51 protein-coding genes (1 of these 51 running past the window's edge) are annotated in these 56,459 nt (G+C 71.5%); 28 read left to right on the forward strand and 23 right to left on the reverse strand.

Annotation, left to right across the window (positions count from 1 at the left end; all coding sequences use genetic code 11):
- Both EXE47_RS01720 and EXE47_RS01725 read right to left on the reverse strand, forming a co-directional pair.
- On the reverse strand, positions 1 to 828 hold an 828-nt coding region (locus tag EXE47_RS01720; RefSeq protein ID WP_137707988.1), incomplete at its 3' end, for an alcohol dehydrogenase catalytic domain-containing protein.
- 92 nt (positions 829 to 920) lie between these two features.
- Positions 921 to 2,006, reverse strand: a complete 1,086-nt coding sequence (locus EXE47_RS01725) for a sulfite exporter TauE/SafE family protein (protein WP_089308857.1) — start codon at positions 2,004 to 2,006, stop codon at positions 921 to 923.
- Between the two features lie 216 nt (positions 2,007 to 2,222).
- Here EXE47_RS01725 and EXE47_RS19165 point away from each other — a divergent pair, with 216 nt between their 5' ends.
- The 5 genes from EXE47_RS19165 to EXE47_RS01745 all read left to right on the forward strand — a co-directional run bounded on the left by EXE47_RS19165 (position 2,223) and on the right by EXE47_RS01745 (position 8,694).
- A complete protein-coding gene (locus EXE47_RS19165; RefSeq protein ID WP_256370614.1) occupies positions 2,223 to 2,351 on the forward strand; it encodes a hypothetical protein in 129 nt (42 codons plus the stop codon).
- Complete coding sequence (locus EXE47_RS01730; protein WP_089308856.1) at positions 2,348 to 4,759, forward strand: type II/IV secretion system ATPase subunit; 2,412 nt, start codon at positions 2,348 to 2,350, stop codon at positions 4,757 to 4,759. The genes EXE47_RS19165 and EXE47_RS01730 overlap by 4 nt, the downstream gene beginning before the upstream one ends.
- On the forward strand, positions 4,756 to 6,879 hold the full coding sequence (locus EXE47_RS01735; protein ID WP_241988195.1) for a type II secretion system F family protein: 2,124 nt from the start codon (positions 4,756 to 4,758) through the stop codon (positions 6,877 to 6,879). Before EXE47_RS01730 ends, EXE47_RS01735 begins: the two co-directional genes overlap by 4 nt.
- 73 nt (positions 6,880 to 6,952) lie before the next feature.
- Positions 6,953 to 7,624, forward strand: coding sequence for a hypothetical protein (locus EXE47_RS01740; RefSeq protein ID WP_089308855.1), 672 nt, complete (start codon positions 6,953 to 6,955; stop codon positions 7,622 to 7,624).
- A gap of 374 nt (positions 7,625 to 7,998) precedes the next feature.
- Positions 7,999 to 8,694, forward strand: coding sequence for a hypothetical protein (locus EXE47_RS01745; protein WP_049931853.1), 696 nt, complete (start codon positions 7,999 to 8,001; stop codon positions 8,692 to 8,694).
- Between the two features lie 40 nt (positions 8,695 to 8,734).
- Here EXE47_RS01745 and EXE47_RS01750 read toward each other — a convergent pair whose 3' ends face one another.
- The gene (locus tag EXE47_RS01750) at positions 8,735 to 9,223 is read right to left on the reverse strand and encodes a cupin domain-containing protein (RefSeq protein ID WP_089308854.1); all 489 of its coding nucleotides are present in this window, start codon (positions 9,221 to 9,223) and stop codon (positions 8,735 to 8,737) included.
- Between the two features lie 339 nt (positions 9,224 to 9,562).
- Here EXE47_RS01750 and EXE47_RS01755 point away from each other — a divergent pair, with 339 nt between their 5' ends.
- Both EXE47_RS01755 and EXE47_RS01760 read left to right on the forward strand, forming a co-directional pair.
- On the forward strand, positions 9,563 to 11,134 hold the full coding sequence (locus tag EXE47_RS01755) for an alpha-isopropylmalate synthase regulatory domain-containing protein (protein WP_199237857.1): 1,572 nt from the start codon (positions 9,563 to 9,565) through the stop codon (positions 11,132 to 11,134).
- A gap of 51 nt (positions 11,135 to 11,185) precedes the next feature.
- Complete coding sequence (locus EXE47_RS01760; protein WP_049931849.1) at positions 11,186 to 11,497, forward strand: hypothetical protein; 312 nt, start codon at positions 11,186 to 11,188, stop codon at positions 11,495 to 11,497.
- Positions 11,498 to 11,524: 27 nt separating this feature from the next.
- Here EXE47_RS01760 and EXE47_RS01765 read toward each other — a convergent pair whose 3' ends face one another.
- Positions 11,525 to 12,970 carry an MATE family efflux transporter gene (locus EXE47_RS01765; RefSeq protein ID WP_089308852.1) on the reverse strand — a complete coding sequence of 482 codons (1,446 nt, stop codon included), beginning with the start codon at positions 12,968 to 12,970 and terminating at the stop codon, positions 11,525 to 11,527.
- Between the two features lie 29 nt (positions 12,971 to 12,999).
- The gene (locus EXE47_RS01770) at positions 13,000 to 14,103 is read right to left on the reverse strand and encodes an ATP-binding protein (protein WP_158293585.1); all 1,104 of its coding nucleotides are present in this window, start codon (positions 14,101 to 14,103) and stop codon (positions 13,000 to 13,002) included.
- A gap of 127 nt (positions 14,104 to 14,230) precedes the next feature.
- Here EXE47_RS01770 and EXE47_RS01775 point away from each other — a divergent pair, with 127 nt between their 5' ends.
- Positions 14,231 to 14,638, forward strand: a complete 408-nt coding sequence (locus EXE47_RS01775) for a gamma-glutamylcyclotransferase family protein (protein WP_089308850.1) — start codon at positions 14,231 to 14,233, stop codon at positions 14,636 to 14,638.
- A gap of 263 nt (positions 14,639 to 14,901) precedes the next feature.
- Entirely contained in the window at positions 14,902 to 16,113 is a 1,212-nt protein-coding gene (gene ilvA / locus EXE47_RS01780; RefSeq protein ID WP_089308849.1) for a threonine ammonia-lyase, read from the forward strand.
- A 359-nt stretch (positions 16,114 to 16,472) separates the two neighbouring features.
- Here ilvA and EXE47_RS01785 read toward each other — a convergent pair whose 3' ends face one another.
- The 5 genes from EXE47_RS01785 to folP all read right to left on the reverse strand — a co-directional run bounded on the left by EXE47_RS01785 (position 16,473) and on the right by folP (position 23,499).
- Positions 16,473 to 17,033, reverse strand: coding sequence for a hypothetical protein (locus tag EXE47_RS01785; RefSeq protein ID WP_089308848.1), 561 nt, complete (start codon positions 17,031 to 17,033; stop codon positions 16,473 to 16,475).
- 138 nt (positions 17,034 to 17,171) lie between these two features.
- Positions 17,172 to 18,242, reverse strand: a complete 1,071-nt coding sequence (locus EXE47_RS01790) for an NAD(P)/FAD-dependent oxidoreductase (protein ID WP_089308847.1) — start codon at positions 18,240 to 18,242, stop codon at positions 17,172 to 17,174.
- 181 nt (positions 18,243 to 18,423) lie between these two features.
- Positions 18,424 to 19,146 carry a bifunctional 2-polyprenyl-6-hydroxyphenol methylase/3-demethylubiquinol 3-O-methyltransferase UbiG gene (locus EXE47_RS01795; RefSeq protein WP_089308846.1) on the reverse strand — a complete coding sequence of 241 codons (723 nt, stop codon included), beginning with the start codon at positions 19,144 to 19,146 and terminating at the stop codon, positions 18,424 to 18,426.
- 77 nt (positions 19,147 to 19,223) lie between these two features.
- Positions 19,224 to 20,720: a DHH family phosphoesterase gene (locus tag EXE47_RS01800; RefSeq protein ID WP_049931836.1), complete on the reverse strand. Its 1,497-nt coding sequence runs from the start codon at positions 20,718 to 20,720 to the stop codon at positions 19,224 to 19,226.
- A gap of 85 nt (positions 20,721 to 20,805) precedes the next feature.
- The gene (gene folP, locus EXE47_RS01805; RefSeq protein WP_089308845.1) at positions 20,806 to 23,499 is read right to left on the reverse strand and encodes a dihydropteroate synthase; all 2,694 of its coding nucleotides are present in this window, start codon (positions 23,497 to 23,499) and stop codon (positions 20,806 to 20,808) included.
- A 146-nt stretch (positions 23,500 to 23,645) separates the two neighbouring features.
- Between folP and EXE47_RS01810 the strand changes: the two genes are divergently transcribed.
- The 4 genes from EXE47_RS01810 to EXE47_RS01825 all read left to right on the forward strand — a co-directional run bounded on the left by EXE47_RS01810 (position 23,646) and on the right by EXE47_RS01825 (position 26,770).
- Positions 23,646 to 24,680 carry an ABC transporter ATP-binding protein gene (locus tag EXE47_RS01810; RefSeq protein WP_089308844.1) on the forward strand — a complete coding sequence of 345 codons (1,035 nt, stop codon included), beginning with the start codon at positions 23,646 to 23,648 and terminating at the stop codon, positions 24,678 to 24,680.
- On the forward strand, positions 24,677 to 25,432 hold the full coding sequence (locus EXE47_RS01815) for an ABC transporter permease (protein ID WP_137707960.1): 756 nt from the start codon (positions 24,677 to 24,679) through the stop codon (positions 25,430 to 25,432). The genes EXE47_RS01810 and EXE47_RS01815 overlap by 4 nt, the downstream gene beginning before the upstream one ends.
- Before the next feature lie 91 nt (positions 25,433 to 25,523).
- Entirely contained in the window at positions 25,524 to 25,667 is a 144-nt protein-coding gene (locus EXE47_RS01820; protein ID WP_129452291.1) for a zinc ribbon domain-containing protein, read from the forward strand.
- An 89-nt stretch (positions 25,668 to 25,756) separates the two neighbouring features.
- On the forward strand, positions 25,757 to 26,770 hold the full coding sequence (locus tag EXE47_RS01825; RefSeq protein WP_089308843.1) for an aldo/keto reductase: 1,014 nt from the start codon (positions 25,757 to 25,759) through the stop codon (positions 26,768 to 26,770).
- Positions 26,771 to 26,783: 13 nt separating this feature from the next.
- Here the strand turns inward: EXE47_RS01825 and hisH are convergent, their stop codons facing one another.
- Positions 26,784 to 27,437: an imidazole glycerol phosphate synthase subunit HisH gene (gene hisH, locus EXE47_RS01830; protein WP_049931826.1), complete on the reverse strand. Its 654-nt coding sequence runs from the start codon at positions 27,435 to 27,437 to the stop codon at positions 26,784 to 26,786.
- Positions 27,438 to 27,566: 129 nt separating this feature from the next.
- Between hisH and EXE47_RS01835 the strand changes: the two genes are divergently transcribed.
- The 3 genes from EXE47_RS01835 to EXE47_RS01845 all read left to right on the forward strand — a co-directional run bounded on the left by EXE47_RS01835 (position 27,567) and on the right by EXE47_RS01845 (position 30,501).
- The gene (locus EXE47_RS01835) at positions 27,567 to 28,607 is read left to right on the forward strand and encodes a phosphate/phosphite/phosphonate ABC transporter substrate-binding protein (RefSeq protein ID WP_089308842.1); all 1,041 of its coding nucleotides are present in this window, start codon (positions 27,567 to 27,569) and stop codon (positions 28,605 to 28,607) included.
- A 71-nt stretch (positions 28,608 to 28,678) separates the two neighbouring features.
- Complete coding sequence (gene phnC, locus EXE47_RS01840; protein ID WP_049931823.1) at positions 28,679 to 29,497, forward strand: phosphonate ABC transporter ATP-binding protein; 819 nt, start codon at positions 28,679 to 28,681, stop codon at positions 29,495 to 29,497.
- Positions 29,494 to 30,501 (forward strand): ABC transporter permease, encoded by a 1,008-nt coding sequence (locus tag EXE47_RS01845; RefSeq protein ID WP_049931821.1) that lies wholly within the window; start codon positions 29,494 to 29,496, stop codon positions 30,499 to 30,501. The genes phnC and EXE47_RS01845 overlap by 4 nt, the downstream gene beginning before the upstream one ends.
- 6 nt (positions 30,502 to 30,507) lie before the next feature.
- Here the strand turns inward: EXE47_RS01845 and EXE47_RS01850 are convergent, their stop codons facing one another.
- The 3 genes from EXE47_RS01850 to EXE47_RS01860 form a co-directional block, all read right to left on the reverse strand.
- The gene (locus tag EXE47_RS01850) at positions 30,508 to 31,140 is read right to left on the reverse strand and encodes a uracil-DNA glycosylase family protein (protein ID WP_089308841.1); all 633 of its coding nucleotides are present in this window, start codon (positions 31,138 to 31,140) and stop codon (positions 30,508 to 30,510) included.
- 65 nt (positions 31,141 to 31,205) lie between these two features.
- Positions 31,206 to 31,772 carry a DUF99 family protein gene (locus EXE47_RS01855; protein ID WP_049931817.1) on the reverse strand — a complete coding sequence of 189 codons (567 nt, stop codon included), beginning with the start codon at positions 31,770 to 31,772 and terminating at the stop codon, positions 31,206 to 31,208.
- Complete coding sequence (locus EXE47_RS01860; protein WP_007995123.1) at positions 31,773 to 31,955, reverse strand: DUF5786 family protein; 183 nt, start codon at positions 31,953 to 31,955, stop codon at positions 31,773 to 31,775. It lies immediately after the preceding gene.
- Positions 31,956 to 32,067: 112 nt separating this feature from the next.
- On the opposite strand from EXE47_RS01860, the gene EXE47_RS01865 reads away from it, so the two are divergent.
- Complete coding sequence (locus tag EXE47_RS01865; RefSeq protein WP_089308840.1) at positions 32,068 to 32,709, forward strand: MBL fold metallo-hydrolase; 642 nt, start codon at positions 32,068 to 32,070, stop codon at positions 32,707 to 32,709.
- A 238-nt stretch (positions 32,710 to 32,947) separates the two neighbouring features.
- Here the strand turns inward: EXE47_RS01865 and EXE47_RS01870 are convergent, their stop codons facing one another.
- Complete coding sequence (locus tag EXE47_RS01870) at positions 32,948 to 33,097, reverse strand: 50S ribosomal protein L40e (protein WP_006629440.1); 150 nt, start codon at positions 33,095 to 33,097, stop codon at positions 32,948 to 32,950.
- 85 nt (positions 33,098 to 33,182) lie between these two features.
- A complete protein-coding gene (locus EXE47_RS01875) occupies positions 33,183 to 33,452 on the reverse strand; it encodes a co-chaperone YbbN (RefSeq protein WP_006111654.1) in 270 nt (89 codons plus the stop codon).
- A gap of 158 nt (positions 33,453 to 33,610) precedes the next feature.
- On the opposite strand from EXE47_RS01875, the gene EXE47_RS01880 reads away from it, so the two are divergent.
- The 3 genes from EXE47_RS01880 to hisE all read left to right on the forward strand — a co-directional run bounded on the left by EXE47_RS01880 (position 33,611) and on the right by hisE (position 34,783).
- Positions 33,611 to 33,772, forward strand: a complete 162-nt coding sequence (locus EXE47_RS01880; RefSeq protein WP_049910744.1) for a preprotein translocase subunit Sec61beta — start codon at positions 33,611 to 33,613, stop codon at positions 33,770 to 33,772.
- Between the two features lie 94 nt (positions 33,773 to 33,866).
- Complete coding sequence (gene pdxT / locus EXE47_RS01885; protein WP_086220210.1) at positions 33,867 to 34,460, forward strand: pyridoxal 5'-phosphate synthase glutaminase subunit PdxT; 594 nt, start codon at positions 33,867 to 33,869, stop codon at positions 34,458 to 34,460.
- Positions 34,457 to 34,783, forward strand: coding sequence for a phosphoribosyl-ATP diphosphatase (gene hisE / locus EXE47_RS01890; protein ID WP_086215760.1), 327 nt, complete (start codon positions 34,457 to 34,459; stop codon positions 34,781 to 34,783). The genes pdxT and hisE overlap by 4 nt, the downstream gene beginning before the upstream one ends.
- Positions 34,784 to 34,803: 20 nt before the next feature.
- Here the strand turns inward: hisE and EXE47_RS01895 are convergent, their stop codons facing one another.
- A complete protein-coding gene (locus tag EXE47_RS01895) occupies positions 34,804 to 35,199 on the reverse strand; it encodes a hypothetical protein (RefSeq protein ID WP_049931810.1) in 396 nt (131 codons plus the stop codon).
- 116 nt (positions 35,200 to 35,315) lie between these two features.
- On the opposite strand from EXE47_RS01895, the gene EXE47_RS01900 reads away from it, so the two are divergent.
- The 8 genes from EXE47_RS01900 to EXE47_RS01935 all read left to right on the forward strand — a co-directional run bounded on the left by EXE47_RS01900 (position 35,316) and on the right by EXE47_RS01935 (position 50,832).
- Positions 35,316 to 36,278 carry a glycerophosphodiester phosphodiesterase gene (locus tag EXE47_RS01900; RefSeq protein WP_241997546.1) on the forward strand — a complete coding sequence of 321 codons (963 nt, stop codon included), beginning with the start codon at positions 35,316 to 35,318 and terminating at the stop codon, positions 36,276 to 36,278.
- Positions 36,279 to 36,347: 69 nt separating this feature from the next.
- Positions 36,348 to 38,648: a hypothetical protein gene (locus EXE47_RS01905; RefSeq protein ID WP_089308838.1), complete on the forward strand. Its 2,301-nt coding sequence runs from the start codon at positions 36,348 to 36,350 to the stop codon at positions 38,646 to 38,648.
- Between the two features lie 105 nt (positions 38,649 to 38,753).
- Positions 38,754 to 41,426, forward strand: a complete 2,673-nt coding sequence (gene leuS / locus EXE47_RS01910; protein WP_089308837.1) for a leucine--tRNA ligase — start codon at positions 38,754 to 38,756, stop codon at positions 41,424 to 41,426.
- A 70-nt stretch (positions 41,427 to 41,496) separates the two neighbouring features.
- Complete coding sequence (kynU, locus tag EXE47_RS01915) at positions 41,497 to 42,909, forward strand: kynureninase (protein WP_089308836.1); 1,413 nt, start codon at positions 41,497 to 41,499, stop codon at positions 42,907 to 42,909.
- A 111-nt stretch (positions 42,910 to 43,020) separates the two neighbouring features.
- Positions 43,021 to 45,657 (forward strand): PAS domain-containing protein, encoded by a 2,637-nt coding sequence (locus tag EXE47_RS01920; protein WP_089308835.1) that lies wholly within the window; start codon positions 43,021 to 43,023, stop codon positions 45,655 to 45,657.
- Positions 45,658 to 45,845: 188 nt separating this feature from the next.
- Complete coding sequence (locus EXE47_RS01925; protein WP_199237858.1) at positions 45,846 to 48,800, forward strand: DEAD/DEAH box helicase; 2,955 nt, start codon at positions 45,846 to 45,848, stop codon at positions 48,798 to 48,800.
- A gap of 80 nt (positions 48,801 to 48,880) precedes the next feature.
- Positions 48,881 to 50,386, forward strand: a complete 1,506-nt coding sequence (locus tag EXE47_RS01930; protein WP_089308834.1) for a stage II sporulation protein M — start codon at positions 48,881 to 48,883, stop codon at positions 50,384 to 50,386.
- A 92-nt stretch (positions 50,387 to 50,478) separates the two neighbouring features.
- Entirely contained in the window at positions 50,479 to 50,832 is a 354-nt protein-coding gene (locus EXE47_RS01935; protein ID WP_086215754.1) for a hypothetical protein, read from the forward strand.
- Between the two features lie 220 nt (positions 50,833 to 51,052).
- Here the strand turns inward: EXE47_RS01935 and EXE47_RS01940 are convergent, their stop codons facing one another.
- From EXE47_RS01940 to EXE47_RS01965, 6 genes are all read right to left on the reverse strand, one after another.
- Entirely contained in the window at positions 51,053 to 51,442 is a 390-nt protein-coding gene (locus EXE47_RS01940) for a DUF6276 family protein (protein WP_049931795.1), read from the reverse strand.
- Positions 51,443 to 51,558: 116 nt separating this feature from the next.
- Positions 51,559 to 52,260 carry a V-type ATP synthase subunit D gene (locus EXE47_RS01945; protein ID WP_049931793.1) on the reverse strand — a complete coding sequence of 234 codons (702 nt, stop codon included), beginning with the start codon at positions 52,258 to 52,260 and terminating at the stop codon, positions 51,559 to 51,561.
- A 152-nt stretch (positions 52,261 to 52,412) separates the two neighbouring features.
- Entirely contained in the window at positions 52,413 to 53,837 is a 1,425-nt protein-coding gene (locus tag EXE47_RS01950) for a V-type ATP synthase subunit B (protein ID WP_049931791.1), read from the reverse strand.
- Between the two features lie 2 nt (positions 53,838 to 53,839).
- Positions 53,840 to 55,603 (reverse strand): ATP synthase subunit A, encoded by a 1,764-nt coding sequence (locus EXE47_RS01955; RefSeq protein WP_049931790.1) that lies wholly within the window; start codon positions 55,601 to 55,603, stop codon positions 53,840 to 53,842.
- A gap of 1 nt (position 55,604) precedes the next feature.
- Positions 55,605 to 55,934, reverse strand: coding sequence for a V-type ATP synthase subunit F (locus EXE47_RS01960; RefSeq protein ID WP_006629423.1), 330 nt, complete (start codon positions 55,932 to 55,934; stop codon positions 55,605 to 55,607).
- Positions 55,931 to 56,459, reverse strand: partial view of a V-type ATP synthase subunit C gene (locus EXE47_RS01965; RefSeq protein WP_049931788.1) — the 3' portion only. It continues 518 nt past the right edge of the window; only the last 529 of its 1,047 coding nucleotides appear in the window; the start codon falls outside the window, past its right edge; the stop codon is at positions 55,931 to 55,933. Before EXE47_RS01965 ends, EXE47_RS01960 begins: the two co-directional genes overlap by 4 nt.

Consider the following 56,459-nt stretch of genomic DNA (forward strand, 5'->3'; position numbering starts at 1 on the left):
CGGCGTCCCGACCAGCTGCTGGGCGTCGACCGACACCGGCTCGCCGGGGATCCCGGCGACGATCACCGAACCGTCGATCCCGAGCCCACCCACGACCGACTCGATGGCGTCGCTCGCGGGGGCAGTCGTGAGGACGACGCTCGCGCCGCCCAGCTCCGAGAGCCGCGCGGCCGGGTCCGACTCCGCGGCGTTCACGAAGTGGTCGGCCCCGAGGTCCCTCGCGAGCGCCTCCTTCTCGGGGGTACGCGAGATCGCGACCGTCTCGTAGCCGGCGGCGTGCGCGTACTGGACCGCGAGGTGACCGAGCCCGCCGACGCCGACGACGGCGACGAGGTCGCCGGCGCGGGCGTCGGAGTTACGCAGGGCGTTGTAGGTGGTGATCCCGGCGCAAAGCAGCGGGGCGGCGTCGACAGCGTCGAGGCCGTCCGGGATCGCCGCCAGCGCCTCGGCGGGGACGGTGGCGTACTCGGCGTAGCCGCCGTCGAACGTGAGCCCGGTGATCTCGGCATTCTCGCACTGAAGGAACTGCCCGCGGCGACACGGCTCGCAGGTGAAACAGTGGCCGCCGTGCCACCCCGCGCCGACGCGCTCGCCCGGCTCCCACGCGTCGACATCGGCGCCGACCGCGTCGACGCGCCCGGCGATCTCGTGGCCGGGGACGCGCGGGTAGTCCACGCCGGGATAGCCGCCCTCGACGACGAACTCGTCGCTGCGGCAGATCCCGCACGCCTCGACGGCGACCCGGACCTCGCCGGGGTCCGGTTCCGGCACGTCGCGCTCCACGAGTTCGAACTCGGCTCCGGGCTCCGGCACGACCGCGGCACGCATGGTGTCCGTCATCGGAACACGCTCCGGTCGAGACGATCAAGAAGCTGACGCCGGCGGCGATACGACCGCTCGGCGGCGGGGGGCGTCAGCCCTCAGATCCCGCCGGCGGCCATCGCGAACAGCGCGGCTGCGATGACCGCGAACAGGCCGCCCACGCCCGCCTTGATCGTCCCGGTGTCCAGCGCGGTCGAGACGTACGGGGCGATCTGCCCGCCGAGCGTCGTCGCCGGGACCGTCCAGACGACCATGTTCCACGGCGTCGTCGCCAGGTCCATCGTGTGGCCGCCGACCAGTCCGCCGCCGAACACGTGGACGACGGACGCCAAGACGGCAGTCGTCGCGACGACGATGTGGTTGGTGCCGATCGCCACGCGGACCGGGACCTGCGTCCGGAGCATCGAGATGATCCCGAGCTCGCCGATCCCGAAGCCGGCGAGCCCCTGGAACACCCCGCCGACGCTGTAGTTGAGGAACCGTTCGAGGTAGCCGCCGCGGGAGTAGGTGTAGTCGTCGCCGTCGCGGTCGACCCGGGTGACGGTGCCGGACTCGTCGGTGTCGACGCCTGCCGGCCCGAGCTTGTTGTCGTCGTCGGGGAGATCCGGTGACGAGCCGCCGTCGGTCGCGACCTCCTCGTCACCCCCGCTCTCGGTGGGGTCGCCGTGGGCCAAGTTGGCCTTGAACAGCAGGTACGAGGCCGCCAGAAGCGCGACCCCCAACAGCGCGTGGAACACCGGTTCGGGGATCACGAACGAGAGGAGCGCCCCGCCGACGACGAACGGGACGCTGCCCAACACGAGCGAGAGCGAGAGCCGGCGGTCGACGAGCCCGTACTGGATGAACGCGAGCGACGAACTCGACAGCCCGAACGACTCGCTGATGAGGCCGATCTTCACCAGCGTCGTCGGCTCCAGCGGGTAGGCGACCAGCGGGAAGGCGAAGATGAGGAACGGCACGAACAGCGCCGACCCGCTGATCCCGACGGTGTTGACGATCGTGGCGCCGGCGGTGAAGACCGCGAACAGCCACCAGTACTCGGTCCAGTAGCCGACGCCGGCGTCGGCGGGCGTCGGCGCGAAGGCGTACACGCCCCCGACGAACGCGAGGGGAGCGAGGAAGACGAAGACGTGCTGATAGCGCAGAAAGGCGCGCTGAACGTCGCTCGACAGTGACGTGCTCATTGAGGCGTGGAACGCGGGTTACGGGGAGACGAATAAATGCGTTTTCACACGTCACGATAGTGATGATCGATCGTCACCGTCGTGGAGCGGGTCGGAGCGGGTACCACACCTTCGATATCCGACCGGACGAGCGCACGTTTTCGCGGCGTGAAATGAATGGACAGTGACAGAAAAGAAACGATTAAACGGACCCGTAGATCACCCGCGGATCGAACGATGACACGGGATCTCGGGACCGCGGCGCGCGGCGTCTCGGGGACGGCGACGCGCCCGCCGGGCGCGATAGACGCGATAAGCGGAGAGACGACGACTGCGGACCGGCGGAGCCGGAGGACGGGGCGGTGAGCGACGGAGCGACCCTCCGGATCGTCGACGAGCCCGACGAGGGGTCGAGCGGTGCGGTCCCCGCGCCGGTGCCGCCGGACGACCCCGAGGCGTGGTACGCCCCGGACGTCCGGGCGCAGTACGAGGCCGCCCCCGGCGTGGTGGCGACCGTCCGCGAGCGCGACGGCGGGCGGTTCGGCTACGACGCCCGCGAACCGCCGCTGTCGGTCGGGGACGAGCGCGCGCTCGACCGCGTCCGGGACCGCTTCTCCGCGGTGCGGCACCGTCGCCCGCTCACCCGGGTCGGGGTCGTCGAGCGCGCCGAGGCCGGGTTCGAGCCGAAGTACGCGGAGGCGATCGACCGGTTGGTGGACGCGAGCGCCGCCGCGCGTCGACGGATCGACTACCACGCGCTGCGGGAGTTCCGGCTGCTCGGCGCGCTCACGCCGATCGCCTTGGACGACCGGATCGAGGTGGCCGACGTGGGCGACGACCGCGAGCTTGTCGTCCACACCGAGACGTTCGCGCCGCTGGAGACGGGGATCGACGCCGACGCCGACTACGTCGAACGCGTGGCGGCCGAGCGGCTCGCGCAGTACACCGTCGAGTTCGCCGGGCTCGCGGTCGAGGTGGTCCTCTACCGCGAGCGGCTGCTCGGCTCGGACGCGTTCGAGACGAAGTACGCCGTGCTAGAGCCGGACCTTCTGCCCGGCGACGAGGAGCTCATCGAGGAGTGTAAGTCGCGGATCTGGGAGACGACCGTCAGCGACGTGATCGAGGATCGGGAGTCGTTCGTCGCCGCCCGCGCCCGCCGCTTCCTCTCGCGGCGGCTGACCGCGCGCAACACCCGGGCGTGGCTCGACGCCGCCGCGTACCGGGCGAGGTCGGCGCTCGCGGACCGGGGGCTCGTCGCGCCGCCCGTCGACTCGCGGTTCGCCCGCGACCGGCTCGACGACCTCGCGTACTACGTGCTGCGCGACTTCGTCGGCGAGGGGATCCTCACGGTCCCGATCCGCGACCCGCACCTCGAAGACGTGGAGGCGAACCGGGTCGGAGAGCGCGTGAAGGTCGTCCCGCGCGCGTCCGTCCTCTCCGGCGCGGCGGACGAGACGGGCCGTTCCGCCGCCGCGAGCCGGGGTGACGGCGAGGCCCCGGCGGTCGGCTCTCGGATCCCGACGAACCTCGCGTTCGAGGACGAGACGACGTTCGTCGACGTCGTCACGGGGATCGCCGCCCGCGACGGGACGGAGCTCAACGCCTCGACGCCCTCAGCGAAGGTGAACCTCGAACTCGACGGCGTGCCGCAGACGATCCGGTGTGCGGTGGCGCTCCCGGTCATCTCTGAGTGCGGCCCGCACGTCTCGATCCGGAAGCAGCGCGCAGACGCGCTCGCCCCGGTCGACCTGATCGAGCGCGGGACCCTGTCGGTTGACCTCGTGACGCTGCTGTGGCTGCTGTACGAACACCGCGGGGTCGTCCTCTTCGCCGGACCGACGGGGGTCGGCAAGACGACGCTGCTCAACGCTCACGCGCCGTTCATCCCGTTCGACGCCCGACCGGTCTCCGTCGACGAGGGCTCCCGCGAGGTTCGGCTCCCCCACGAGACGGGCGTCTCGCTCACCACGCGCGACCACGAGGACGCCTACAAGTCGGTGGGAATGGCCGAGCTGATGACCGAGGCCAACTACCTCAACCCGGACGTCGAGATCATCGCCGAGATCAACACCCCGGAGAGCTTCGAGACCTTCGCCGAGAGCCTGAACACCGGCCACGGCGTGATCGGGACGACGCACGCGGAGGACGTCGAGGCGCTGGCGAACCGCCTGCGAGAGCGCGACCTGCCCGCGCGCCTGCTGCGCGAGGTCGACCTCGTCGTCTTCCCGCGGCGGGTCGACGGCGAGCGGTACGTCTCGCGGGCGATCGAGCCGCTCTCCGAGGCCGCGTACGACGGCCTCGGCCCGGAGGCGACGCGGAGCCCGACCGGCGACCCGAAGCGCGGCGGTGCGGGCGTCGTCGAGGCGGGCGGGGAGTCCGTCCGGTACAACACGGTCGCGTGGCGCGACGGCGACGGGACGTTCCGGTTCCCCGGCGCGCCGGGCGGCGACGCGGACGGGGCGGCGTCGAGCGCGACCGCGGCGGGCGAAGCTCCGGGCGGCGGTCGGGACAGCGACCCGCTGTTCCGCGCCTTCGACCGGATCGCAAGCCGGACCGACCGTGACCGCGAGGCAGTCGCCGCCGAGTTCGCGTCGAAGCGTCGGTACGTGGAGTTCCTCGTGCGAGACGGCGTCGACGACCCGGACGAACTGTTCGAGTTCCTCGCCGACCTGCGTACCGACGAGGCCGCGACCGTCGAGCGCGCCGCGCGGATGATGGACCGCGACGACGGGGGCGAGAGCCGAGACGAGTCAGCGGCACGGAGGCGGCCGTGAGCCGGCGTCGCGCGACCGAAACGGTCGGCTCCGAGGCGAACGGCGCGAGCGCGGCCGGGACGTGCGCGGGCCAGTCGGACGCGGCGCACGCGCACAGAGCGGACGCGGCGCACGCGGACCGAGCGGACGCGGCGAGTGTAGACGCGACAGGCGAGACGGGCGCGGACGACCCCGTCGCGGCGGGCGGGCGGTTCGCGGTCGTCGGCCGGGTCTGCTACGCGCTGTTCGCGCGCCACGCGAGCGACCGGCGGCACGACGCCGACCGGAAGCGGTACCGCGGCACCGCGCTCGACACCGGGTTCGAGACGTACCTCTCGGGGGCGTACGGGCTCTCGTGGATCGTCGCGGCCGCCGCCTTCCTGCCCGCGCTGGTCGTCGCGGCGGGCGCGGCGCCCGCGGTCGCGGCCGCGGTCGAGGCGCGGTTCGGCGCGGCGTTGCTCGCAGCAGGGTCGACGGCGACGCCGGCCCCGACGCCGGACTCGGTCGGCCCGCTCCGCACGGACCGGGCCGCGCTGCTCGTCGCTACCGGTGTCGCGCTCCTCGCCAAGCGCGCGACGGTCGCGGTGGCCGGACTCCACCTGCGGTGGGTGGTCGCGACGCGGCGGACGGACATCGAGCGCACCCTCCCGGGGGCGGTGCGCTACCTCGAACTGCTCTCCTCGGGGAGCGACGAGCCGCGGGCCATGCTCCGGAAGGCGGCCGACGGCGACGCGTACGGCGGCACCGCGACCTCGTTCCGGAAGGCGCTCAACGCCGCCCGGCTCGCGGGGAGCCTCGACGAGGGGCTCCGGCGCGTGGCGCGGGACACCCCGTCGCGGGAGCTGCTCGCGCCGTTCCTCCTCAAGTTCCGGAAACACGCTGCCACCGGCGACGAGGCGCTCTCCGAGTTCCTCGCGACCGAGCGCCGGATGCTCTCGCACCGGCAGGACCGCGCCCGGAAGCGAGCCCGGCGGTTCCTCGAACTGCTCACGGAGCTGTTCGTCGCCGTGTTGGTGTTGCCGGCGCTTCTCGTCATCGGCGCGACCGCGCTGTCGGTCGTGATCCCCGAGCTGCTCCCGCCGGTCTCGACGCCGGTCGGCGTGGTCCCGACCCGGGCGGTCGTCCTCTACGGCGCGGTCGCGTTCCTCGTCGCGTTCGGCCTCGCGGCGGCGGTCGCGGTGGGTACGCTCCGCCCGCCGAGCCAGCGGGCGAGCTACGAGGCGCCGGCGAGCCCGCGGGCGGTCCTCGCGACCGCCGGGCGCAACCCCGCGAGCACGGCCGTCGTCGCCGCGGGGCCGGCGGTCGCCCTCGCGCTCTGGCTCGCGGTCGCGGGCTACACGCTGGTCAACGTCGCCCTCGTCGGCTACGCCGCCTTCGCGGTGCCCGTCGGGCTCGTCGCGGCGCGCCGCACGCGGATCGACGACGCGAAGGACCGCGAACTCGCCGACTTCGTCCACGCCGTCTCGGGCCACGTCGCGCAGGGGCGCCCCCTCGAGGCCGCGGTGGCGGCGGTCGCGCGCGACGCCGACCTCGGCGTCCTCGACGACGACGTGGCCGACCTCGCGTTCGCGCTGCGGTCGACGACCGCGCCCGCCGACTCGGCCCGTTCGGAGCCCGGAGCCGGCTCACCGGAGGAGCCGACCGCGGTCGACCTCCGCGGGGCCGCCATCGAGCGGTTCGTCGACCGCGTCGACACGCCGCTCGCCGCGCGGACGCTCGGGCTCGTCACGGGGGCGTTAAACGCCGGCAGCGACGCCGACGCCATCTTCGAGACGCTCCGCATCGAGGTCGGGCGGCTGTACAGCGAGCAGCGCGCGCTCCGCTCGTCGATGCAGCCGTACATCGCCGTCGGCTGGGCCGCGGCGGTCCTCGTCGCCGGCGTCGTCGCGGTCGTCAACACGCAGGTCGTCGACGCCGCGCGGCTCGCGGAGTTCGCGGCCGCGTCCGAGGCCGTGACGGAGCCGGAGGGGGTATACCCCGAGTTGGAGCGGTTCCGACTGTACGTCGTCACGCAGGCGACCATGCTGGCGTCCGGGTGGTTCGCCGGGACCGCCGCGCGAGGGCGGTACGCCGCGCTGCTCCACTCGGGCGCGCTGGTGGCGTGCTGTTACGTGGTGTTCACCGTGGGTGGGTTGGTGTGAGGCCGGAGCGATACCGGTGTGGACGCCGCGCCGACACGAGGCTTTTCAGCCGTGCCCGCGTAGGACCGCTCCCATGGACGAGAAGACCGCCGAACTCCGCGACCTGTTCGTCGACGCCACCGGCTCGGAGACGGTCACCGAACGCCAGGAGGCGGAGCGGGGGACCCTCGTCAATCGCGACGACGCCAGCGAGGGGGTCCGCGACCTCGTCGCCGCGATGCGGGAGCGGTACGGCTTCTCGACGCCGCTCGGCGACGCCGCCTACGCGCTGGTCGCCCGCGGCCGGTTCGCAGACGAGAGCGACGCGGCGGTCGCGGCGGCGATCCGCGACGAACTCGGCGATCGCGAGGACGGCGACGCCAAGGTCGATCCGGACGATATCGACACCGAGACCGTCCGGAAGGCGCGTCTCGACCTCCACCTCGTCCGCGAGTCGGACCGTAAGGTCGGGACCGACGACGGCGCCGACCCGCCGTTCGCGTACGCCGACCTGAAGCGGCTCACCGCCGCCGGGAACTCGATCGTCGAGTGCGCCGAGGAACTGGACGCCGCGCCGGACACGGTCGCCCGGTACGCCGCCGTCGCGCGCACCGACATCGCCTCCACGCGGGCGAACGACCGCTTCCGCGACGCGTTCCGCGACCTCCTTACCGACGCCGATATCGAGGGATCGCTCGCGAGCGACGCCCGCGAGGACGGCCTCCGCGAGGCGACCGAAGACATCGAGACGGACGTATCCTTATAAATAGTCGACGACTGAGCGGCGGCGAACACCTCCAAAGCCCCAGCCGCTCGCTTATAAATGGATGCTGACGGATCCGTAACGAACACCTCCAAAGCCCCAGCCGCGAGGACTCGCGCGGCTCGCTGCGGTCCTCAGTCAGTCGCTGGCGCTCCTTCCTTGCGGTCCTTGCGTCGCCGTGCTTCGTCCTCGCGGCTGCCCCTTTGAGTCCCGCCCCGCACAGCACCGCAGCCTCACACCTCCCCAGCCTCGTCGCTGGCACCCTTCGCTTCGCTCCGGGGCCAGCGACTCCCTCGCGCGTGCTCCTCGCGCCCGGTGGGCGCTCGGAGGCACGCGCCGTCGTTCATTTATAAGCGAAGCCGCGGCCAGCGGCTCGCGTGACCCTCGTCCCGTTCAGCGACTTGGCCCGCGCGGCGTACTGTCCCCGCCAACTCTACTACGTTCGGCGCGACGACGAGCGGAGCGTCCCCCCGAAGGCGCGCGAGCGCATCGGACTGGCGTTCCGGTACGACGAACTCGTCGACGCGCCCGATCGGGCGCTCCGGCAGCTTCCGCTTCACCGATCGCCCGCGGCCTACCGCCGGAATCTGGACCGGCTCCGAGAGCGCGAGGAGTACGGCTCCCTCGTCGACCCCGCGAGCGAGCGCGGGTTCCTCTCGGGCAAGGACTGCCACGGCACCGTTCACAAGGTGCTGGAACCGAGCGGAGGGGCGGAGGACCCGGACGAGACGGAACAGTCTCCCCCGCCGATTCCGACGCTGGTCTCGTCGGGCGAGCCGCCGGAGAACGGCGTGTGGGAGCCGCAGGCGGTCCGTGCGGTCGGGATCGCGAAGGCGCTGGCGTGGGAGCGAGAGCGCGAGCTACCGCGCGCGCTGGTCGAGTACCCGGCCGTCGGGGTCGTCCGCGAGGTCCGGCTCACGCTCCGGAAGAAGGCGGCGTACCGCGAGGCGCTCCGCGCGGCGCGGTCGATCGACGGGCCCCCGCCGCGCGTCGACGACGGCCGCTGTTCGACCTGCGACTACGCCGCCGAGTGCGGCACGCGGCGGCGGTCGCTCCGGTCGCTGCTGGGCTGAGGCGGCGCGGGCGGTGGTCACCGAGCGCCGCAAACGATCCTCACGGCGAAAACGACGTGCCGCACTCGGTACAGGTGAACCGGAACCGGCCCTCGTCGGTGAGTTCGGTGTCGTGGACCCGTTCTTCGCCGCAGTCACGGCACTCGACGATCGACTCGATCCGGTCCCAGTCGTGGCGCGCGCCCGGCGCGCCGATCGCCCACGCGATCACCTCCTCGTCGGCGTCCTCGGGGACGAATCCGGACTGGAACTCGCCGGGCGCGAAGCGGATCGCCTCGTCGGGGCCGACCTCGACGCCCTCGCGCTCGCGCCCGACCTCGAACGTGGCGGTGCCCGAGCGCACGTAGAATATCTCCTCCTGGTCGCCGTGAGTGTGGAGGCCGCCGGAAAAGGCGTCGCCGGGCGCGAGTTCGAAGTAGTTCATCGCGACGTGGTCGGCGCCGAGCGCGCGCGAGACCGGCTTTCGGATGTCGTGAACGCCCATCGGGTTCGTGACGACGTCGACGTCGTCGATCGCGGCTCGCTCCATGGGCGTCGCTCTCGGGGGCGGGTCGTAATCCTGTCGCCGGCCGCGTGTGAAACCGCCGGCGTGTGACGCTCTCGCCGACCCGCGCCGAGGATCCCTCGGCGATACCCCGGGTCACGGCGAGGATCGCTCGGCCAAACCTGACGCGACCCGGCAGTTTATACGTGTGTACATTGTTCGCACGGGTACGAATGACGCGAGACACTCGCGATCGTTCGGAGGATAGAGGAAGTCGCCTCGCGGCGGCTGGCCGCGAAATTCTCCGACGATAACGACTCCGGGGCACGACCGCCCCGCGGCGGCACCGACCCCGAGACCACCGCAGAGCCGACGGACTCCCTTTTGACCCGAACACCACTCACCGACCTCGACGAGGTACAGCTACTCGACACCACCCTGCGCGACGGCGAACAGATGCCGGGCGTCTCGATGACCCCCAGCGAGAAGGTCGACGTGGCCCGCGAGCTCGACGCCGCGGGCGTCCACCTGATCGAGGCCGGCTCGGCGTGTACCTCGGCGGGCGAGCGCGAGGCGATCAGCCGCGTCGCCGACGAGGGAGTCGACGCGACCGTGACGAGCTTCGCCCGCGGGGTGCGGGCCGACGTGGACCACGCGCTCGACTGCGGCGTCGACGGGGTGAACCTCGTCGTCCCCGCCTCCGACAAGCACGTCGAGACGAAGGTGGGGTCGACCCGCGACGAGGTCGTCGAGACGACCGTCGAACTCGTCGAGTACGCGACGGATCACGGTCTGTGGGTCGAGGTCCTCGGCGAGGACGGCTCGCGCGCCGACCTCGACTACCTCGAACGCCTGCTCGGCGCCGGGCTCGACGCCGGCGCGGACCGGATCTGCTACTGCGACACGGTCGGCGCGGCCGACCCCGAACGGACCGCCCGCGTCGTCTCGCGGCTCGCTGACCTCGGCCCGACGAGCCTCCACACCCACGACGACCTCGGGTTCGGACTGACGAACGTCCACGCGGGGCTGAAGGCCGGCGCCGACACCGTCCACGGCACCGTCCTCGGGGTCGGCGAGCGCGCCGGCAACGTCGCGCTCGAGGAGGTCGCCATCGCGCTCGGGGAGTCGTACGACGTCGACACGGTCGAGCTATCTCGGCTCTATCGGCTCTGCCGGGCCGTTTCAGAGGCGACCGGCGTCGCGCTCCCCCCGAACAAGGCCGTCTGCGGCGCGAACGCCTTCGCCCACGAGTCGGGGATCCACACGGACGGCACGTTGAAGGACGGGACGATGTACGAGCCGTACCCGCCCGAGACCGTCGGCCGGGAGCGCCGGCTCGTCCTCGGGAAGCACGCCGGGCGCGCGGGGGTGAAGGCGGCGCTCGCCGAGCACGACGTGGCGGTCGACGACGGCGAGCTGCGCGAGGTCGTCGCCCGCGTCAAGGAGCTCGGCGAGCGCGGCAAGCGGGTCACCGACGCCGACCTGCTCGCGATCGCCGACGACGTGCGCGGGCGCGAACGCGAGCGCCACGTGGAGCTCGTCGACCTCTCGGCGACCTCCGGCGGGAACCTCCCGACCGCCTCGGTGCGGCTCCGAGTCGGCGAGGACGAGCGCGTCGCCTCCGGCACCGGCGCGGGTCCCGTCGACGCCGGCCTCGAAGCGGTCCGCGCGGCGCTCGCGGGCGACGACGGCGGGCGCGGCGGGGACGCGGGCGCCGAGGCGGACGTCGCCTTCGAGCTCGACTCCTACCACGTCGACGCGATCACGGGCGGCACCGACGCGGTCGTCACGGTTGAGGTCGACCTCTCGCGGGGCGACCGCTCCGTGAGCGTCTCGGCGTCGGACGCGGACATCACCCGCGCGAGCGTCGTCGGGATGGTCGACGGGCTCGACCGGCTGCTCGCGGCGGAGGCGGACGCGGCGGGCGCCGACCCGAGCGCCGTCGCCGACGACTGAGCGCGCCGGCGTCTGACGAGGTTTTTATTCGAGGGCGGTCGATCGTCGGGTGTGAGCGTCGTCGTCGCGATCAAACCCTCGGCCCGCAAGCGGAACGCGAAGGTGGGACGGCTCGTCTTCGAGGACGGTCCCAGCCACACCTTCGAGAGCCGCGCGGCCGCCGAGCGCTGGGCGGACGACCTGTCGGCCGGCGACGGCCACGTCTGGGTCGCGAGCGCGCACCCCCGCGACGACGGCGACGCCGACTGTTACCTCGTCTCGCGGGCGACGAACGCGAAACTGGAGGCCGCCTACGACAAGCGCCGCCGCCGGCTCAGGGGCGACGCGGGGTCGGAGCAGGAGTCGCTCGGCGGCGAGCCGTAAGAGCGGGTTTGGAGGCGACCGCGGCGGCTACGACGATTTTTCGCCCGGCGTGGGGTCCGATTCGGCGCCCGATTGCGGGTCGGGGTCGGCGTCCGGGCCGGACCCGCGCGCGTCCATCATGTCCGCGGCGCGGGTCGCCCAACCCGAGTAGCGGAAGCCGGCGATGACGACGAGCGCCATCCACGCGTAGGCCGCGGACACGCCGACGTACGCGCCCGTGGGGCCGAGCCCGACGGTGCGTCCGAGCAGCCACGAGAGCCCGAGGAAGAACCCGAACATCGCCGAGACGCGCGCGACGAGCGGGATCCGGGTCTCGCTCGCGCCCTGGAGCGACCCGGAGAGCGCGGAGAAGCAGGCGAGGGCCGCGCCGGCGAGCCCGTACACCCGCGCGAAGTCGACCGCGGACGCGACCGTCGCCGCGTCGTCGGTGAAGATCGGCACGATCCGCGGCGCGCCGATCACGAGCCCGAGCCCGATCGTTCCGACCGTGAGCACGCCGAGCCCGGCGACGGCCCAGCCGTCGAACCGCGCGCCCGCCGGGTCGCCCTCGCCGAGCGCCTGGCCGACGAGGACCGACGCCGCGACGTTGTAGCCGCGCGAGAGCGGGCCGGTCACCTGCTGGTAGACCCGGCGACCGATCTGGAAGCCGGCGTTGACCGACTCGCCGAAGCCGAGGAGGAGCGCGTTGAACGGGAACTCGGCGATCTCCGAGCCGAACCCCTCCAGCACGCGCGGGGCGCTCACCACGAGGAGCTGCTTCGCGATGGTGAGGTCGCGCGGCCACGCGAAGTCGGCGTCGGTCCACGACCCCCAGATGGCGAAACAGAGCAGCCCGGCGGTGAGTACGTTCGCGGTCGCGGTCGCGAGACCGACGCCGAACACCTCCAGCCGCGGGAAGCCGAACAGGCCGAGACCGAGGACGACGGAACCGGCGATGTTGACGGAGTTGGCGGCGATGTTGACGTACATCGGCGTGCGGGTGTCGCCGGTGCCCTGGAGCGCGCGGGCGCCGACGAGGGCGACGTGGCGCGCGGGGGCGGTCGCGAACACGATCGCGAGGTACGTCGACCCGAGGTCGACGACCGCGGGCGAGGTCCCCTCGCCGACCAGACGGCCGAACACGTCGATCGCGAGCTCGCCGAAGAGGACCCCGAAGAGGACGAACGGAATCCCGGCGAGCGCGCCGAGTACGATCGCCTGCGTCACCGCCTCGTCGCGGTTCTCAGCGGCGCCCGCGCCGGTGTCCTGCGAGGAGAGCGCGATGGCGCCGCCGCCGAGGCCGAGCCCGATCCGCAGCGGGAACCGGGCGTACAGGTCGGCGAGGCCGATCGCGACGACGGCGGCCGGGGAGAACAGCGCGGTGACCAGGATGTCGGTCGTCCGCATCGCGGTGCGGAACGTCTGCTCGGCCATCACGGGCCACGCGAGCGAGAACACGCGCTTCCAGACGCGCCGCAGCCGCGGGAGGTCCATGCGTCGGTCCCGACGAGCGCCCGCGGTTTCTACGTATCGGAGCCGGCCGAGTCGGCCGGTGCGTGCGGGAGCGTCACCGTGAACCGCGCTCCCCCGAGCGACGACTCGCCGGTGTCGAGGGACCCGTCGTACGCGTCCGCGAGCGTCGCGACCAGCCGCAGGCCGCTGACGCCGCCGTCGCTCGCCCCGCCGACCGCCTCGTCGGTCAGGAACGACCCGTCCCGTACCTCCGGGGGAAGCCCCGGACCGTCGTCCTCGACGACCAGCGCGACCCCGTCGTCGCCCCCGAGGCGCGCCGCCTCGTCGCCGTCGGCGCGGACGGCGACGCGGACGGTGACGCCCGGACCGCTGTGTTCGACCGCGTTCTCGACGAGGTTATGGACGATCGACCGCACGCCGTCGTTGGCGGCGACGGGGGCCGCGTCCGGGAGGTCGGTCTCGATCGCCGCCGATTCCCCGTCGGCGACCCCCGCCAGCACGTCTCGGGTCGTGTCCGCGAGATCGACGCGGCTGGAGTCCGCGTCGCCGAGGATCGCGTCCGCGACCGCGCTCGTCGCCTCGATGCGTTCGAGCCCCTCGCTCGCCTTCGCCGCAACGGTCTCGGCGTGACCGGAGCCGTCGGGGTCGTCGAGCAGGTCGGCGTAGCCGCGGATCGTCGAGAGGTCGTTTCGGAGGTCGTGCCGCAGGAGGTGGTTGACGAAGGAGACGGCGCGGACCGCGTCCCGCGCCCGGCGCGCCTCCGCCGACTGCCGGACCGCGTAGTACCCCGCGATCGCGCCGCCGAGGCTCCCGACGCCGGCGGCGACGAGCATCGGGAAGGCCGGCTCGACGAGCGGACGGCCCTCGAAGGCGCGCACGGCGAGCGTCGCGGCGAAGGCGGCGACGGCGAGGACGGTTCCGGTGGCGGTCCACCGCGCGACGCGCTGCTCCTCGGCGGGCGAGAGGTCCCGGCGAGCGATCCGGCGGCCGGCGACGAGGACCGCGACCGCGATCCCGCCGTCGAGCGCGAACGCCAGCAGCGGCCCGGCGGAGCTCCCGATGGCGCCGATCTCGGCGCCGTGGTGGACCGCGGCGGCGACGAGGAGGCCGGCTCCGATCAGGGAGACGGCGCGGTGGCCGCGCAGCGTAGACATTACGAATCCGACCGCGGAAGCGAGTAAAACGGTTGTGGATTCGTCGGGAGGCCGGCCGCAGCGCGGCGAGAGAGACGCCGCGGGGAGCCGTCCGAACGTTGAAAGCCGCGAGCGACCCACGGCACCCATGGACGTCTTCGTGTACGGGACGCTGACCGAACCGGAGCGGGTCGCCGAGGTCGTCGACTCGTTCGTCTTCGTCGGCTCCGCGACGCTCGACGGCCTCCGGCTCGTGGAGGGGCGGTACCCGACGCTCGCGCCGGGCGGCGAGACGGGGGGCCGACTCCTCCGGACGGAGGCCGTCGACGCGCTCGACGCCTACGAGGACGTCGGGGGCGGACTGTACGTCCGCGAGACCGTCCCGCTCGACGCGCCGGCCGACTACCCCGACGCCGCCGCGGTGTACGTCGGCGACCCCGAGCGCCTCGACGCGGACGCGACGTGGCCCGGATCCGGCCCGTTCCACAACCGAGTGCGCTCCGTCCTCGACGCCCGCGACGTGCGGGTGCGACTGACCCCCCGAGATACCGTCTGACGGGCGGATGACGGCGCCGCTGTCGTGCGGTTTCACTTTCGCTCTGGTAGCCCCACCTTTTTGTATTTCCGTCGCATCGTTTCACTCGCACGTCACACGCGTGCATTCCCCCTTTCACCGACCGCGAGCCGTCGGCTCGGCGTGCCGGGCCGCCCGGCGGCAGGCAGTCGGCACACGGCGACCGCGGCGGGTGCCGTCGACCGTCCCGTGGACGGTCGCCCCCGACCGGAACCGATTAGCGGGCGGCGCGGCGACGGGGTGGCATGCTCAGTCTTGCCGACATCCGCGAGGCGCGCGAGCGGGTCTCGGGCGTCGCCCGCCACACGCCGCTTGAGCGGTCGCGCTCGTTCTCCGAGATGAGCGGCGCGGACCTCCACCTGAAACTGGAGAACTTCCAGCGGACCGGCGCGTTCAAGATTCGCGGCGCGATGAACCGGATACAGACGCTCTCGGAGGCGGAGCGCGAGGCCGGCGTCGTCACCGCGAGCGCCGGGAACCACGCGCAGGGCGTCGCGCTGGCGGCGAGTCGCGCTGGCGTCGACGCCACCGTCGTGATGCCGAAGTTCGCGCCCGTCTCGAAGGTGAAGGCCACCCGCGGGTACGGCGCGAGCGTTCGCCTGGAGGGCGTCGACTACGACGAAGCGCAGGCGTACGCGCACCGGCTGGAGCGCGAGGAGGACCGGACCTACGTCCACGCGTTCGACGACCCCGTGGTGATGGCCGGACAGGGGACCCTCGGCTTGGAGATCGTCGACGACTGCCCCGACCTCGACACGGTCGTCGTCCCGATCGGCGGCGGCGGCCTGATCTCGGGCGTCTCGGTGGCGATCAAAGAGCAGCTGCCGGACGTGCGCGTCGTGGGGGTCCAGGCGGAGGGTGCGGCGTCGGCCGCGAAGTCGCTCGAGGCGGGCGAGGTCACGGAGATCGACAGCGTCGACACGATCGCCGACGGGATCGCGACGCGGTCAGTCGGCGAGGAGACCCTCGAGGTCATGGCCGAGTACGTCGACGAGGTCGTCACCGTCGACGACCGCGAGATCGCCTTGGCCCTCACGCTGCTCTTGGAGCGCGCGAAGACGCTCGTGGAGGGCGCGGGCGCGGTCGCGCTCGCCGCCGTCCTCTCGGAGGCGTTCGAGTACGACGACGGCGAGACGGTCGTCGCCGCGCTCTGCGGCGGTAACATCGACCTCAACCGCCTCGGCACCGTGGTCCGGCGCGGGCTCGTCCAGATGGGCCGGTACCTCAAGATCACGATCGACCTGAAGGACCGACCCGGCGAACTGGAGCGCGTCTCCAGCATCGTCGCGCGCACCGGCGCGAACGTGTACGCGGTCCACCACGACCGAACCTCGCGGGACGTGGCCGTCAACGCCGCCGAACTCGAACTCGAATTAGAGACCGACGACGCCGAACACGCCGCCGACATCGTCGACGCACTCGAAGCGGAAGGGTACGACGTGGAGATTCTGTCCTGAATCGGTCGGCGATGGCGACCATTTACAAATAGAACTACGGTGGCGCGTGCCTCCGAGCGCCCGGAGGGCGCGAGGAGCGCGCGCGAGGGAGTCAGTCGCCCGGAGCAACGCGGAGGGCGACTGACGAGGCTGGGGAGGTGTGAGGTGCGGTTGCTGTGCGGGGTGGGATTCAAATGGGCAGCCGAGAGACGGGCACAGGCCACGCAAGCACCGAAAGGAGCGAGCAGCGCGAGCGACTGAGGAACACAGCGAGCGTGCGCCCGCCTCTCGGCTGGGGCTTTGGATGCGGCCACCGCCGGTCGATTGTCAGTTGTTCATAAGCGAGCAACTGGGAGTTCGGCTACGATAGCTCGCCCGATTCACTCCGACGAGTCCGTCGAGTTGCTCCCAGAATCGGGAGCCGAAACGCTGCCGCTCACGCTCGTCGACCCGCCGAGGAGCGAGGAGTCCGAGTCGCCGCGCAGCGTCGTGACCGTCTCGCCGTCCTGTTTCACGATCAGGGTCCACGGGTCGTCGGCCGCGGGAATCCGCACTGTGCCGTTGTAGCGGACGACGCCGGAACACGACCGCGGCGCCGCGTCCGTCTCCTCGGTCGGAACGTCGAGCACGTAGGCGGAGTCGTTCACCCGCTCGAACGTCGGGCCGCCGATCGCGTGCGAGGGTCCCGGCAGCGAGACGTTTCTGGAGTACGTGATCTCCGTGTTCTCGGCGCCGGCGACCACCGACGTCGAGCTGTTCGCCGAGAAGTCGTCGGGACAGCGGACCTCGTCGGTATCGAAGTGGAGCAGCGCCGGCGGATCGCTCGCCCCGCCGAGGAGGCCGCCGGGCCCTCCCGACACGGGGCCGGCGAGGGCGACGGCGCTACCGGTCACGAACAACGCGAGCGCAGCGGCGACGACGACCAGACCGCGTCTGTTCATCACGTGTCCAACGACGGGAGAGGCGGAAATAGTACCGCGTATAACTCAAAGAGGGGTTTGCGTCACCGATCGCGTCACGGGTGTGGACGGAGCCGTCGAGACGGCGAATCGAACGCGTCGGAACCGACGGACCGCGCTTCAGTCGTCCGCGGCCGCGGCGTCGAGCTCGCCTTCGTACAGCTCGCCGGCGCGCTCGCGCTCGGAGAGGTACTCGTCGGCGTCGAGCGCGGCCTTCACGCCCATCCCGCCGGCGGTGGCCGCCTGCTGGTAGTGGAAGTCGACCACGTCGCCCGCGCCGAAGAGCCCCTCGACGCCGGTCCGGGTCTGGCCGCCGCCGCGGCCGCCCTCGGTGAGCAGGTAGCCGTCGTCGTCGGTCTCGATACCGGTGCCTTCGAGGAAGTCGGTGTTCGGCGTGTGACCGATGGCGTAGAAGACGGCCCCCACGTCGAAGTCGTACTCGTCGACCGCGTCGGCGGTCGCGGGGTCGTCGAGCTTCTCCTTCGGGTGGCCGTCGGGGTGTTCGACGAGGGTCACGCGGTCGATGCCGTCCTCGGGGGTGCCGTGGATCTCGGTGAGCTCGGTGTTGAGGAGGAGCTCGATCTCGCCGTCTTCGACGGCGTCCATCGTGCGCTCGATCCACACGTCCTCGGCGCGGAACTCCTCGCGGCGGTGCGCGATGTACACCGTGTCCGCGAACTTCGTCAGGAAGTTCGCCTCCTCCATCGCGGCGTCGCCGCCGCCGACGACGAGCATGTCCTCGTCGCGGAAGAACGCGCCGTCGCAGGTCGCGCAGGTGGAGAGGCCGTAACCCATCAGCTCCTCCTCGCCGGGGACGCCGAGCGTCCGCGCGCTGGCGCCCGACGCCGCAATGACGGCGTCGGCGGTGTACACGTCGCCGTCGGTGAGCGCGACGTGGAAGTGGCCCGCCGGCTCCTTCGAGACGTCCTCGATGACGCCGTTTCGGGTCTCGGCGCCGAACTTCTGCGCCTGCTCTTTCATGTCGTTGATCAGCCCCGGCCCGGAGATCCCCTCGGGGAAGCCGGGGTAGTTCTCCACGTCGGTCGTCAGCGTGAGCTGGCCGCCCGGCTCGTCGCCCTCGACGAGCAGCGGGTCGTTGTTCGAGCGCGCGGCGTATATGGCCGCGGAGAGACCCGAGATACCGGTGCCGGCGATGATGAGTCGGCGGTGTTCGACGATGTCGTCGGTCATTACCTACAGTTGGCCGCCGCGTCCTATGTACGTTGCGACCGTTGCGCGATTCCCGCACGACCGCCCCGCCGATGCTGCCGCGGACTTGCCCGCCGGACCACCACCGACCCGCTCGACGAACTGCTGCGGACCCGCTCGACGAACTGCCGCGGACCCGTTCGACGAACTGCCGCGGACCCGCTCACCGCACCGCGACGAACACGCTCCGGTCGTCGCCGGGGCCGTACCCCGAGGACACGTCAACGTCGTCGAACCCGGCATCTGCGAGCGCGTCGCCGATCCGTTCGTCGGCGAACGGCGTCATCCGGCGCCGGTCGGTGAACGGGTCGCCGTCGGGGGTGAACGTCACCGCGCGCCAGTCGAGCCGGCCGTCGTCGGTCGCGACGTGGTGCGCGACGCGGACGTACCGGAGTTCCCCATTTGTGTTGTGGCCAACGTCGAGACCCGGGGAGTTCCCGTCGGACGGCAGCGGGGAATTATCGAAGACGAGGACGCCGCCGGGCCGGAGTCGGTCCCGGAGCGCGGCGAGCGCGGGGTCGAGGTCGCCGGGCCCGAGGTGGTTCACGACGCCGCGGATGGCGACGGCGGCGTCGAACGGTTCGGTGTCGTGTAGGTCCGGCTCCGGGAGCCCGGTCCGGTAGATCGAGACGGCGTCGGCGGGGCACTTCTCCCGCGCGACCGCGAGCATCCCCTCGTGGACGTCGATCGCGGTCACGTCGACTCCGCGGGCCGCGAACCGGCGCGTGTGCTCGCCGGTTCCGCAGCCGACCTCCAGCAGACGCTCGGGGTCGACGCCGCGGTCGGCGAGCGCGTCGAACACGAAGCCGGCGTCGCGGTCGTAGTCCCACTCCGACTGGATCGCGTCGTACAGCCGCGGGCGCTCGTCGTAGAGGCCGTCGGACATGGCGGGAACAGGCGCTATCTCGGCGCCCGGTGATGAGTGTCTTACGCCGCCTCGCGACCGGTTCGCACGACGGCGCCTCAGTCCGTCGGGAACTCCGGCGGAAGCCCGGTCGGCTGCGCCGGCGCGTCGTCGAGGGCCTCGAAGAAGCGCCCGGCGACGAACTCCTCGACGACCTCGGGCAGCGACTCCGACTCGTCGACCGCGGAGAGGATGCCGAGCGGGACCTGCGCGCCAGCCATCGAGGCGTGGCCCCCGGCCGACCCCGCGGGATCGAGCGCGTCGCGCAGCAACTCGCCGGCGTCGACCTCGGCGCCGCGGGCGCGGGCAGAGCCGTAGATCACGCCGTCGGTGTAGCCGTAGACGAACGTCACTGTCACGTCCTCCAGGTCGAGAAGCCGATCGGCCGCCTGCGCGAGCGCGTCGCGGTCGGTTATCTCGCCGACGCAGGAGGCCGCGACCGACCCGCGCACGTCGCGGTTCTCGATGGCGGCCGCGAGGACGCGGAGCGTCTCCGGGCTCACGCTCGGGCTCTCGACGCGTTCGAGCGTCGACTCGTCGGCGTGCGCGAGCAGCGCGGCGGCCGCCTCGAAGTCGTCGGTCGCGGTCGCGCGGGTGAAGTCCTTCGTGTCGATCCGGATGCCGTACAGCAGCGACGTGGCGAGTTCCCGGTCCGGCGCGATCCCGTACCGCGAGAGGTACTCGGCGATGAGCGTGCTCGTCGCACCGACGTCGGGCCGGATGTCGACGAACGATCCCGCGACCGGCCCCCGCGGCGGGTGGTGGTCGACGACCACGTCGACCGGGTGGCCCTCGGGGAGGCTGTCGTTGATCCCGGCGCGGGAGTGGTCGACCAGGGCGACGCCGCCGTACTCGTCGAGGTCCACCCCGTCGAACGACCGGAGCCCGATGTCGAGGAGGTTCACCAGCGCGCGGTTCTCCTGATGGGAGATGTCGCCGCCGTAGCAGGCGTCGGCGTCGACGCCGATCGACTCCGCGATCCGCGCCAGCCCGAGCGCGCTGGCGATGGCGTCCGGGTCGGGGTTGTCGTGCGCGACGACCAACAGGGGCCCCGAGAACCCCCGGAGCGTCGCGAGCAGCCGGGCCGGCTTCTCGCCGTCGTCGGCATTGGCGCGCGAGAGGGCCGCCCCGGGGGAGGCGCCGCGACCGTCGGCGAGTCCGATCGCCTCGGAGACCCGATCGACGACCGCCTCGACGGGGTCGACCACGCGGTCGGCGACCGCCTCGACCGCCGCCCGCTGCTCCTCGGTCGGCGCCGTACCGAGGTGCGCGACGATCATCGCGTCCGGGTACCTGTCCCGAGCGGCGCGCGCGGCGGCGACGTTGCGCTCGGGGTCGTCGCTCGCGACCAGCACGACCGCCGCCGAGTCCGGATACGTCGCGGGGTCGGAGGGGTCGGCCTCGACGGTGGCGACGTTGCGGTCGCGCAGTGTCGACACCCAGCCGGTGTCGTCCGTGATCGCCACCAGGTCGTCGCGGTCGCCGCGCTCCTCGCGGGCGCGCTCGACGAGCGCGTTCCCGACCGCGCTACAGCCGAGCAGCAGGCGCCGGGTCATACCGGCGCGAGGGGATCGCGAGGCAAAACGCTGCCGTCGGCGCGGCGCGGGGCCGCTCCCGGGCCGAGCGGGAGCCGATGCCGAGTCACTCCGGGTCCTCCCCGTCGCGGAGCGCGCCGTTCGCCGCCGCGGCGACGTCGACCGCCGCGCGGTTCTCGGCCACGTCGTGGACCCGGACGATGTCGGCGCCGCGGTCGGCCGCGAGCGCGGTGCCGGCGACCGTCGCGTGCTCGCGGTCGTCGGCGTCGCGCCCGACCGCGCCGTACAGCGACTTGTGGGAGTGGCCGACGAGGACCGGGCAGCCGAGCGCCGCGAACTCGCCGCAGCGCGCGAGCAGCTCGAAGTCCTCCGCGGGCGACTTCCCGAAGCCGATCCCGGGGTCGACGATGACGCGGTCGCGGTCGATGCCCGCCGTGTCGGCCAGCGCGAGGCGCTCGCGCAGCGCGTCGACGACCTCGCCGACCACGTCGTCGTACTCGGGGTCGGCGTCCGGGTCGACCGGTGCGTCGAGGCTGTGCATCACGATCACCGGGCAGTCGGCGTCGGCGACGACCGACCGCATCGCCGGGTCCTCTAGCCCCGTCACGTCGTTGATGATGTCCGCGCCCGCGTCCAGCGCCGCCCGCGCGACCGCCGGCTTGCGCGTGTCGACCGAGACGAGCACGTCCCCGGACCCGACCGCAGGCACCGACTGGATCGCCTCGATCGTCGGGACGACGCGCTCGATCTCCTCGTCCGCCGGGACCGGGTCGGCGCCCGGACGGGTCGACTCGCCGCCGACGTCGACGATGTCGACCCCGGCGTCGACCATCCGCTCGACGCCCGCGACCGCGTCGTCGAGGTCGGCGTGGCGCCCCCCGTCGTGGAAGGAGTCCGGCGTGACGTTGAGCACGCCCATCACGGCGGTCCGGTCGCTCCACGGGAACTCCGGGGCGGACTCGTCGTCCGCGGACGCCGACCTACCGTCCGGCGCGTCGATCCCGACCGACGCGGCGATGTCGGTCGCCACGCCGCCGAGCCCGCCGCCGTCGCTCGCGGCGAGCCGGTCGACGAGCGCGCGGAGCTCGGCGACCGTTCCCGCGACGGTGACGGGGACGTGCTCGCCGCCGGCCCCCCGGTCCTCGTTCGCGCCGAGCCCCCCGAGTGCTGCGTCGCCGCCGACGATCCGCGCCGCGGCCGCGACGCGCTCGGCCCGATCGCCTCGTAGCCGGAGCGTGAGGGTGCGGTGGTCGACGCCGTCCCGGTGCGCCGCGATCCCGTCTGGTTGAACGCCGGCCGTGTCGAGCGCGTGGGCCGCGCCGTCGACGCCGCGGACCGTCCGCTCGCGGACCGTTCGCATCCGCGCCGCCCGGGCCTCGGCGACGGCGAACAGCGAGCCGACGAGCAGCACGCAGTCGCCCGCCTCGGCGCGGTCGACCGCCGCCGCGAGCGCGTCCGCCACGTCGTCGCCGGCGGTCACGCGGTCGACGCCGGCGGAGCGCAGCGCCGCCGCGAGGACCGCGGGGTCCTCGGCGCGGTCGATGGCGGGCCGGCAGGTGACCGCCGTCGCCGCGTCCGGGAGCGCCGCAGCCGTCTCGGCGTGGTCCTTGTCGTGCATCGCCGCGTACACAAGGTGGAGGTCGTCGTAGTCGTACTCGGCGAGCGTCGCGGCGAGCGTGCGGGCGGCCGCGGGGTTGTGCGCGCCGTCGAGGACGGTCAGCGGCGCGGTGTCGACCACCTCGAACCGGCCGGGCCACGTCGCCCGCGCGAGGCCGTCGCGCACGTCGCGGTCGTCGAGGTCGGTTCGCAACGCTGCCGCGGTCCGGTCCGCGAGCGCGACGGCGACGGCCGCGTTCGTCGCCTGATGGCGCCCGACGAGCGGGATTCGGTAGGTGCCCTCGCGCTCGCCGGCGAGCGCGACCTCGGCGTCGGTGGCGCTGACGCGACCCTCGTAGCTCGCCGCGAACGCCGGCGGGTCGTCGGGTTCGGCGTCGCTATCGGTGGGGTCGGCGCCCTCGTCGCGCTCGTCGGGTTCAGCGTCCTCGTCGCTATCGTCGGCTTCGGCGTCCTCGTCGCTATCGTCGGCTTCGGTGTCCTCGTCGCTATCATCGGGATCGGCCGCCTCCGACGCGCCGTCTCCGACCACTCGCGTCACCGGCGCGCCCGCCTCGCCGGCGACCTCGCGGACCACGTCGAGCGCCTCGCCCTCACAGGCGGTGACGAGCGGCGCGTCGGGGTGGGCGATCCGGGCCTTCGTCCGGGCGATCTCGGCGATCGTGTCGCCCAGCACGTCGGTGTGTTCGAGCGAGACGTTCGTCACGGCGGTCGCGACGGGGTCGACCGCGCTGGTCGCGTCGTACTCGCCGCCGAGGCCGACCTCCAGGACGGCCACGTCCACGTCGCGCCGCGCGAACTCGCGGACGGCCATCGCCGTGACGACCTCGAAGAAGGTGAGCGGCTCGCCGGCGGCCGCCCGGTCGATCAGCCACGGGCGCACCGCCTCGACGAAGTCGGCGATCGCTGACTCGGTCATCTGCCGGCCGTCGACGCGGACCCGCTCGGCGAGCGCGGAGAGGTGCGGCGAGGTGTACAGCCCCACCGACAGCCCCGCCTCCCGGAGGACCGACTCGGTCAGCCGCGCCGCGCTGCCCTTCCCGTTCGAGCCGGCGATCTGGACGAACGGAACGTCCGCCTGCGGGTCCCCGAGGTGCGCGAGCAGCGCCTCCACCCGATCCGTGCCGGGCTTGACCGAGAAGCGGCGGAGGTCGAAGAGGAACGCCGCCGCCTCGTGGTAGTGCATGTCCCGTGAGTCGGCGGCGCGTCGCTTAGACGTAACGGACCTGACCGGGAGGGCGGGCGCGGTGACCACGACCGCGCCGGAGGGGCCGACACCCCTGCGTCGACCGAAAAGTAACCCTTACGCGCGCGGCGGCCGCAGTCGATCGCATGGATGAGACAGCGACCGCCGACGCCGCCGCGGGAACGGCCGCCGACGGGGCCGCGGCCGACCCCGTCGTCGCCGGCGGGGGGGTCCGGAAGGAGTACGGCGAGGTCGTCGCGCTCGACGGGGTCGACCTCGACGTCGCGGCCGGCGAGGTGTTCGGGCTCATCGGACCGAACGGCGCCGGGAAGACGACGCTGGTGCGCGCGCTCACGGGGACCACCGAGGCCGAGGGCGACCTGCGCGTCTTCGGCGAGGCGCCGGCGGCGGTCGACCCGGCCCGGATCGGGCTGCTGCCGCAGTCGTTCGACCCGCCCGCGCGGCTCACGGCTCGGGAGCTGGTCGACTACTACGGCGGGCTGTACGACGCGGCCCGCGACACCGAGTCCGTCCTCGATGACGTGGGGATGGCGGACGACGCCGACGCCTGGTACGAGACGCTCTCCGGGGGCCAGCAGCGGCGCACCTGCGTCGCGACCGCCGTCGTCAACGACCCCGACCTCCTCTTCCTCGACGAGCCGACGACGGGGATCGACCCGGCCGGCCGCCGGGCGATCCACCGCCTGATCGAGCGGCTCGCGGCCGGCGGGACGACCGTCTTCCTCACGAGCCACGCGATGGACGAAGTCGAGCGGCTCGCCGACCGGGTCGCGCTGCTCCGCGACGGGCGGGTCGTCGCGAGCGGAGCCCCCGACCGACTGGTCGCCGAGCACGGCGGCGCGCCCCGCCTCGACGCCGACACCGCGACGGCGACGGGCGAGGAGACCGTCGAGCGCGTCGCGGCCGGCGTCCGCGAGCGCCTCGGGGACGACCCGACCGTCGAGGCGACCGACGGCGGGCTCCGGGTGCGCGGCGTCCGCCCGGAGGCGATCGGGGACGCGGTCGACGCGCTCGACGCGGCCGGCGTCGCGTTCGACTCGCTCTCGTGGTCCGAGCCGTCGCTGGAGGACGTGTACCTGCGGCTCACCGGCGAGGAGTACGCGCGGCGGGGCGGCGCGGCGGAGGCGACCGAGGCCGTCACCGACGGAGGGGAGCGATGAGCCGCCTCGGGCGGGTCCGGACGGAGGCGGTCGCGGCGGCGCGCTCGTTCACGCGCCGCCGGACGGCGGTGTTCTTCACCTTCTTCTTCCCGGTCATCCTCGTCGTCATCTTCGGCGCGCTGGTGCGGACCCAGCCGACCGGCGGCGGCCTCTTCGCCGAGCCCGCGGGCTACTACATCCCCGGCTACCTCGCGGTCGTCGTCCTGTTCACGCCGCTGTCGCGCGTCGGGTCCGAGATCGCGCGCCACCGCGACGGCGGGCGGTTCGAGAAGCTCGCGACGACGCCCCTCTCCCGCGCCGAGTGGCTGCTCGCGCACACGCTCGTCAACGTCGGGATCATCGGCGCCGCGAGCCTGCTCATCTTCGGGCTCGTGCTGGCGGTGACCGACGCGACGCTCATCCTCTCGCCCGCGCTGGCCGTCCTGCCGGTCTTCGTCGCGGTCGCGGTCGCGCTGTTCTGCGGGCTCGGAGCCGTCCTCGGCGCGCTCGCCGACTCGCAGGACGGCGTGATCGCCGCGAGCAACACGGTCGCGCTCCCGCTCCTCTTCCTCTCCGAGACGTTCGTCACCCCGTCGCTGCTGCCGGCGTGGTTCCGGCCCGCGGTCGCGGCCTCGCCGCTGACGTACTTCGCGCGGGGGACCCGGGCGATCACCTTCGAGGGCGGCGCGTGGACCGGCGACCTGCTGGTGTTGACCGCGCTCGCGGCCGTCTTCCTCGCGGTCGGCGCGTACGCGGTCCCGCGCACCGAGTGAGGGCTCGCCTCCGAAGCGGCGTCGGCGCCGCGGTTCGGAACCGTTCATTTATGTTCACAGCCCGCGCATCCGTGAACCGAGAGGAAGGCCGTTGACCACCGTTCACTTCACCTGTCCGGACTGCGACCAGACTATCGAGGTCAACGACGCGATGCGAAAGACGATCCTCGACACCGGCTGCCCGGTGTGTACCGCGGCCGCGGCCGAGGAGCACTTCGCCGTGACCTGTGAGTAGCCGCCACTGGGCCCCTGCGATCGACACTCGTTGACACATCGCGTCCGCTTGCTGTGCCTTTTTGCGTCGACCGCGACAACCGTTCGGCGATGACGCCCGAACTCGACGAGATCGACCTGGGAACCGTGCCGCTCGGCCGAACCGGCCTGCGGACGAGCGAGCTCCAGTTCGGCACGTGGCGGTTCGGCCGCGTGACCGAGGCGGGGAACGTGGAGATCGACGAGGAGCGCGCCCACGAGCTGCTCGACGCCTACGAGGCGGCCGGCGGGCGGTACATCGACACCGCCGACGTGTACGGCGGCGGCGACTGCGAGCGCTGGATCGGCGACTGGCTCGCCGAGCGGGACCGGGAGCGCTACACGATCGCGTCGAAGGTGTACTGGCAGATCCGCGACGGCGACCCGAACAGCCGCGGGACGAACCGCAAGAACGTCCGCCACCGCGTCGGCGCCCTCCTCGACCGGCTCGACACCGACTACATCGATGTCCTCTACATCCACCGCTGGGACGACGAGACGCCGGCCCGCGAGCTGATGAAGACGCTCAACGGGCTCGTCGAGTCCGGCAAGGTCCACTACCTCGGCGCCTCCACGCTCCGCCCGAACGCCTGGAAGGTCGCCCGCGCCAACGCGATCGCCCGCAGCGAGGGGTGGGAGCCGTTCACGGTGCTCCAGCCGCGGTACAACCTCGTCGACCGCGAGATCGAGGGGGACTACCTCGAGTTCGCGCGCCAGCAGAATCTCGCCGTCTCCCCGTGGAGCCCGCTCGGGCAGGGCTTCCTGACGGGGAAGTACGACCGCGACGCGGACCTCCCCGACGACTCGAAGGCCGCCGAGTCGAGCCGCTTCCAGGAGGCGTACCTCACCGAGGAGAACTTCGACGTCCACGACGAGCTGGACGCGGTCGCCGACGAGGTCGGCGCGTCGCCCGCGCAGACCGCGCTCGCGTGGCTCGCGCACCGCGACGGCGTCACCGCGCCCATCGTCGGCGCCCGGACGGTCGACCAGCTGCGCGAGAACCTCGCGGCGGCGACGATCGACCTGTCGGACGAGCAGGTCGACCGGCTGACCGCGGCCAAGCCGGGGCCGTACGACGCGCTGTAGAAGGGAACGGGGGCTACCGCTCCGCGCAGTAGTCGACGAAGTTCCGCAGGATCGTCAGCCCCGTCTCGCCGCTCTTCTCGGGGTGGAACTGCGTGCCGAACACGTTGCCGGCCTCGTTGGCGACGACCGCCGGGAAGTCGACCCCGTAGTCGGCGGTGGCGACGACCGCGTCGGCGTCGTCCGGCTCGGCGTAGTAGGAGTGGACGAAGTAGGCGTACTCGCCGTCGACTCCCTCGACCAGCGGATGCTCCCGCTCGACTTCCAGCTCGTTCCAGCCCATGTGCGGCACCTTCCGGTCCACCTCGAAGCGCACGTTGGTACCGGAGATCAGGTCGAGTCCGGTCACCTCGCCCTCGCCCTCGTGGTCGGCCTCCTCGCTCGTCGTCAGGAGCATCTGCATCCCGAGACAGATCCCGAAGAGGGGGCGACCGGCCTCGGCGTGGTCGGTCAACGCCTCGCGCAGCGGGCCGGCGTTCTCCATCCCCTCGCGGAACGCGCCGACGCCCGGGAGAACGACGCCGTCGGCCGCGGCGAACGCCTCGGGATCGTCGGTGATCTCGACGGTCGCGCCCGCGCGCTCCAACCCCCGGGTCGCCGACCGGAGGTTCCCGAGCCCGTAGTCCACGAGCGCGACGGACACGTCGCGGTCCGGTGGAGATTCGTCCATGGTTCCGGTTCGCGACCGCGGTGGAAGTCAGTTTCCATCCGTGAGGCGTTGCATAGCGGTACGTAGCCGTACGTATATTTGAACAGCAACACTTTTGATAGAACAGTAAAACCCACACACGTACTCCTCATGGAGCGACGACGCCAATTCCTCAAGATCGCGGGTGCGGCAAGCATCGTTGGACTGGCCGGCTGTAGCGGCGGCGGCGACGGGTCGGACGGCTCCGACGGCATGAACGGCTCTGACGGGTCGAACGGCTCCGACGGGTCGGACAGCGAACCGGAGATGACGTTCGGCGGCGACGGCACGATCGACTTCGGCATCTCGCCGTCCGTCCCGCAGGAGGACCTCAACGTACAGTACTCCCCGCTCGAAGAGCACATCGGGAGCTACCTCCGGGAGAACTACGATGTCCCCAGCGACCTCAGCGTTGAGGGGACCATCGGAAGCAACTACAGCGCCATCATCCAGTCTCTCGGCCAAGGGACGCTGGACATCGCCGAGACCGGGCCGTTCGCGGCCGCCCTCGGCGTGAAGACCGGCAACGCGGAGGTCATCCTCCAGCGGTACGGCTACGGCGGCTGGACGTACAAGAGCATCATCGCGACGCCGAACGACAGCGACATCACCGAGCTGTCCGACCTCTCCGGGAAGACGGTCGCGTTCTCCGACCGGCTCTCCACCAGCGGCGCGCTGTACCCGCTGTACAGCATGTCGAGCCAGGGGGACCTCGACGTCGGCGAGCTCCCCGAGGGCAACGGCTCGCAGGCCGAGTTCGACGCCCGCTTCGCCGGCGGCCACGTCGGCTCGTACACCCTCCTCGAACAGGGCCAGGTCGACGCGGCCGCGATGGGCGGCTTCGTCCGCGACACGAAGACCGGCCCCACGCCGGACGAGTGGCAGGAGGTCGCGACTACCCTCCACGAGGACGAGGGGCTCCCGCGCGCACCGATCGTGGTCTCGCCCGAGCTCGACGACGACGTGAAAAGCGCCATCCAGGAGGCGTTCCTGGAGGGCCCGGACAGCATCTACTACGGCGCGGACAGCGAGGACGGCACCGAAGACGACCTCTGGTTCAGCCGCGTCCGCGGGGCGACCCAGGACGACTACCAGTCCGTCATCGACGTCGCCGACGAGCTCGGCGTCGGAACCGACATCTTCAATCAGTAGATCCCTCACAGTCCCCCAACTTCGGATCGTTTTTCACACGATCGGTCTGTTTTTGAACAAACTCACACCTCATGCCAACGATCGAATTCGAAAACGTCAGTAAAATATACGACGAGGACACCGTCGCCCTCGACGACGTGTCGTTCACCATCGACGAGGGGGAGTTCGTCATTCTGCTCGGTCCCTCCGGTGCCGGCAAGTCGACGATGTTGCGGGTGTTGAACGGGCTCACGGAACCCACCGAGGGGTCCGTTCGCATCGGCGGCGAAGAGCTTCAAGGGAACCGCAGCGGGGTCGGGATGGTGTTCCAGGAACACTACCTCATCGAGAGCAAGACCGCGTTCGGCAACGCGCTATCCGGGGCGCTCTCGCGGAACGGGCTCCTCCGGAGCGCCCTCGGGATGCACGACGACGCGGACAAGCGGACCGCCCTGGAGGCACTCCAGACCGTCGGCCTCCTCGACGAGGCCGGGCAGCGCGCCGAGTCGATGAGCGGGGGACAGAAACAGCGCGTCGGGATCGCCCGCGCGCTCGTCCAGAACCCCGAGATCGTCCTCGCCGACGAGCCGGTCGCCAGCCTCGACCCGAAGGCGGCCCGCGACGTGATGCGCTACCTCAAGAAGGCGGCGACCGAGCAGGACCTCACCACGATCACCAGCCTCCACCAGGTGAACATCGCGCGAGAGTTCGGGGACCGGTTCCTCGGGATCCGCGGCGGCGAGGTGATCTTCGACGGCGACGCCGACGACCTCACCATGGACGAGATGGACCGGATCTACTACGGCGAAGCCCAAGGCGGCAAGACGGTTCCGACCGGAACGAGCGGCGACGAACTCGGCGGGAGCGACGCCGACGTCGACGCCGCCGCCGACGGGGGTGAGCGGGCGTGAGCTCGCCAGACTCGGCGATCGACGATCAGTTCCGCGCGCTCGAACGGCTCCGCCGACTCAAATACCTCCTGTGGGCCGGGCTGCTCGCGGCCGTTCTCGGCGTCACCTACTGGGGTCTCGGCTTCATCGGGTTCCAGCCCAACGTCGTCGCCGGGCGGCTTCCGGGGATGTACGAGTTCATCTCGACCGGCTTCTTCCCGCCGGACTTCCAGAACTTCACGATCTACACCAAAGACCAGGGGATCAGCGGGCTACAAGCGATCCCCGCGAGCTTCGGCGACGGCGGCGCCCACATCATCGAGAGCTTCCAGTCGTCGCGGCAGTCGCTGGTGAAGGCGAGCCTCGTGACGCTCCTGCTCGGCATCATGGGCACCGTGTTCGCCTTCCCGTTCGCGCTCGTCCTCGGGGTCCTCGGGAGCGAGCGCGTCACGCCGTTCCCGTTCAACTTCATCTTCCGGGGCACCCTCAGCGGGATCCGCGCCATCCCCGCCATCGTCTGGATTTTCCTGTACATCCCCATCGGCCCACCGGGACAGGTGACGGCGGTGCTCGCGATCGCGACCGACAGCATCGGGAACCTCGGCCGCCTGTTCACCGACGACCTCGAAGAGATCGAGGAGGGGCCGATCGAGGCGATCCGGTCGACCGGTGCGTCGGGCACCCAGACCGTGAGCTTCGGGATGTTGAGTCAGGTCTCCCGCTCCTTCATCGCGTGGACGCTGTACATCTTAGAGATCAACACCCGGATCGCGATCTCGCTCGGCGTCGTCGGCGCTGGCGGGCTCGGACTGATGATCCGGAACAGTCAGGACCTCTTCGAGTTCCAGCAGACCGCCGCGGGGCTGGTGATGGTGTTCATCGTCGTCCTCGGCATCGAACTCATCTCCTCGCGCATCCGCGCCCGGCTCCGGCCGGGCGAGCACGAGGGGAAGGGGCTCATCGAAGCGATCCGCGGCCTGTTCGACCCGAAGAAGTGGCTCGGCGTCGGCGACCGCCGCGACTGAGCCGACTCAGAACTCGCCGAGCCGCGACTGGCCGTCGCCGCCGTTTTCTCCCCGGTCGCTGACGCCGCTCAGTTCGGCCGCCCGGCCGATCGTCTCGAAGAAGCCGTCGCGCTGACTCCGGTCGTACAGCGTCGCTGCGGGGTGGACGGATAACAGTACGCGCCGCGACACGCCGGCGAGCCGCGCGTCGACCACGTCGCCGGACTCGCCGGTGATCGCGACCGAGCGGTCGAGGAGGTGTTCGCTCGGCACCTTCCCGAGCGTCACGATCAGCTCCGGGTCGAGTCGGTCGATCTCGCTTTCGAGGTACCCGCGGCAGTTCGCCAGCTCCTCGGTCGTCGGGTCGCGGTTGTCCGGCGGTCGGCAGCGCACGCAGTTCGTGATCCGCACGTCGGCGCGGGCGAGCCCCGCGTCGCGCAGCGCCTCGTCGAGCACGTCGCCGGACCGCCCCACGAACGGCTCGCCCTCCTCGTCCTCGGTCGCGCCCGGCCCCTCGCCGACGAACAGCAGGTCCGCGTTCGTCGGGCCGACGCCGTCGACGATCCGGCTCCGCGACTCCACCAGCGCCGGGCACCGCTCGCAGGATGGCACTCGGAGGTCCTCGTCGAGCGCGGAGCCGTCGCCGCCGTGTTCGCTCATGCCCACGGCTCCGGGCGCGGTCGTCTAAGTAGCGTCGGTCGAACGGGCCGCACGCCGAGCCCCGCCTACTCGGCCGTCGCCGCCTCACGGTGCGCGCTCGCGGCGAGCGCCGCGATCCGGAGGGGCTCACAGCGCCGGAAGCCGTCGCGAGTGAGTCCCCGGATCGCCGCGGCGGCGCGCTCCGGTTCGATACCGACCGCGCGGACGAATCGGGGCCGATCCGAGTCCGGGTCGCCGACCGGAACGCGGGGCGGAAGCGACCGGTACGCGGCGAGCCGGTCGGCGAGGGCCTCGCCGTCGAACGCGTCCCGGAGCGCCGGTTCGAGCCCGGGGCTCGCCTCGTAGCTCACGGCGTAGACCGGGCGGTCGAGCGTCTCGGCGAGTTCGTCGAGGTCGAGGAGGTTGAACCACGCGGGCGCGACCCCCGCACAGACCACGTGGCGGACGTCCTCGCGGGCGAGCGTGCGCCAGCAGTCGATCACCGCGTCGGTCGCGTCGGTGCCGCCGACGGTACACCGCGCGAACGCGAAGCCGTCGGGGGTCCCGTCGGCGCGAACGACGACGCCGGCCCCGTGGCTCGCGTCGCGGGCGTCAGAGAAAGCGACGCCGAGCGCGCGGCTCGGCGTGGTCACTCACGCGTCCTCGGACTTTATCTCCTGGAGCCGGTCGAGAAGCTCGTCGTTCGAGGCGCCGGGTTCGTAGTCCACGGACCCTTGGTGGGTCTCCTGGGCAGCCCGGACGCCGTCGTCGTCGTCGAAGTCCGCGTCCAGGTCCTGATTCTCCTGTTCGGACTCGTCGTAGCTGCCGAAGCCCATTTGTGTGTGACACCAACAGGGGGTGAGTGATAAATCCACGGCCGTCAGCGGACCCGAGGGGCTCGCTGGGGTGCGACTGTACGCTTTTGTCGCTCCGCGAGCGAGTGGAGGCATGGAGCCGATCACCGTCACCGCGGACGCGGAGGAGTTCACCTGTAACGCGTACCTCGTCGTCGGGGACGAGACGACGCTCGTCGACGCGGGAACGATGCCCGGCGTCGAGGACGCCGTCGCCGACGCCCTCGCCGACGCCGGCGTCGACGGCCTCGACCGCGTCGTGATCACGCACCAGCACCGCGACCACGTGGGCGAGCTCGGCGCGGTGGTCGAGCGCTTCGACGCGGAAGTGCTCGCGTACGCCGATCACCCGCTCCGGGACGCCGCGCTCGGGGACGGCGACGAGGTGGTGGTCGGCGACGAGTCCTGCGAGGTCGTCTACACCCCCGGACACGCCGACGACCACGTCTCGCTCGTCGGCGCGGAGCGGCTCTACTCGGGCGACGTGGTGGTGTACAACGACGGCGCCTTCGACGACGGCTCGTTCGGCCGGACCGACATGGCCGGCCAGTCGCGCGAGCGCCTGATCGAGAGTCTCCGCGAGATCCTCGACCGGCTGCCCGACTCCACGAGGGCGATGTTCCCCGGCCACGGCGACGTCTACCGCGCCGTCGACGGCCCGGACACCCTCCGCGAGGTGATCGAGCGCGCGACGGAGCGCGCCGAGCGCCGCGAGCCGAAATACCCCGACGGGTGAGCGGGAGCCGGGTTTAAAACAGAGTGACGGCGAGACCGACCACCGACTTCGGCGCGCGCCTCCGAGCGGCCGCCTTCGGCGGCCGCGAGGAGCGCGTGCGAGGGACGCGGTGAGAGAGGGGTGACCGAAGGGAGCCCCGAGCGAACCGCGAGGCTGGGGCGGAGCGAGGCACACGCGCGGCTGGCGGTCAGGAGGAGAGTCCGCGAGAAGGGCCGTGAACGACCCGGAAACGGCCGGGTTACGCCGCGCGGCGCTCGGTCGCCTTCGGGCGGAGCTTGGTGTAGCCGCACTTGCGGCAGCGCTCGGCCTCGGAGGCGTTGCGGGCGTTACAGCGCATACAGATCTGTCGGTCGAGCATGCGACGTTCGGCGGCGTCGAAACTGGCCATACGGCTACTGTGCGGGCGGTGCTGTAAAAGGTTGCGAGACGCCGCGACGGTCGCGGGAGGAGAGGCTAGTCGGCGAAAGTCCTGGTCAGGCGCCCGCTTCCGAGAGGGCGGCCTCGATGTCCTCGCGCTGCGTGACGCCGACGAAGCGGTCGACGACGCCGTCGTCGTTCTCGACGATGAGCGTCGGGAGCGAGCGGACCTGGTACTGGTTCGCGACGTCCTGCTCCTCGTCGACGTCGACCTTCTGGAGCTCGAACGCGTCGCCGAGGTCTTCCTGGATCTCCTCCAGGATGGGGTCTTGGGTCTTACACGGGCCGCACCACTCGGCGTGGAAATCCAGCAGTCGAACGGTCATAGTCGCGGTCAACTACCGCCGGGCCGCGCATAAGGGTTTCCCACTTGTGCGTGCGCGCGCTCGGCGGCGGCTCGACCGGGCGACGGCGCGACGGTGGCGCGAACACGGTCCGAACGACGAACGAAACGTTTAGGACGCGTCGCCGTCCAGAAGCGGATATGAGTGGTTCCAACTCCGGCGGGCTGATGTCCAGTGCGGGACTGGTCCGCTACTTCGAGAACGAGGACCGGAACGCCATCGCGATCGACCCCAAGACGGTCCTCGCGTTCTGCGTCCTCTTCGGCGTGTTCGTCCAGATCCTCTCGCTGACGGTCGCGTAACGCCCCCGCCGTTCCCGTTCTGCCGACGCACCGATCCCGAGTCGACCGGTCGCGTAGCGCGCCCTTTTTCCACGCGCCCGCCCCACCGATACGTATGAAAGCAGGCGTCATCGCCGTCCAGGGCGACGTGGCCGAACACGCCGCCGCCGTCCGCAACGCCGCGGCCGCCCACGACGAGTCCGCGGAGGTCGTCGAGATCCGAGAGTCGGGGGTCGTGCCCGACTGCGACGTCCTCCTGATGCCGGGCGGGGAGTCGACGACCATCTCGCGGCTGATCCACCGCGAGGGGATCGCCGCGGAGATACGGGACCACGTCGCGGCCGGGAAGCCGATCCTCGCCACCTGCGCCGGACTGATCGTCTGCTCGACCGACGCGAAGGACGACCGGGTCGAGCCGCTGGGGCTGGTCGACGTCTCCGTCGACCGCAACGCGTTCGGCCGGCAGAAGGACTCCTTCGAGGCGAAGGTCCCGGTGACCGGCCTCGACGACCCCTTCCACGCCGTGTTCATCCGCGCGCCGGCCATCGACGACGTGGGCGACGGCGTCGAGACGCTCGCGACCGTCGACGGGCGCCCGGTCGCGGTGCGCGACGGGCCGGTCGTGGCCACCGCGTTCCACCCGGAGCTCACCGACGACCCGCGGATCCACGACCTCGCCTTCTTCCCCGAGCGGGAGGTGGTCGCGTGAGCGATCCGGCCGAGGGCGAATCGAGCGCGGACGAGCCGCCCGAGGCCGTCCTCGACGAGCTGTTCGCCACCATCGAGTCGCGCAAGGAGGAGCTCCCGGAGGGGTCGTACACCGCGTCCCTGTTCACCCACGAAAAGGGAGAGAACGCGGTCTTAGAGAAGGTCGGCGAGGAGACGACGGAGGCCATCCTCGCGGCGAAGGACGACGACCGCGAGGAGCTCACCGCGGAGAGCGCCGACCTCGTCTACCACCTGCTCGTGTTGTTCGCGATGAAGGACCTCGACGTCGACGACTTACGCGCTGAGCTCCGCGAGCGGTTCTGAGTCCCCGCGGAGGTCGACGCCTACCGCTCCCGTTCGAGTTCGCGGTCGATCTCGTCGACCTCCTCGGTCTCCAACTCCTCGCCGATGCGCCGCTCGAACTCCGCCTCGCTGATCTGTCCCTCGACGTACTGCTTCCGGAGGCGGTCCTGACGGCTGCTCCCGGCGTCGACCGAGGTCGACGAGGCGGACTCCGAGCCGATCGAGTCGAGCGACGGCGAGCCGCCCTCGCCGAGCAGCCACGAGCCGGCCTTGTAGGCGACGTAAACGAGCCCCGCCAGCACCGCGAGCGAGACGACCCCGGAGACGATCGTCCAGACGAGGCTCACGAGCGCGGAGACCACGCTGACGACGATACCGACCCCGATCAACACCGCGATCGCGATCGCCGCGTAGTAGAGGGCCTGCTTCCCGTCCATACCCCGGAATCGGGCTGCCGGCCGCAAATACCTTCTCCCGGAGACGGCGTCGCGCGGTTCGGTCCGTGCCCCCGGACTTTTGTCCGTGGCGCCGAACGTCAGACGGTGAGACCGCCGTGTGCGACGCCGCCCCGCCTAGATCCGACGCGCGGACGGAAGCGACCCGCAGAGCGATGCTTCGGCGGAGCGGGGCGCTCGCGGTCGGTGCGGTCGCGGCGACGGGGTCGGCCGCCCTCGCCGGTTGCGCCGGGCGCGGGAGCGGCGATGCCGGCGGAAACGACGGCTACGCCGCGGGGGCCGACGCGGCCGCCGGTAGGGGGGACCCTCCGCTCGTCGCGCACCGCGGCTTCGCGGCCGAACACCCGGAGAACACGGTCGCGGCTATCGAGGCGGCGACGGCCGTCGTCGACCGGGTCGAGCTCGACGTGCGCCGCTGCGGCACGGGCGAGCTCGTCGCCTTCCACGACGCGACGCTGGGGCGGGTGACGGACGCGACCGGTCGCGTCGGCCGGACCCCGGCGGGGCGGCTCGCCGAGCTCTCCGTCGAGGGGTCGGGGGAACCGGTGCCGACGCTCGCCGCGGCGCTCGACGCCGTGCCGTCGGACGCGTGGGTCCTGCTCGACCTGAAGGAGCGCGGCGTGGCGGCCGACGCGGTCGCGGCCGGCGCGGAACGCGACCACGGGCTCGCCGTCGCCGCCGACGACCCCGCGGCCATCGAGGCCGCGAACGCGGCCGACCCGACGGTCCCGACCGTCTACGGGGCCCGGGAGTCGGTCCCGGCGCGGCCGCTCAGGCCGCTGATCCCGGGGAGCCGAGCGGGGGTCGGACTGCCGAGGTGGGCGTATCCGCCGCAGGACGTGGCGGGGATCGTCGAGACGGCGACGGCACTGGGCTGTGCGGCGGTGTCGCCGCGGTACGAGCTGTGCCTCCGGACGGATATCGTCTCGCGGGCCGCGACCGCCGGGCTGCGGGTGCTGCCGTGGACGGTCGCCTCGGCCCGGGAGTACGGCGCGGTGGCGTCGGTCGACGGCGTCGGCGCCGTCGTCTCGGACGTCTCGCTGGGACGCCGGGAGCCGTGACAACCGAGACGAACGAGCGGCTCGCGGGCGGCAGAAGTGTTATTCGTGCGGCTCACGTCGCCCGAGGAAATGGATCGGGACGCCGACGCCGGCGACGGTGCGAGGGGGAGCGGGCCGGACGAAGCGCCCGGCGGGGCGCCCGCGAGCCGCGTCGACCGCCGGACCGTCCTCGGCGCGCTCGCGGGCGCCGGGAGCGCCGCGGTCGCGGGCTGTTCCGGCCCTGAGCCGGACGACGCGTCGACGACCGATCTCGACGCGGACCGGCTCGACGAACTCGCGGCGCGGTTCGCGCCGACGCTGTACTTCGACAGCGCCGAGCCGTGGTACCCGACCGACCCGCGACCGTACGCGAGCGAGGCAGACGGCGAGACGGTCGTCGACGGCTTCGCCGCGTTCGACGGCTACCACGAGCGGTACGACGAGGCGGGCGAGCCGCCGAACCCGACCGTCTTCTACAACGGGATGCGCTACGAGGACTCCCCGCTGGCGGTCGTCCAGTTCTGGCTCTATTCCGCGTTCGACCAGTTCACCGCGAACTTCCACTGGCACGACTGGGAGGTGCTCCACGTCTTCGTCGACCTCGACTCGGGCGACCCGCAGCTGTACGTCGCCAGCTCGCACTCGCGGAGCGTGCCCAACAACGAGTTCCTCGACCCCGACCCCGAGGTCGTCCCGCGGATCCTCCCCGAACTCGGCTCGCACTCCAGCACGCTCTCGATCAACGAGATCCCGGACGGCTTCCGGCGCGTCGGCGAGGAGGGCCTGCTCGCCGACATCACCAACACGACGATCGACACGGTCGAGGACCTGCTCGGGATTCCGATCGCCTACGGTCTGCCCCGCGACGAGGGGGCCCGACTGCCGTTCGTCGTCCCCGAGTACGAAGGGGAGCCGATCTACGACCACCCTGACCTCCCGTCGGTCTCGGAGTCCTCGCTGGTCGACGGCGCGCTGACGGTCCGGTCGCTCGACGCGCTGCGTTCGCCGCCGACCGACCTGCCGCTCCGGGAGACGGGGATCGCCTTCCGACACGGCGAGCGCCCCGACGACGGCGACGACGCCGCGCTCGCCGCCGAGGCCGCCGAGTCCGTCGTCGAGTACGAGCTGGTGGAGAGCGCCGAGCTGGAGGACATCGACGCGTTCACCGGCCCGCAGCTCAGCTTCGAGTTCGCCGTGCCCGAGGCCGTCGAGGACGCGGTCGCGAGCCACATCACGACCACCGGCGTCCCGTGGGAGCAGCCGCGCTACGAGAACCCCGCGCTCGACGTCACTGCGGGGAACCACCGGTCCGAGATGGCGGACCGGTACGACGCGATCGCCGACGACCCGTCGTTCGGCGACGAGGCCGCCGGGGGGCTCGACGCCGTCGTCGCGCGCGTCACGCAGGCGACCGAGAGCGACGAGGCGCCCGACGGCGAGGGGTTGACCACGACCGAGTCGAGCGTCGAGTCGTTCGCGCTGATCGAGAGCGACCCGGAAGCGGTGCCGACGTTCGCCGGCGGCGTCGCGGTCGCGAACGGCGTCCCCGAGGGCGATCACCGCTTCACGGTCAACGGCGCCGGGCGGGCGCCCCACAGCGAGCGGCTGACCGTCGCGGCCGACGAGGCCGTGACGACCGCCGGCGTCGACGGCGAGATTCCGCTCGTCGCCCGCGAGAACGCGCGGAAGGTCGAGCTGTCGGACGCGGAGAGCGAGGTCGACCTGACCCGGACCGCGATCGAGGACGACTTCGCCGGGCGGATCTACGACTCCGCGATCGAGGGGAGCGACGCCGCCTACGTCCACGCCGGCGGCGCGTACACGACGGAGGTCCGCGACGCCGACGACGAGGTCGGCGCGTACCGCGTCAACCCGGACCGGCCGGGGGCGGGAGACGACGGCGACGAGGGGGACGATCCGGACGCCGGCGACGACGCGATCCGGATCGAGCGCCCGGAGACCGGGGCGGCCCCGCTCGCGGGCTACGTCGCCGACGTGGCCGAGGAGACGCGCGCGGCGGTCGCGGCCGCGGCGGCCGAGAGCGACGGCGGGGACGGAGACGGCGGCGCGGGCGGCGGGAGCGGCGGCGGAAACGACAGCGGCGGGAGCGGCGGCGGTTCAGGGGGCCCGTCGAACGCGGTCAACGGGCTCGAACGCGCCCTCGCGGCCGCGGTCGACGCCGCGGAGCGGGCCGAGGAGCGCGCCCGCGAGGGCGACGCCGAAGGGACGGAGCGTCAACTGGCGAACGTGCTCGACCGGATCGCCCGGATCGAGGAGCGGCTCGCGGCCGCGCGGGAGGGGCTCCCGCCCGGGCTCGCGAACGCGACCGGAAAGCGGGTCGAGCAGGCGACGAAGCGGGTCGAGCAGGCGAGGAACGCCGAGAAGCTGTAGGCCGCCAGCGCGCGGGCGCGCGCATCGACCGCGTCGCCCCGTGTCACGGCGCACCACTGGATGGAAAGCTATACGACGCAGAACCGACCACGAGTATATAAGCAGATGTCTCAGGAGAGATACGACCACGCGACGGTCGAAGAACGGTGGCAGGAGGCGTGGGACGACGCCGACGTGTACCACGTCCCGGACGAGGCCTCGGACCCGACGTACGTCCTCGGGATGTACCCGTACCCGTCCGGGAAGCTCCACATGGGTCACGTCCGCAACTACACGATCACGGACGCGTACGCCCGGTACCGGCGGATGCGCGGCGACGACGTGCTCCACCCGATGGGGTGGGACGCGTTCGGACTGCCCGCCGAGAACGCCGCCAAGGAGCGTGACACCAACCCCCGCGACTGGACGTTCGACTGCATCGACACGATGAAGGGGCAGATGAAGTCGATGGGGTTCGGCTACGACTGGGACCGCGAGGTCACCACGTGTACCCCCGACTACTACCGGTGGAACCAGTGGCTGTTCCGCCGCTTCCACGAGGCCGGCCTCGTCGAGCGCCGCGACGCGGAGGTGAACTGGTGTCCCTCCTGCGAGACCGTCCTCGCCGACGAGCAGGTCGAGGGCGACGCGGAGCTATGCTGGCGCTGCGACACCCCCGTCGAGACCCGCGAGCTCGACCAGTGGTTCCTGAAGATAACCGAGTACGCCGACGAGCTGCTGGACGCCATCGACGACCTAGAGGGGTGGCCGAACTCGGTCCGGCAGATGCAGCGCAACTGGATCGGCCGACAGCACGGCAGCGAGGTCGACTTCTCGATCGACGGGTACGGGGACGTGACGGCGTTCACGACCCGGATCGACACGATATACGGTGCGACCTTCTTCGCGATCGCCCCCGATCACCCGATCGCCGAGGAGCTGGCCGAGGAGGACGACGAGATCCACGAGTTCGTCCACCACGAGGCCGACCCCGACGGCGACGAGCCGAACGGGGTCGAGACCGGACTGACCGCGACCAATCCCGCCACCGGCGAGGAGATCCCGGTGTACGTCGCCGACTTCGTCCTCTCGGACGTGGGGACGGGCGCGCTGATGGCCGTGCCCGCCCACGACGAGCGCGACCACGCGTTCGCGACGGAGAAGGGCGTCGAGATCCGACCCGTGATCGCGCCGGAGTCCGACGACCCCGACGGCGAAGCGGTCCCGGACGCACCGGACGTGGAGGAGGCCGCATTCACGGAGGACGGCGTCCTAATCGGCTCCGGCAAGTACACCGGACTGGACAGCGAGACCGCGCGCGAGCGGATCACGGACGATATCAGGAGCGCCGAGCCGGCCACGCAGTACCAGCTGCGCGACTGGGGCATCTCCCGGCAGCGCTACTGGGGGACGCCGATCCCGATGGTCCACTGCGACGACTGCGGCGCGGTCCCGGTGCCCGACGAGGACCTGCCCGTCGAGCTGCCCGAGTTCATCAACACCACCGGGAACCCGCTCGACGCCGCCGACGAGTGGCAGGAGACGACCTGTCCGGAGTGCGGCGGGCCGGCGACCCGCGAGACCGACACGATGGACACGTTCGTCGACTCCTCGTGGTACTTCCTGCGGTACGTCTCGCCGGACCTGGCGGACGCCCCGTTCGACCTCGGCCGCGCGAACGACTGGATGCCGGTCGACCAGTACGTGGGCGGCATCGAACACGCCGTGATGCACCTGCTGTACTCGCGGTTCTTCACCAAGGTGTTGGCCGACGAGGAGGACCTCGACCACCGCGAGCCGTTCACCAACCTGCTGGCACAGGGGATGGTCCAGCTGGAGGGCGAGAAGATGTCCAAGTCGAAGGGGAACGTCGTCTCGCCGCAGCGGATCGTCGACGAGTACGGCGCCGACACCGCGCGGCTGTTCATGATGGAGGCCGCCCAGCCCGAGCGCGACTTCGACTGGTCCGAGGAGGGCGTCCGGTCCACCCACCGATTCCTGACCCGCCTCAGCGACCTCGTCGAGGCGCACGCCGCGGGCGACGTGGCGACGGCCGACCCCGACGCCGACCGCGATGAAATCGACGACTACGTCGCCGACGAGACCGACGCCGCGGTCGCCATCGCCGGCGCGGAGTACGACGACCTGACGTTCAACGTGGCGCTGCGGGAGGCGCAGGACCTCGTGGGGACGCTCCGGAGCTACCGCGAGCACGCCGACCCGCACCCCGCCGTCTTCGAGCGCGGCGTCGACGTCGCGGTCCGCCTGCTCGCCCCCGTCGCGCCCCACCTCGCCGAGGAGCTGTGGGAGTCGCTCGGCCGCGACGGGTTCGTCGCGGAGGCCGACTGGCCGACCGCGAGCGTCGACCGCGAGACGGTCGAACGCCGGCGCCGGCTGGTCGAGAACACCCGCGAGGACGTGCGCGACATCGTCGAGGTCGCCGGGATCGACGACCCCGAGCGGATCGACGTGGTCGTCGCGCCCGACTGGAAGTACGACGCGCTGGAGATCGCGATCGACAGCGACGCCGACAACCTGATCTCCGAGCTGATGGCCGAGAGCCACATCCGCGAGCGGGGCGACGACGCCGCCTCGTACGGGCAGGACCTCCAGGCGAACCGCGAGGCGCTCCGTGAGACGCTCGACGGCGACGCCGAACACGACGCCCTGCGAGCGGCCGCGTGGCTGATCGAGCGCGAGTTCGACGCCCCGGTCCGCGTCGAGCGCGCCGCGGACGCCGAGGAGGCCGTCGTCAGCAAGGCGGAGCCGGGCCGACCCGCGATCGACATCGTCGAGTAGGTCACCCGACCGTTTCGCGGCCCTCGCCGGACCCCGGAAACGCTTAGTCGCCGGCGCGGCGCCCTCGTGTATGGACGACCCGTACGCCCCCGCGCGCGACGCCCTCGCGGGCGAGGGACTCGGCGCCGACGACGGAGAGGACGCCGACCCCGCGGTGCTCGCCGCGCGACTCGACGAGGACGATCCGCTCGCGTCGTTCGCGGACCGCTACTGGGTCCCTGACGGTGTTCTCTATATGGACGGGAACTCGCTCGGCCCCGCGAGCGACGCCGCCCTCGCGAGCCTCGACCGCGTGGTCGACGAGTGGCGCGAGCTGCTCATCTCCGGGTGGACCGACGCCGACCCGCCGTGGTTCGATGTCGGCGAACGACTCGGCGACGCGCTCGCGCCGCTGGTGGGCGCGGAGCCGAGCGAGGTGGTCGTCGGCAACTCGATCACGGTGAACATCCACACCCTGATCGGCACGTTCCTCGACGAGCTGCTGGCCGGGAACGGGCCCGAACGCGAGGACGTCGCGGCCGCGGACGGAGAGTGGGCGCCGGACGGCGACCCGGACGCCGACCCCGCGGTCCTCGTCAACGAGCTCGACTTCCCCTCCGACCACTACGCGCTCCGGGCGCAGCTCCGGCAGCGGGGGATCGACCCGGACGAGAAGCTCCGGGTCGTTCCGAGCCGCGACGGGCGGACGATCGATCCCCGGGACATCGAGGCGGCGCTGGCGGCGCACGACGACGTGGGGATCGTGTTCATGCCGACCGCGCTGTACCGCTCGGGCCAGCTGTTCGACGTCGAGCGGATCGCGACGGCGGCCCACGAGGCGGGCGCGTACGCCGGCTTCGACGCCGCCCACTCCGCGGGCGCCGTCCCCCACGCGTTCGGCGACGCCGGCGTCGACTTCGCGGTGTGGTGTACGTACAAGTACCTCAACGCCGGACCGGGGTCGATCGGCGCGCTGTTCGTCGCCGAGCGCCACCACGGGCTCGACCCCGCGCTGGCCGGGTGGTGGGGCCACGAGAAGGCGACGCAGTTCGAGATGAACATGACCTTCACCGCGGCCGACTCCGCCGGCGCGTGGCAGATCGGCACGCCGCCGCTGCTTTCGGCCGCGCCGCTTGAAGGGTCGGTTGAACTCCTGCGCGAGGCCGGGATCGACCGCCTGCGGGCGAAGTCGCTCGCGCTCACCGACTTCCTCATCGCCCTCGTCGACGACCGGCTCCCGGGGGTCTCGGTGGGAACGCCCCGCGAACACGCCGCGCGCGGCGGTCACGTCGCCCTCGAACACCCCGATGCCGAGCGGCTGAGCGAGGCGCTCAACGACCGGGGCGCGGTCGTCGACTTCCGACCGCCGAACGTGGTGCGGGTCTGCCCCGCGGCCCCCTACACCTCCTTTGCCGACGTGCTGGAGGTCGTCGACGAGATCGAGGCGATCCTCGACTCGGGGGCCCACGAGGCGTACGCGACGGGCGAGGGCGGCGTAACGTAGCGGGCGCGGCGCCGTGAGGGGCCGCGAGCGGGGTCGACGGGCGGTCTGTTCCCCGCGTTGACATCCGCAGTATTATTACTCTCAGTAACGTAAAGAGAAAAGAGCGAGATCATGGGAAGAGGTTCATCTACGAACGGTGCCGATCGGTTCGGATCGGACGGCGATGAGGTGACGAGCGTTTACGAGGCGATGTTTCAGGAGGCTGACGACGCGATCTTTCTCGTTGACGTGGCGCGGACGGACGGCGAGTACGAGTTCACGTTCAGGCAGAACAACACCGCACACCAGCGACAGACCGGGCTGACCGAGGACGCGATGTTCGGGAAGACGCCGCGGGAACTCCTCGGAGAGCAACAGGGGGCCGCGGTCGAGGCGAACTATCGGCTCTGCGTCGAGCGGGGGACGACGATCGAGTACGAGGAGCGGCTCGAGTTCCCGGGCGGGGCGACCGACTGGCAGACGAAGCTTACCCCGGTCGTCGACGACGGAACGGTGACGCAGATCGTCGGCGTCGCCCGCGACGTCACGCGACAGAAGGAGCGGGAGCGGGAACACCGGCGCACGCACCGGCGGTTCCAGACCGTCTTGGAGACGATGTCCGCGGCGGTGTTCCTGAAGGACACCGAGGGGCGGTACCTGCTGATGAACCAGGCGTGCCGCAACGTGTTCGCCGTCGACGAGGACCCCGTCGGGATGACCGACGAGGAACTCTTCCCGGAGGCCGTCGCGGCGCAGGCCCGCGCTGACGACCGCCGGGTCGTTGAAGACGGCGAACGGATCGAAGTCGAGGAGACGGTGCCGACGCCCGCCGGAGAGAGCGTTCGGCTGACGCGGAAGTCCCCCGTGTACGACGAGGAGGGGGAGATACGCGGTGTGTGCGGTGTGTCGACCGACATCACCGAACAACGGGAGCGAGAGCGAGCGCTCCAACAGATCAAAGACCGCCTCGAACTCGCGGTCGAGGGCGCACAGATCGGCGTCTGGGACTGGGACATGGCCACCGACGAGGTCGAGTTCAACGACCGGTGGGCCCGGATGTTGGGCCACGCGCCCGACGAGATCGAACCGCACCTCGACGCGTGGGAGCGGCGCGTTCACCCCGACGACCTCGGGCCCGTCGAAGACGCCCTGTCGAGCCACATGGCCGGCGAGACGGAGCTCTACGACACGGAACACCGGATGCGCACCGCGGCGGGGGACTGGAAGTGGATCCGGGACGTCGGGAAGGTCGTCGAGCGCGACGACGACGGGAAGCCGGTCCGCGCGGTCGGGGTCCGCCTCGACATCGACGACCAAAAGCGCCGGGAGGCGGAACTGGAACGCACGCGATCGGTCATCGAGCGCACCCAAGAGAGCGCGTCGATCGGCTGGTGGGAGGCCGATCTGGTCGAGGACTCGCTCACGTGGAGCGACGAGGTGTACCGGATCCACGAGGTTCCGCCCGACGACACGAGCCGCCTAGAGGACAGGCTCAGCTTCTACCACCCGGACGACCGCGACGCCATCGAGGCGGCGTTCGACCGCCTGACCGAGGCGGGCGAGTCGTACGACCTCGAACTCCGCATCGTGACGGAGACCGATCGGACCAAGTGGGTGCGGGCGATCGGCGATCCGCAGTACGACGACGCGGGGAACGTCGTCGGGGCGCTGGGGCTGTTCCAGGACGTCACGGAGCGGAAGGAGTACGAGCGGGCCATCGAGGCGACGCGCGAGGAGCTCCGGCGGATCATCGACCTCGTGCCCGACCTGGTGTTCGTGAAGAACCGGGAGGGCGAGTACCTGCTGGCCAACGAAGCGACCGCGGCGGCGTACGGGAAGACGCCGGAGGAGGTAGAGGGCAAGTCCGAGGCGGAGATCATCCCCAGCGCCGAGGACTCCGAGGCGTTCAGGCAGGACGACCTCGCCGTGATCGAGTCGGGCGAGCCGAGGACGATAGACGAGGAGACGCTGACCACGGCGGACGGGGAGACGCGCATCCTCCAGACGACGAAGATACCCTACGAGGTTGCCGAGACGGGCGAAGACGCCGTCCTTGGATACGCCCGCGACGTGACCGAGCTCAAGCAGTACGAGCGGACGCTCGAAGAGCAGCGGGACAACCTCACGCTGCTCAATCAGGTCGTCCGCCACGACATCAGAAACCAGCTGATGGTGGTCGAGTCGTACACCGCACTCCTCGAGGACGCGCTCGTCGACGACCAGAGCCGGACCTACGCGCGGACGGTCATCGAGGCGGCGAAGCAGGCGGCGGACATCACGGAGACCGCCAGGGACGTCACCGACGTGCTGCTACAGGCCGGCTCCGACCTGACGCCGATGAACCTCCGAGCCGAGCTCAACGGACAGATCGAACAGGTCCGGTCGGAGCAGGACCGGGCGACGGTTACCGTGAGCGAGTCGATCCCGGACGTGACGGTGGCGGCGGACGACCTGCTGGAGGCGGTGTTCCGGAACCTGCTGACGAACGCGGTCGTCCACAACGACAAGGAGAGGGCCGAGATCACGGTCTCGACGCGCGTCTCGGACGACTCGGTGCGCGTGTCGATCGCGGACAACGGCCCCGGGATCGACGACGACCACAAGGAGGACATCTTCCAGGAGGGCGCGAAGGGGCTCGAGAGCGGCGGGACGGGGATCGGTCTGTACCTCGTCGAGACGCTCGTCGACAAGTACGGCGGCGACGTGTGGGTCGAGGACAACGAGCCGACGGGGAGCGTGTTCGCCGTCGAACTGCCCCTCGCGAACTGATCGGCGCGCGCGAGGCGGGCGCCGTGCGTCGCCGTCGCCGCGCGTCTCCATCCAGCGCGTCGCCGTCCCGCGCGTCTCCATTCAGCGCGTCGCCGTCCCGCGCGTCGCCGCCGCCTCACGTCGACCGTGCGCGTCGCGCGGGGCGACGGGCTTAATCGCCCGAGCGCCCAAGGTCCGACGATCAGACAATGGCGGAATCGTCGGGCATGGACGCGTTCGCGCACCTCGGGAGCGATATCCGCGAGGCGCTCTCCGACCGGGGCTTTTCCACGCCGACGGAGCCCCAGCGCGAGGCGATCCCGCCGCTCGCCGACGGGCGGAACGCCCTCGTCCTCGCGCCGACGGGGACCGGGAAGACGGAGACGGCGATGCTCCCCGTCTTCGACGCGATCGTCGCGGCCCGCGACGCGCCCGGCGACCCGCCGCGGGAGGGTATCTCCGCGCTGTACATCACCCCGCTGCGCGCGCTCAACCGCGACATGATGGACCGGCTTGAGTGGTGGGGCGACCGCCTCGGCGTCGAGGTCGCGGTGCGCCACGGCGACACCACGCAGTACGAGCGGTCGAAGCAGGCCGACGACCCGCCCGACGTGCTCATCACGACCCCGGAGAGCCTCCAGGCGATCCTCACCGGCTCGAAGATGCGGGTCGCCCTGGAGGACGTGGCGCACGTCGTCATCGACGAGGTCCACGAGCTCGCCGCGGCGAAGCGGGGCGCCCAGCTCACGGTCGGCCTCGAGCGCCTCCGCCGCGTCGCGGGGCCGTTCCAGCGCGTCGGCCTCTCCGCGACGGTCGGTGACCCCGAGGAGGTCGGGCGCTTCCTCGTCGGCACCGGCAAGCGCGACCCCGACCGCCCCGGCGACCGCGCGTTCGAGACGGTCGAGGTCGCGGCCGGGACGCGGACCGACGTGCGCGTCCTCGATCCGGCGATCACGGACCGCGATACCACGCTCGCCGGCGAGCTCGCGGTCGACGAGACGACCGCGAGCCACGTCCGGACGATCCGCGAGATCGTCGCCGAGAACGAGTCGACGCTGATCTTCGTCAACACGCGCCAGACCGCGGAGGCGCTCGGCTCGCGGTTCAAGACGCTCGCCGAGAACGAGCGGGAGGCCGCCGAACGCGACGGGCGGGACGACGCCGCCGACCCCACGGAGATCGAGCTCCACCACGGATCGCTCTCGAAGGAGGTCCGGGTCGACGTGGAAGACCGGTTCAAGTCGGGCGGTCTGGACGGGCTCGTCTGCACCTCCTCGATGGAGCTCGGGATCGACGTGGGGCGCGTCGACCACGTGGTCCAGTACGGGAGCCCCCGCGAGGTGGCCCGGCTGCTCCAGCGCGTCGGCCGCGCGGGCCACCGCCGCGACCTCGTCTCGGAGGGGACCGTCGTGACGCAGGGAGGCGACGACACGCTCGAAGCGATGGCCATCGCGCGGCGCGCCGGCGAGGAGCTCGTCGAGCCCGCGAACATCCACCACGGAAGCCTCGACACGGTCGCCAACCAGATCGTCGGGCTCGTGATGGACGAGGGTGAGGTCCACGCCCGGGAGGCGTACCAGACGATCACGAACGCCTACCCGTTCGCCGACCTCTCGGAGCCCGAGTTCCAGGAGGTCGTCCGCGAGCTCGACGGGAACCGCCTGCTGTGGCTCGACGAGGAGACGGACACTCTCGAAAAGTCGGGCGGCACCTGGCAGTACTTCTACGCGAACCTCTCGATGATCCCCGACGAGTCCACCTACGAGGTGTACGACATGTCCTCGCGGCGGGGTATCGGCACCCTCGACGAGCAGTTCGTCGTCAACTTCGCCGGGCCGGGCGAGACGTTCGTCCAGCGCGGCGAGATGTGGCGGATCACCGAGGTCGACGAGGAGGAGGAGCGCGTGAACGTCACGCCGATCCCCGACCCGACCGGCGAGGTCCCCTCGTGGGTGGGCCAGGAGATCCCCGTCCCGAAGCCAGTCGCCGAGGAGGTCGGTCGGATCCGAGGCGAGGCCGCGGCCGCCCTAGCGGCCGGCTCCACGCCGACGGCGGTCGCCGCCGACCTCGCCGAGTGCTACCCGACCGACGAGGAGACGGTCGCGGCCGCGCTGAAGGCGGTCGTCGACCACGTCGACGCCGGCCACCCCGTCCCGACCGACGAGCGGATCGTGATCGAGGGGAGCGCCCGCACCGTCGCGGTCAACGCCGCCTTCGGCCACGAGGTCAACGAGACGCTCGCGCGGTTGCTCGCTGCGCTCGTCGGCCAGCGCGCCGGCTCGTCCGTCGGGATGGACGTCGACCCGTACCGGATCGAGTTCGAGGTGCCGAACGGCGTCAGTCCCGGAATCTTCCGCGAGGTGCTGGAGACGACGGACCCCGACCGGCTGGAGGCGTACCTCGAACTCGCCGTGAAGAAGTCGGACGCGCTGAAGTTCACGCTCGCGCAGGTCGCGGCGAAGTTCGGCGCCGTCAAGCGGTACAAGGAGGGACGCGGCCGATTCGGCGGCGACCGCCTGCTCGCGGCCCTCGAAGACACTCCCGTCTACGACGAGGCGCTCCGTGAGGTGTTCCACGCCGACCTCGCGGTGCCGGAGACCGCGGACCTGCTCGCGGCGCTCCAGCCGGACGACGGGGGACGGGACGGCCCGCTCGACCTCTCTATCGCCCGCGAGCGCACCCCGCTCGGCACCGCGGGTCGCTCCGCCGGCACGGAGTTCCTCGTCCCCGACAACGCCGACGCCGACGTGATCGAGACGGTCAAAGAGCGCATCCGGGACGACCGAGTGATCCTCTTTTGTCTCCACTGTACGGACTGGAAGCACACGACGAAGGTCCGGCGCGTCCGCGACCAGCCCGAGTGCCCCGAGTGCGGGTCCACCCGGGTCGCGGCACTCAACCCGTGGGACGACGAGACGGTCGCCGCGGTGCGCGCGGCCGAGAAGGACGACGAGCAGGAGCGCCGCACCGAGCGGGCGCACCGCGCCGCGAGCCTCGTCCAGACGCACGGGAAGCGGGCGGTGATAGCCCTCGCGGCGCGCGGCGTCGGGCCCCACAACGCCGCGCGGATTATCAATAAGCTCCGCGAGGATGAGGACGAGTTCTACCGCGACGTGCTCCGCCAGGAGCGCGAGTACGCGCGCACGCAGTCGTTCTGGGACTGACCAACGGCGGCCCGGACCGCCCCGAACCGCTCCCCCGTCCGGACTCCCGTTTTTAAGTTGCGGACGACCGAACCGACCGTATGGACCTCTCCGCCGCCGTCACGGCAACGACTGCGACCCTCCGTCGACGCCCCGCCGACGTCCTCCCCTTTTACCTCCTCGGCACCGCGGTGCCGGCGATCGCTCGGCTCGGCCCGTTCGCGGCGCTCGCGGGGATCTACCTCCACCTCGAACTGAACGGCCGCCTCGCCGCGGCCCGCGACTCGCTCGCCGGGGTCGAGCCGCCGCCGGAGACGCAGGACCCCGAGGCGCTTCAGGCGTGGGCCGAGGGGTTGGGCCCCGCGTTCAAGCCGCTGCTCACGCCGACCGTCGTGGTCCTCTTCGCCGGGGGCGTCCTCCTCGCGGTCGCCCTCTCGGTCCTCGCGTACGCCGTCGTCTCGGCCGGCCAGCTCTCGGCGGTCGCCGCGAGCCTCCGCGACGACCGCGGGCTCGTCGCCGGGATCGCGGGCGCCCGATCCCGGTGGCTCACGTTCCTCGGGCTGTACGTCGCCGAACTCATCCTGTGGATCGGCGTGGTCGCGCTCGGATTGATCGCGGTCGGCGCGGCGTTCCTCGCGAACCCGTTCCTCGGGGCGGCGGTGGCGATCGGCGCCCTGCTCGCCGGCTTCGTTGCCCTCGCGCTCGTTCGGATCCTCTTCGCGTTCGCGCCCGCGGCCGTCGTCGTCGACGACGCCGGCGTCGTCGGCGGGGTCGAGGGCGCCGGCAGCTTCGTTCGCTCGAACCCCGTCGACGCCGCCGCGTACCTCGTGGTCGCGATCGGCGCGCTGGTCGCCGTCGCGTCGGTCGCCTCCGGGATCGCGTTCGTCGGCGGGGGCCCCGTCGTCGCGCTCGCCAGCGCCGTCGTCGTCGCGCCCGCGCTCGACCTGCTGAAAACGGTTCTCTACGGCGACTACCGCGGGACGGTCGACCCCCTCTCGCCGACGGAGGCCGGCCTCCGGGCCCAGCTCGGCGGCGGCCTCCGACGCGGGTGGCGGGAGCTGCGCGGGTTCGTCCGGTCGACGCCGGGCTCCCACGCGCTCGCGCTCGGAGTGGCCGTCGGGTTCGGCGCGCTCGGGTGGGTCGCCGCCGCGCCGTTCGCGGAGATGGCCCCGACCTCGATCGAGGGTCGGATCGCCGGACAGATCCCGCCCGTAGCGGCGCTGACGTACTTCGGGAACAACTGGGGGGTCGCGATCGCGACCGCCTTCTCGGGCGTCGGGCTTGCCCTCCCCGCGCTCTCGTCGCTCGCGTTCAACGGCCTCGCGCTCGGCGCCACCGCGGCCTTGGAGGAGAACCTCTCCGCGCTCGTCGCGTTCGTGGTCCCGCACGGGATCTTCGAGATCCCCGCGCTCGTCGTCTCCGGCGCGCTCGGCGTCCGCCTCGGCGCGGTCTCGTGGCGGACGTTTCGCGGCCGCGCGAGCCGCGAGCGGTTCGCCGACGCCTTGGAGACAGCGTTCTGGGTGACCGTCGGGATCGGGATTCTGATCACCGTCGCCGCCGTTATCGAGGGGTTCGTCAGTCCGTACTACTGGCGGCCGTTTCTCTAGCTCGCGACCGAGCGGCGACCCGTCTGCGGGCGTCCGGCCGCAGAGGCGCCGGCCCGCCCGCAGCCTTATTACCGCGCGGGCGAAGCGTCGGTATGCGACCGCTCGTCGCCGTCATCCTCGTCGGCGTCCCGCTCATGTGGCTCGTCGGCTTCGCCGCCTACGCGTACGTCGACGCGCCCAAGTACGGAATGGACCCGCGCAAGTGGGCACTCATCTCGTTCGTCGTCCCGCTGTTCGGCTTCTTCGCGTACGTCTTCGAGCGGGGAGAGCGCGACTACGACCCGGACACCGACCCGTACGCCGGCGGGAGCGACGAGCGGACCGGCGGCTTCGCCGTCCACGAGTCGCGGCAGGGCGAAGAGCGGCTCGGCCCGGCGGGGACGGAGGCGGACGACGGTGACGACGCGGACGACGAGTGGAACGACCCGGACAGCGTCGACCTCTGACGGGACGATCGGGACAGGCCCCGGTCAGTACCGAGACGGCGGTGAGTGAGACGGTACGTAATCACCGATGAGGCTGGGGAGGTGTGCGGTGCCGTACTGGGCGGGGCGGGAGTCAAAAGGGCAGCCGCGGGGCTTTAGCGGGTTTCGCTGCCGATGTACTCGCCACGATTTAGTTACGGTCGGCGTCACCGTTCGACAGAAGCGACCAATCGTACCAGTACTAAATCGCGTCGCGGAGCGCCGTTCGCCGACGGTCGAGGTCGAACGCGGCGTCAGGTGCGTCGAGCCGGTCGAAGAACGCGAACGCATCGGCGCCGGCGCGCTCGGCGTGGCCGATCAGCGCCTCGATCGCCGCACGGTTGAGCGCGAACGACTCCAGCTTGCCACAGCAGAGCGCCAGCGCGACGCCCGCCTCGCCGGAGGGGAAGGCAGGATCGATAACCGACAGGTCCGGGTCGACGGGCGCGTCGCCCGCGACCCCCGCCTCCGCGGCCGGGACGACCCGCAGGCACCGAGTACAGATCGCGACCGCGTCGGCCGGCGCGTACTCGCGGATCGAGGGCGGCACGGCGAACCCGACGGCGTCGGCGTCGCAGTGAGGACAGGGCACGACCGGAGATAGGCGGCGCTCAAGACTTAAACGCGGCCGTCTTCGGTGCGGCGAGAGCGGCGAGGGAAAACGGACAGAGCGATCAACAGAAAGAACGGCCGACGCGCGGTGGACGGTCAGTCGGCGGGCTCGGGTTCCTCGGTCTCCGCGGCCGCGGCCTCCGCGGCCGCCTCGGCCTCCTCGGCAGCCTCCTCTTCCTCCTTCTTCGCTTTGATCTTCTTCATGCGGAATATCTCCTCGCGCTCCTGCTCTTCGAGCTTCTGCTCGATGTACTCCTGATTCTCGTAGAGGCTCGGGAGCAGGGTGAACTCCAGGGCGTTCACGCGGCGCTTCGTGGTCTCGATCTCCGTGAGCATCTTCTTCATCGCCGTCTCCACCTCGGCGGCGAGGATGATCGACTCGAGCAGCTCCTCGTAGGCGTCGGCCGCCTCGTCGATCCGCGCCGAGGAGCCGAGCAGGCCGTACCCGCGCTCGTCGAGGCTCTTCTGTACCTTCGAGGACTCGATCTGCGGGACCACGACGCCCATGATGTTCTTCGACTGGGTCGTGATCTCCGGGTGCTCTTTCAGCGCCGCGGCCGCGCCGCGGACCGCCACGTCGCCCTCCATCGCCCGGGCCATGTCGATCTTCCGCTGGGCCGTCTCGTAGTTCTCGGAGACCTCCGACCGGACGTCCTGCGCCTGGTCGAGGATGTCCATGAACTCCATGATGAGCCCGTCGCGCTTCTGTTCGAGCGTGTCGTGACCGCGCTCGGAGAGCTCGATGCGGTCCTCGATCGCCATCAGGTTCTTGCGCGTCGGTTTGACGTCCTTGGCCATCTTGGGGGTAGGTTCCGCTCCGAGGCGGTTAATTCTTTTCAGACGCGCCGGATCGGCCGGGGAGCCGCCGCGGATCGGCCCCGAGCGCGGTCACCGCGGCGCGATCGCTGGCGAGGGGTATCGACCGCGGGTAAAAGGTGAGTCGAGGCGGATCAGTCGGCCGCTTCGACGACCTTGCGCTCGGAGTCGTCCTCGCGGTAGTGCTCCTCGATGAACTCCTCGTCGATCCGGTTGAGGGCGTCCTTCGGCAGCATCGAGAGGAGGTCCCAGCCGATCGAGAGCGTCTCGTCGATGTCGCGGTTCGTCTCGAAGCCCTGGTCGATGAACTCGGACTCGAACGCGTCCGCGAAGTCGAGGTACTTGTTGTCGAGCTCCGACAGCGCCTCGCGACCGACGATGTTCACGAGGTCGCGGAGGTCCTCACCTTCCGCGTACGCCGCGAACATCTGGTCTTTCACGTCGGCGTGGTCGGCGCGGGTGAGCCCCTCGCCGATCCCGTCGTCCATCAGCCGCGACAGGCTGGGGAGGACGTTGATCGGCGGCTGGAGGCCCTGGCTGTTGAGGTCGGGGTCGACGTAGATCTGCCCCTCCGTGATGTACCCGGTCAGGTCCGGGATCGGGTGAGTGTCGTCGTCGCCCGGCATCGTGAGGATCGGGATCTGCGTGACCGAGCCCTCGCGGCCCTTGATCCGGCCCGCGCGCTCGTACAGCTGCGCCAGGTCGGTGTACATGTACCCGGGGTACCCGCGGCGGCCGGGCACCTCCTCGCGGGCCGCCCCGATCTCGCGGAGCGCCTCGCAGTAGTTGGTCATGTCCGTCAGGATGACGAGGACGTGGTAGTCCTTCTCGAAGGCGAGGTACTCGGCCGTGGTGAGCACCATGCGCGGGGTGACCGTCCGCTCGACGGCGGGGTCGTCCGCGAGGTTCATGAAGACGACGGAGCGCTCCAGCGCACCGGTGCGCTCGAAGTCCTCCATGAACTCGTTCGCCTCCTCCTGGGTGATCCCCATCGCGCCGAAGATGACGGCGAACTCGGAGCCCTCCTCGTCGTCGCCGCCTTCCTCCTCCTCCGGCACGCTAGCCTGCCGGGCGATCTGCATCGCCAGCTCGCTGTGCGGCTGGCCGGAGCTGGAGAAGATCGGGAGCTTCTGCCCGCGGACGAGCGTGTTCATCCCGTCGATGGCGGAGACGCCCGTCTCGATGAACTCCTCGGGGTACTCCCGGGAGTACGGGTTGATCGCCGCGCCGACGATGTCCTGTCGCTCCTCGGGGACGATCTCCGGGCCGTCGTCGATCGGGCGGCCGGAGCCGTCGAGCACCCGCCCGAGGAGGTCCTCGGTGACGGGCATCTTCATCGTCTCGCCAAGGAAGCGGACGGACGCGTCTCTGTCGATACCGCTCGTCCCCTCGAAGACCTGGATCGCGACCACGTCCTCCGAGGATTCGAGCACCTGTCCGCGCAGCGTCTCGCCCTGTGCCGTCTCGATCTCGACGATCTCGTCGTAGCCGATCGCCTCGTCGACCTCGGCGTACACGAGGGGGCCGCTGATCTCGGTGATGGTTTGATACTCTTTCATGATCAGTAGAGGCTCCGGAGCTCCTCGGTGATCTCCGACTTGAGATCCTCGACGTACTCCTCGTAGTCCTCTTGGACGCCGATACGGTTAATCCGCGGGGCCGACTCGATGTCGATGATCTCCTCGACCGGGACGCCGGCGTCGAGCGCGTCGAACGCCTCGTCGTTGAACGTCTGGATCGTCGTCAGCATCAGGTACGTCTTCTCCGGCGGACAGAACGTGTCGACCGGGTGGAACGCGTTCTGCTGGAGGTACGCCTCGCGCAGGTAGCGCGCGACCTCCAGCGTCAGCTGCTGGTCGTCAGGCAGGGCGTCCTTCCCGACGAGCTGGACGATCTCCTGGAGCTCCGTCTCTTCGTCGAGCACGTCGACCGCCCACTGGCGGCGCTCCGCCCAGTCGTCGGCGACCTCGTCCTCGAACCAGGGGTCGAGCTGGTCTTTGTACAGCGAGTAGGACTCGTTCCAGTTGATCGACGGGAAGTGGCGCCGCTCCGCCAAGTCCGCGTCGAGCGCCCAGAACGTCTTCACGATCCGCAGCGTGTTCTGGGTGACCGGCTCGGAGAAGTCGCCGCCGGGCGGCGACACCGCGCCGATCGCCGAGACGGAGCCCTCCGTCCCGTTGATGTTCTCGAAGTAGCCGGCGCGCTCGTAGAACTGCGCGAGCCGGGCGGCGAGGTACGCGGGGTACCCCTCCTCGCCGGGCATCTCCTCCAGCCGGGAAGAGATCTCGCGCATCGCTTCCGCCCACCGCGAGGTGGAGTCGGCCATCAGCGCCACGTCGTACCCCATGTCGCGGTAGTACTCGGCGATCGTGATCCCGGTGTAGATACAGGACTCACGCGCCGCGACCGGCATGTTCGAGGTGTTCGCGATGAGCGAGGTGCGGGCCATCAGCGGGTTGCCGTTGGCCGGGTCCTCGAGCTCGGGGAAGTCCTCGATGACCTCGGTCATCTCGTTGCCGCGCTCGCCGCAGCCGACGTAGACGATGATGTCCGCGTCGGCGTACTTCGCGAGCTGGTGCTGCGTGACCGTCTTCCCGGAGCCGAACGGGCCGGGGATCGCGGCCGTCCCGCCCTTCGCGATGGGGAAGAGTCCGTCGAGGATGCGCTGCCCGGACACCAGCGGCGTCCGGGGCGTCTTCTTGTCGTTGGCGGGGCGCGCCTCGCGCACCGGCCACTCCTGGTGCATCGAGACCTCCTCGCCGTTGTCGAGCTCGACGACCGTCTCGGTGACGTCGAAGGATCCGGACTCGGCGGCGACGACCTCGCCGCCCTCGTAGTCCGGCGGCACCATGACCTTGTGGTCGATGGTGACCGTCTCCTCGACGACGCCGACGATGTCGCCGGGCTCGACGACGTCGCCCGCCTCGACCTCGGGCTCGAACTCCCACTCCTCCTCGAGGTCGATGCCGGGCGCGTCGACCCCGCGGTCGAGGTACGGACTGCCCATCTTGCCCTCCAGCACGTCCAGGGGGCGCTGAACGCCGTCGTAGATGGCGTCCAGCATCCCCGGGCCGAGGTCGACCGACAGCGGCTCGCCCGTGTTCTCGACGGGTTCGCCGGGGCCGACGCCGGAGGTCTCCTCGTACACCTGAACCGTCGTGAGGTCGCCCTCGATCTCGATCACTTCCCCCATGAGCCCTTCGTCGCCGACGTAGACGACGTCGTTCATGCGGGCGTTGAGATCGCGGGCTGTCACGACCGGACCGCTCACGCTCTGGATGACGCCGCTGTCTTCGACGGCGTCGGTTGTGTCTGCTTTGCTCATATTAGTCGTCTTCCTCCATCAGGTCGATGCCGATGGCGCGTTTGATCTGGTCGCGCAGCCCGCCGCTCCCGGCGCCGGAGCCGCCGAGCGTCACGAGGACCGGTTCGATGCTGCCCTCGACCGCCTCGCGGGTCCCCCGCGAGAGGTGGTCGAGGTCGTCGTCGTGCATCACGATGATGCCGACGCCCTCGTCGTCGAGCGTCCGCTCGACGGCGTCGTCGAGCTTCTCGTCCTTCTCGTCGTCCGGCACGTTCTCGAACGCCCGAACGCCGGCGAGGCGGAATCCGGTCGTGAACTCCGGGCTGCCGACGACCGCTATCTCCTGGCTCATGTTATCACCAGCTCCGATTCGATCTCGTCGGCCGAGAGGCCGGCCTCCTTGCCGCGGGCGATCGCCCGGATGTTCTCCGTCTCGCGCTCCTTCGCGAGGATGTACGAGATGACCGGGGTGACCGACACCGGGTGGATCGTGCCGAGCCGGTCGCCGTACGCCAGCAGCGCGCCGTCGATCGCGTGTTCGAACGCGATGAGGCTGTCCGCCTCCTCGAGCTCGCGCAGCGCGGGCCCGAGCTCCTCGCCGTACTGGCTGTCGCCGATGTACTCGACCAGTTCGTCGAGGTTCTGCGCCAGCCGCGCGAGCGACGAGCGGGTGAACAGGTCGCCCCCCTCGATGAAGTACGCGGCGGGGTCGATGTCGGCGCCCGAGCGGGCGAGCCGGAGCGCGTTCGTCGCGTTCCGGAAGTCGACCTCCGCCACCAGGAACGACTCGTACTGCCGGGTCGGCTCGTCGCCGCCGAGCCCGGAGAGGAGCCGCTCGTAGAACGCGCGGTCGACCGCGTTCTCTAAGGGCACCAGC

It is taken from the genome of Halorubrum sp. GN12_10-3_MGM, from assembly GCF_005435235.1.
Lineage (GTDB): Archaea > Halobacteriota > Halobacteria > Halobacteriales > Haloferacaceae > Halorubrum > Halorubrum ezzemoulense.

Bases quoted from the DNA above. Each gene is read 5' to 3' on its own strand.
- EXE47_RS01725 (WP_089308857.1), bottom strand. From the start codon at position 2,006: ATGAGCACGTCACTGTCGAGCGACGTTCAGCGCGCCTTTCTGCGCTAT.
- EXE47_RS19165 (WP_256370614.1), top strand. From the start codon at position 2,223: ATGACACGGGATCTCGGGACCGCGGCGCGCGGCGTCTCGGGGACGGCG.
- EXE47_RS01740 (WP_089308855.1), top strand. From the start codon at position 6,953: ATGGACGAGAAGACCGCCGAACTCCGCGACCTGTTCGTCGACGCCACC.
- EXE47_RS01750 (WP_089308854.1), bottom strand. From the start codon at position 9,223: ATGGAGCGAGCCGCGATCGACGACGTCGACGTCGTCACGAACCCGATG.
- EXE47_RS01765 (WP_089308852.1), bottom strand. From the start codon at position 12,970: ATGGACCTCCCGCGGCTGCGGCGCGTCTGGAAGCGCGTGTTCTCGCTC.
- EXE47_RS01770 (WP_158293585.1), bottom strand. From the start codon at position 14,103: ATGTCTACGCTGCGCGGCCACCGCGCCGTCTCCCTGATCGGAGCCGGC.
- EXE47_RS01775 (WP_089308850.1), top strand. From the start codon at position 14,231: ATGGACGTCTTCGTGTACGGGACGCTGACCGAACCGGAGCGGGTCGCC.
- ilvA (WP_089308849.1), top strand. From the start codon at position 14,902: ATGCTCAGTCTTGCCGACATCCGCGAGGCGCGCGAGCGGGTCTCGGGC.
- EXE47_RS01785 (WP_089308848.1), bottom strand. From the start codon at position 17,033: ATGAACAGACGCGGTCTGGTCGTCGTCGCCGCTGCGCTCGCGTTGTTC.
- EXE47_RS01790 (WP_089308847.1), bottom strand. From the start codon at position 18,242: ATGACCGACGACATCGTCGAACACCGCCGACTCATCATCGCCGGCACC.
- EXE47_RS01795 (WP_089308846.1), bottom strand. From the start codon at position 19,146: ATGTCCGACGGCCTCTACGACGAGCGCCCGCGGCTGTACGACGCGATC.
- EXE47_RS01800 (WP_049931836.1), bottom strand. From the start codon at position 20,720: ATGACCCGGCGCCTGCTGCTCGGCTGTAGCGCGGTCGGGAACGCGCTC.
- folP (WP_089308845.1), bottom strand. From the start codon at position 23,499: ATGCACTACCACGAGGCGGCGGCGTTCCTCTTCGACCTCCGCCGCTTC.
- EXE47_RS01810 (WP_089308844.1), top strand. From the start codon at position 23,646: ATGGATGAGACAGCGACCGCCGACGCCGCCGCGGGAACGGCCGCCGAC.
- EXE47_RS01815 (WP_137707960.1), top strand. From the start codon at position 24,677: ATGAGCCGCCTCGGGCGGGTCCGGACGGAGGCGGTCGCGGCGGCGCGC.
- EXE47_RS01825 (WP_089308843.1), top strand. From the start codon at position 25,757: ATGACGCCCGAACTCGACGAGATCGACCTGGGAACCGTGCCGCTCGGC.
- hisH (WP_049931826.1), bottom strand. From the start codon at position 27,437: ATGGACGAATCTCCACCGGACCGCGACGTGTCCGTCGCGCTCGTGGAC.
- EXE47_RS01835 (WP_089308842.1), top strand. From the start codon at position 27,567: ATGGAGCGACGACGCCAATTCCTCAAGATCGCGGGTGCGGCAAGCATC.
- phnC (WP_049931823.1), top strand. From the start codon at position 28,679: ATGCCAACGATCGAATTCGAAAACGTCAGTAAAATATACGACGAGGAC.
- EXE47_RS01850 (WP_089308841.1), bottom strand. From the start codon at position 31,140: ATGAGCGAACACGGCGGCGACGGCTCCGCGCTCGACGAGGACCTCCGA.
- EXE47_RS01860 (WP_007995123.1), bottom strand. From the start codon at position 31,955: ATGGGCTTCGGCAGCTACGACGAGTCCGAACAGGAGAATCAGGACCTG.
- EXE47_RS01865 (WP_089308840.1), top strand. From the start codon at position 32,068: ATGGAGCCGATCACCGTCACCGCGGACGCGGAGGAGTTCACCTGTAAC.
- EXE47_RS01870 (WP_006629440.1), bottom strand. From the start codon at position 33,097: ATGGCCAGTTTCGACGCCGCCGAACGTCGCATGCTCGACCGACAGATC.
- EXE47_RS01875 (WP_006111654.1), bottom strand. From the start codon at position 33,452: ATGACCGTTCGACTGCTGGATTTCCACGCCGAGTGGTGCGGCCCGTGT.
- EXE47_RS01880 (WP_049910744.1), top strand. From the start codon at position 33,611: ATGAGTGGTTCCAACTCCGGCGGGCTGATGTCCAGTGCGGGACTGGTC.
- pdxT (WP_086220210.1), top strand. From the start codon at position 33,867: ATGAAAGCAGGCGTCATCGCCGTCCAGGGCGACGTGGCCGAACACGCC.
- EXE47_RS01895 (WP_049931810.1), bottom strand. From the start codon at position 35,199: ATGGACGGGAAGCAGGCCCTCTACTACGCGGCGATCGCGATCGCGGTG.
- EXE47_RS01905 (WP_089308838.1), top strand. From the start codon at position 36,348: ATGGATCGGGACGCCGACGCCGGCGACGGTGCGAGGGGGAGCGGGCCG.
- leuS (WP_089308837.1), top strand. From the start codon at position 38,754: ATGTCTCAGGAGAGATACGACCACGCGACGGTCGAAGAACGGTGGCAG.
- kynU (WP_089308836.1), top strand. From the start codon at position 41,497: ATGGACGACCCGTACGCCCCCGCGCGCGACGCCCTCGCGGGCGAGGGA.
- EXE47_RS01920 (WP_089308835.1), top strand. From the start codon at position 43,021: ATGGGAAGAGGTTCATCTACGAACGGTGCCGATCGGTTCGGATCGGAC.
- EXE47_RS01925 (WP_199237858.1), top strand. From the start codon at position 45,846: ATGGCGGAATCGTCGGGCATGGACGCGTTCGCGCACCTCGGGAGCGAT.
- EXE47_RS01930 (WP_089308834.1), top strand. From the start codon at position 48,881: ATGGACCTCTCCGCCGCCGTCACGGCAACGACTGCGACCCTCCGTCGA.
- EXE47_RS01935 (WP_086215754.1), top strand. From the start codon at position 50,479: ATGCGACCGCTCGTCGCCGTCATCCTCGTCGGCGTCCCGCTCATGTGG.
- EXE47_RS01945 (WP_049931793.1), bottom strand. From the start codon at position 52,260: ATGGCCAAGGACGTCAAACCGACGCGCAAGAACCTGATGGCGATCGAG.
- EXE47_RS01950 (WP_049931791.1), bottom strand. From the start codon at position 53,837: ATGAAAGAGTATCAAACCATCACCGAGATCAGCGGCCCCCTCGTGTAC.
- EXE47_RS01955 (WP_049931790.1), bottom strand. From the start codon at position 55,603: ATGAGCAAAGCAGACACAACCGACGCCGTCGAAGACAGCGGCGTCATC.
- EXE47_RS01960 (WP_006629423.1), bottom strand. From the start codon at position 55,934: ATGAGCCAGGAGATAGCGGTCGTCGGCAGCCCGGAGTTCACGACCGGA.